At 72.1% G+C, this 55,046-nt stretch carries 60 protein-coding genes, 1 tRNA gene and 1 other RNA gene (2 of these 62 only partly in view); 41 read left to right on the top strand and 21 right to left on the bottom strand.

Going from position 1 to position 55,046, the window contains the following annotated elements; all coding sequences use genetic code 11:
* Positions 1-811, bottom strand: the 5' portion of a protein-coding gene (aceE, locus tag VR894_RS09520) for a pyruvate dehydrogenase (acetyl-transferring), homodimeric type (RefSeq protein WP_324651146.1). Its footprint begins 1,931 nt before the window's first position; the window shows 811 of its 2,742 coding nt (coding positions 1-811); the start codon lies at positions 809-811; the stop codon falls past the left edge of the window.
* A 266-nt stretch (positions 812-1,077) separates the two neighbouring features.
* On the opposite strand from aceE, the gene VR894_RS09515 reads away from it, so the two are divergent.
* From VR894_RS09515 to VR894_RS09495, 5 genes are all read left to right on the top strand, one after another.
* On the top strand, positions 1,078-1,500 hold the full coding sequence (locus VR894_RS09515; RefSeq protein ID WP_324651145.1) for a DUF3052 domain-containing protein: 423 nt from the start codon (positions 1,078-1,080) through the stop codon (positions 1,498-1,500).
* A complete protein-coding gene (locus VR894_RS09510; protein WP_324651144.1) occupies positions 1,484-1,933 on the top strand; it encodes a redoxin domain-containing protein in 450 nt (149 codons plus the stop codon). The genes VR894_RS09515 and VR894_RS09510 overlap by 17 nt, the downstream gene beginning before the upstream one ends.
* Before the next feature lie 83 nt (positions 1,934-2,016).
* Positions 2,017-2,421 carry a VOC family protein gene (locus VR894_RS09505; RefSeq protein WP_324651143.1) on the top strand — a complete coding sequence of 135 codons (405 nt, stop codon included), beginning with the start codon at positions 2,017-2,019 and terminating at the stop codon, positions 2,419-2,421.
* Between the two features lie 65 nt (positions 2,422-2,486).
* Positions 2,487-2,560, top strand: a tRNA-Val gene (locus VR894_RS09500).
* A gap of 97 nt (positions 2,561-2,657) precedes the next feature.
* Positions 2,658-3,494, top strand: coding sequence for a formate/nitrite transporter family protein (locus VR894_RS09495; RefSeq protein ID WP_324651142.1), 837 nt, complete (start codon positions 2,658-2,660; stop codon positions 3,492-3,494).
* Positions 3,495-3,534: 40 nt separating this feature from the next.
* Here VR894_RS09495 and VR894_RS09490 read toward each other — a convergent pair whose 3' ends face one another.
* Positions 3,535-4,590, bottom strand: a complete 1,056-nt coding sequence (locus VR894_RS09490) for a LacI family DNA-binding transcriptional regulator (protein WP_324651141.1) — start codon at positions 4,588-4,590, stop codon at positions 3,535-3,537.
* A 199-nt stretch (positions 4,591-4,789) separates the two neighbouring features.
* Between VR894_RS09490 and VR894_RS09485 the strand changes: the two genes are divergently transcribed.
* The 6 genes from VR894_RS09485 (at position 4,790) to VR894_RS09460 (ending at position 13,967) form a co-directional block, all read left to right on the top strand.
* A complete protein-coding gene (locus tag VR894_RS09485) occupies positions 4,790-6,802 on the top strand; it encodes a beta-galactosidase (protein WP_324651140.1) in 2,013 nt (670 codons plus the stop codon).
* A gap of 100 nt (positions 6,803-6,902) precedes the next feature.
* Positions 6,903-8,174 carry a sugar ABC transporter substrate-binding protein gene (locus VR894_RS09480; protein ID WP_324651139.1) on the top strand — a complete coding sequence of 424 codons (1,272 nt, stop codon included), beginning with the start codon at positions 6,903-6,905 and terminating at the stop codon, positions 8,172-8,174.
* Positions 8,175-8,241: 67 nt separating this feature from the next.
* Positions 8,242-9,855 (top strand): ABC transporter permease subunit, encoded by a 1,614-nt coding sequence (locus VR894_RS09475; RefSeq protein WP_324651138.1) that lies wholly within the window; start codon positions 8,242-8,244, stop codon positions 9,853-9,855.
* A 2-nt stretch (positions 9,856-9,857) separates the two neighbouring features.
* On the top strand, positions 9,858-10,742 hold the full coding sequence (locus tag VR894_RS09470; RefSeq protein WP_324651137.1) for a sugar ABC transporter permease: 885 nt from the start codon (positions 9,858-9,860) through the stop codon (positions 10,740-10,742).
* A 99-nt stretch (positions 10,743-10,841) separates the two neighbouring features.
* Positions 10,842-13,298, top strand: coding sequence for a glycosyl hydrolase 53 family protein (locus VR894_RS09465; RefSeq protein ID WP_324651136.1), 2,457 nt, complete (start codon positions 10,842-10,844; stop codon positions 13,296-13,298).
* A 177-nt stretch (positions 13,299-13,475) separates the two neighbouring features.
* Positions 13,476-13,967 (top strand): carbonic anhydrase, encoded by a 492-nt coding sequence (locus tag VR894_RS09460; RefSeq protein WP_324651135.1) that lies wholly within the window; start codon positions 13,476-13,478, stop codon positions 13,965-13,967.
* Between the two features lie 50 nt (positions 13,968-14,017).
* On the opposite strand, the gene VR894_RS09455 is transcribed toward VR894_RS09460, so the two are convergent.
* The 3 genes from VR894_RS09455 to VR894_RS09445 form a co-directional block, all read right to left on the bottom strand.
* Positions 14,018-14,323, bottom strand: coding sequence for a hypothetical protein (locus VR894_RS09455; protein WP_324651134.1), 306 nt, complete (start codon positions 14,321-14,323; stop codon positions 14,018-14,020).
* Between the two features lie 3 nt (positions 14,324-14,326).
* Complete coding sequence (locus tag VR894_RS09450; RefSeq protein ID WP_324651133.1) at positions 14,327-14,533, bottom strand: DUF2945 domain-containing protein; 207 nt, start codon at positions 14,531-14,533, stop codon at positions 14,327-14,329.
* A 170-nt stretch (positions 14,534-14,703) separates the two neighbouring features.
* Positions 14,704-15,693: an aldo/keto reductase gene (locus VR894_RS09445; protein ID WP_324651132.1), complete on the bottom strand. Its 990-nt coding sequence runs from the start codon at positions 15,691-15,693 to the stop codon at positions 14,704-14,706.
* A gap of 181 nt (positions 15,694-15,874) precedes the next feature.
* Between VR894_RS09445 and VR894_RS09440 the strand changes: the two genes are divergently transcribed.
* The 7 genes from VR894_RS09440 (at position 15,875) to VR894_RS09410 (ending at position 20,982) form a co-directional block, all read left to right on the top strand.
* Positions 15,875-16,312, top strand: a complete 438-nt coding sequence (locus tag VR894_RS09440; RefSeq protein ID WP_324651131.1) for an OsmC family peroxiredoxin — start codon at positions 15,875-15,877, stop codon at positions 16,310-16,312.
* 217 nt (positions 16,313-16,529) lie between these two features.
* A complete protein-coding gene (locus tag VR894_RS09435; RefSeq protein WP_324651130.1) occupies positions 16,530-17,714 on the top strand; it encodes a Nif3-like dinuclear metal center hexameric protein in 1,185 nt (394 codons plus the stop codon).
* On the top strand, positions 17,711-18,448 hold the full coding sequence (locus VR894_RS09430; protein ID WP_324651129.1) for a DUF7581 domain-containing protein: 738 nt from the start codon (positions 17,711-17,713) through the stop codon (positions 18,446-18,448). The genes VR894_RS09435 and VR894_RS09430 overlap by 4 nt, the downstream gene beginning before the upstream one ends.
* Positions 18,445-19,608 carry a histidine phosphatase family protein gene (locus tag VR894_RS09425; protein WP_324651128.1) on the top strand — a complete coding sequence of 388 codons (1,164 nt, stop codon included), beginning with the start codon at positions 18,445-18,447 and terminating at the stop codon, positions 19,606-19,608. The genes VR894_RS09430 and VR894_RS09425 overlap by 4 nt, the downstream gene beginning before the upstream one ends.
* Positions 19,609-19,643: 35 nt before the next feature.
* Positions 19,644-20,020: RNase P RNA component class A (rnpB, locus tag VR894_RS09420), an RNA gene on the top strand.
* 95 nt (positions 20,021-20,115) lie between these two features.
* Positions 20,116-20,646, top strand: coding sequence for a hypothetical protein (locus tag VR894_RS09415; RefSeq protein ID WP_324651127.1), 531 nt, complete (start codon positions 20,116-20,118; stop codon positions 20,644-20,646).
* A gap of 93 nt (positions 20,647-20,739) precedes the next feature.
* A complete protein-coding gene (locus VR894_RS09410) occupies positions 20,740-20,982 on the top strand; it encodes a heavy-metal-associated domain-containing protein (RefSeq protein WP_324651126.1) in 243 nt (80 codons plus the stop codon).
* A 489-nt stretch (positions 20,983-21,471) separates the two neighbouring features.
* Here VR894_RS09410 and VR894_RS09405 read toward each other — a convergent pair whose 3' ends face one another.
* On the bottom strand, positions 21,472-21,918 hold the full coding sequence (locus VR894_RS09405) for a CHRD domain-containing protein (protein WP_324651125.1): 447 nt from the start codon (positions 21,916-21,918) through the stop codon (positions 21,472-21,474).
* Positions 21,919-22,326: 408 nt separating this feature from the next.
* Here VR894_RS09405 and fucP point away from each other — a divergent pair, with 408 nt between their 5' ends.
* The 5 genes from fucP to VR894_RS09380 all read left to right on the top strand — a co-directional run bounded on the left by fucP (position 22,327) and on the right by VR894_RS09380 (position 26,882).
* A complete protein-coding gene (gene fucP / locus VR894_RS09400) occupies positions 22,327-23,643 on the top strand; it encodes an L-fucose:H+ symporter permease (RefSeq protein ID WP_324651124.1) in 1,317 nt (438 codons plus the stop codon).
* Positions 23,644-23,658: 15 nt separating this feature from the next.
* The gene (locus VR894_RS09395; protein ID WP_324651123.1) at positions 23,659-24,651 is read left to right on the top strand and encodes a substrate-binding domain-containing protein; all 993 of its coding nucleotides are present in this window, start codon (positions 23,659-23,661) and stop codon (positions 24,649-24,651) included.
* A gap of 241 nt (positions 24,652-24,892) precedes the next feature.
* Positions 24,893-25,810, top strand: coding sequence for a LysR substrate-binding domain-containing protein (locus tag VR894_RS09390; protein WP_324651122.1), 918 nt, complete (start codon positions 24,893-24,895; stop codon positions 25,808-25,810).
* Positions 25,811-25,836: 26 nt separating this feature from the next.
* The gene (locus VR894_RS09385) at positions 25,837-26,391 is read left to right on the top strand and encodes a hypothetical protein (protein WP_324651121.1); all 555 of its coding nucleotides are present in this window, start codon (positions 25,837-25,839) and stop codon (positions 26,389-26,391) included.
* 17 nt (positions 26,392-26,408) lie between these two features.
* Entirely contained in the window at positions 26,409-26,882 is a 474-nt protein-coding gene (locus tag VR894_RS09380; RefSeq protein ID WP_324651120.1) for a nucleotidyltransferase domain-containing protein, read from the top strand.
* A gap of 54 nt (positions 26,883-26,936) precedes the next feature.
* Here VR894_RS09380 and VR894_RS09375 read toward each other — a convergent pair whose 3' ends face one another.
* Positions 26,937-27,677: an alpha/beta hydrolase gene (locus VR894_RS09375; RefSeq protein WP_324651119.1), complete on the bottom strand. Its 741-nt coding sequence runs from the start codon at positions 27,675-27,677 to the stop codon at positions 26,937-26,939.
* 89 nt (positions 27,678-27,766) lie between these two features.
* Between VR894_RS09375 and VR894_RS09370 the strand changes: the two genes are divergently transcribed.
* Positions 27,767-28,762: a YafY family protein gene (locus VR894_RS09370; RefSeq protein ID WP_324651118.1), complete on the top strand. Its 996-nt coding sequence runs from the start codon at positions 27,767-27,769 to the stop codon at positions 28,760-28,762.
* Between the two features lie 18 nt (positions 28,763-28,780).
* On the opposite strand, the gene VR894_RS09365 is transcribed toward VR894_RS09370, so the two are convergent.
* Complete coding sequence (locus VR894_RS09365; RefSeq protein ID WP_324651117.1) at positions 28,781-30,130, bottom strand: FUSC family protein; 1,350 nt, start codon at positions 30,128-30,130, stop codon at positions 28,781-28,783.
* Positions 30,131-30,313: 183 nt separating this feature from the next.
* The gene (locus VR894_RS09360; RefSeq protein WP_324651116.1) at positions 30,314-30,688 is read right to left on the bottom strand and encodes a VOC family protein; all 375 of its coding nucleotides are present in this window, start codon (positions 30,686-30,688) and stop codon (positions 30,314-30,316) included.
* A 77-nt stretch (positions 30,689-30,765) separates the two neighbouring features.
* Here VR894_RS09360 and VR894_RS09355 point away from each other — a divergent pair, with 77 nt between their 5' ends.
* The gene (locus tag VR894_RS09355; protein ID WP_324651115.1) at positions 30,766-31,188 is read left to right on the top strand and encodes a DUF6653 family protein; all 423 of its coding nucleotides are present in this window, start codon (positions 30,766-30,768) and stop codon (positions 31,186-31,188) included.
* A gap of 74 nt (positions 31,189-31,262) precedes the next feature.
* Positions 31,263-31,868 carry a dihydrofolate reductase family protein gene (locus tag VR894_RS09350; RefSeq protein WP_324651114.1) on the top strand — a complete coding sequence of 202 codons (606 nt, stop codon included), beginning with the start codon at positions 31,263-31,265 and terminating at the stop codon, positions 31,866-31,868.
* Positions 31,869-31,874: 6 nt separating this feature from the next.
* Here the strand turns inward: VR894_RS09350 and VR894_RS09345 are convergent, their stop codons facing one another.
* Complete coding sequence (locus VR894_RS09345) at positions 31,875-32,471, bottom strand: LysE/ArgO family amino acid transporter (RefSeq protein WP_324651113.1); 597 nt, start codon at positions 32,469-32,471, stop codon at positions 31,875-31,877.
* A 268-nt stretch (positions 32,472-32,739) separates the two neighbouring features.
* On the opposite strand from VR894_RS09345, the gene VR894_RS09340 reads away from it, so the two are divergent.
* From VR894_RS09340 to VR894_RS09325, 4 genes are all read left to right on the top strand, one after another.
* Positions 32,740-33,720, top strand: coding sequence for an ABC transporter ATP-binding protein (locus VR894_RS09340; RefSeq protein ID WP_324651112.1), 981 nt, complete (start codon positions 32,740-32,742; stop codon positions 33,718-33,720).
* Positions 33,721-33,739: 19 nt separating this feature from the next.
* Positions 33,740-34,888 (top strand): ABC transporter permease, encoded by a 1,149-nt coding sequence (locus VR894_RS09335; protein ID WP_324651111.1) that lies wholly within the window; start codon positions 33,740-33,742, stop codon positions 34,886-34,888.
* Complete coding sequence (locus tag VR894_RS09330; RefSeq protein WP_324651110.1) at positions 34,885-36,048, top strand: ABC transporter permease; 1,164 nt, start codon at positions 34,885-34,887, stop codon at positions 36,046-36,048. The genes VR894_RS09335 and VR894_RS09330 overlap by 4 nt, the downstream gene beginning before the upstream one ends.
* Before the next feature lie 134 nt (positions 36,049-36,182).
* Positions 36,183-36,548 carry an RNA-binding S4 domain-containing protein gene (locus VR894_RS09325; RefSeq protein WP_324651109.1) on the top strand — a complete coding sequence of 122 codons (366 nt, stop codon included), beginning with the start codon at positions 36,183-36,185 and terminating at the stop codon, positions 36,546-36,548.
* Between the two features lie 43 nt (positions 36,549-36,591).
* Here VR894_RS09325 and VR894_RS09320 read toward each other — a convergent pair whose 3' ends face one another.
* The 3 genes from VR894_RS09320 to VR894_RS09310 are packed head-to-tail and all read right to left on the bottom strand — an operon-like array spanning position 36,592 to position 38,648.
* Complete coding sequence (locus VR894_RS09320) at positions 36,592-37,344, bottom strand: MBL fold metallo-hydrolase (protein ID WP_324651108.1); 753 nt, start codon at positions 37,342-37,344, stop codon at positions 36,592-36,594.
* Between the two features lie 2 nt (positions 37,345-37,346).
* Positions 37,347-38,111: a polyphosphate--glucose phosphotransferase gene (gene ppgK, locus VR894_RS09315; RefSeq protein ID WP_324651107.1), complete on the bottom strand. Its 765-nt coding sequence runs from the start codon at positions 38,109-38,111 to the stop codon at positions 37,347-37,349.
* Positions 38,112-38,162: 51 nt separating this feature from the next.
* On the bottom strand, positions 38,163-38,648 hold the full coding sequence (locus tag VR894_RS09310) for a VOC family protein (RefSeq protein WP_324651106.1): 486 nt from the start codon (positions 38,646-38,648) through the stop codon (positions 38,163-38,165).
* Positions 38,649-38,730: 82 nt separating this feature from the next.
* Between VR894_RS09310 and VR894_RS09305 the strand changes: the two genes are divergently transcribed.
* Positions 38,731-39,546: an AraC family transcriptional regulator gene (locus tag VR894_RS09305; RefSeq protein ID WP_324651105.1), complete on the top strand. Its 816-nt coding sequence runs from the start codon at positions 38,731-38,733 to the stop codon at positions 39,544-39,546.
* A gap of 305 nt (positions 39,547-39,851) precedes the next feature.
* On the opposite strand, the gene map is transcribed toward VR894_RS09305, so the two are convergent.
* Complete coding sequence (gene map / locus VR894_RS09300; protein ID WP_324651104.1) at positions 39,852-40,724, bottom strand: type I methionyl aminopeptidase; 873 nt, start codon at positions 40,722-40,724, stop codon at positions 39,852-39,854.
* A 37-nt stretch (positions 40,725-40,761) separates the two neighbouring features.
* On the opposite strand from map, the gene VR894_RS09295 reads away from it, so the two are divergent.
* A complete protein-coding gene (locus VR894_RS09295; protein WP_324651103.1) occupies positions 40,762-41,010 on the top strand; it encodes a hypothetical protein in 249 nt (82 codons plus the stop codon).
* A 76-nt stretch (positions 41,011-41,086) separates the two neighbouring features.
* On the opposite strand, the gene panB is transcribed toward VR894_RS09295, so the two are convergent.
* Together panB and VR894_RS09285 are read right to left on the bottom strand one after the other, a co-directional pair.
* Complete coding sequence (panB, locus tag VR894_RS09290; protein WP_324651102.1) at positions 41,087-41,968, bottom strand: 3-methyl-2-oxobutanoate hydroxymethyltransferase; 882 nt, start codon at positions 41,966-41,968, stop codon at positions 41,087-41,089.
* Between the two features lie 113 nt (positions 41,969-42,081).
* Entirely contained in the window at positions 42,082-42,471 is a 390-nt protein-coding gene (locus VR894_RS09285; RefSeq protein WP_324651101.1) for a DUF2237 domain-containing protein, read from the bottom strand.
* Between the two features lie 116 nt (positions 42,472-42,587).
* Between VR894_RS09285 and VR894_RS09280 the strand changes: the two genes are divergently transcribed.
* Both VR894_RS09280 and VR894_RS09275 read left to right on the top strand, forming a co-directional pair.
* Positions 42,588-43,361: a cyclase family protein gene (locus VR894_RS09280; protein ID WP_324651100.1), complete on the top strand. Its 774-nt coding sequence runs from the start codon at positions 42,588-42,590 to the stop codon at positions 43,359-43,361.
* A complete protein-coding gene (locus tag VR894_RS09275; RefSeq protein ID WP_324651402.1) occupies positions 43,361-44,989 on the top strand; it encodes a thiamine pyrophosphate-binding protein in 1,629 nt (542 codons plus the stop codon). The genes VR894_RS09280 and VR894_RS09275 overlap by 1 nt, the downstream gene beginning before the upstream one ends.
* Positions 44,990-45,051: 62 nt before the next feature.
* Here the strand turns inward: VR894_RS09275 and VR894_RS09270 are convergent, their stop codons facing one another.
* On the bottom strand, positions 45,052-45,753 hold the full coding sequence (locus tag VR894_RS09270) for a TetR/AcrR family transcriptional regulator C-terminal domain-containing protein (RefSeq protein WP_324651099.1): 702 nt from the start codon (positions 45,751-45,753) through the stop codon (positions 45,052-45,054).
* 197 nt (positions 45,754-45,950) lie between these two features.
* Here VR894_RS09270 and VR894_RS09265 point away from each other — a divergent pair, with 197 nt between their 5' ends.
* Positions 45,951-46,280, top strand: coding sequence for an STAS domain-containing protein (locus VR894_RS09265; RefSeq protein ID WP_324651098.1), 330 nt, complete (start codon positions 45,951-45,953; stop codon positions 46,278-46,280).
* Between the two features lie 58 nt (positions 46,281-46,338).
* Here the strand turns inward: VR894_RS09265 and VR894_RS09260 are convergent, their stop codons facing one another.
* Together VR894_RS09260 and VR894_RS09255 are read right to left on the bottom strand one after the other, a co-directional pair.
* Complete coding sequence (locus VR894_RS09260; RefSeq protein WP_324651097.1) at positions 46,339-46,812, bottom strand: ATP-binding protein; 474 nt, start codon at positions 46,810-46,812, stop codon at positions 46,339-46,341.
* 179 nt (positions 46,813-46,991) lie between these two features.
* The gene (locus VR894_RS09255) at positions 46,992-47,417 is read right to left on the bottom strand and encodes a VOC family protein (protein WP_324651096.1); all 426 of its coding nucleotides are present in this window, start codon (positions 47,415-47,417) and stop codon (positions 46,992-46,994) included.
* Between the two features lie 174 nt (positions 47,418-47,591).
* On the opposite strand from VR894_RS09255, the gene VR894_RS09250 reads away from it, so the two are divergent.
* Entirely contained in the window at positions 47,592-48,068 is a 477-nt protein-coding gene (locus VR894_RS09250; protein WP_324651095.1) for a VOC family protein, read from the top strand.
* Between the two features lie 74 nt (positions 48,069-48,142).
* A complete protein-coding gene (locus VR894_RS09245) occupies positions 48,143-49,153 on the top strand; it encodes a sigma-70 family RNA polymerase sigma factor (protein ID WP_324651094.1) in 1,011 nt (336 codons plus the stop codon).
* A 27-nt stretch (positions 49,154-49,180) separates the two neighbouring features.
* Here VR894_RS09245 and VR894_RS09240 read toward each other — a convergent pair whose 3' ends face one another.
* Complete coding sequence (locus tag VR894_RS09240; RefSeq protein ID WP_324651093.1) at positions 49,181-50,026, bottom strand: SMP-30/gluconolactonase/LRE family protein; 846 nt, start codon at positions 50,024-50,026, stop codon at positions 49,181-49,183.
* Between the two features lie 66 nt (positions 50,027-50,092).
* Here VR894_RS09240 and VR894_RS09235 point away from each other — a divergent pair, with 66 nt between their 5' ends.
* From VR894_RS09235 to VR894_RS09220, 4 genes are all read left to right on the top strand, one after another.
* Positions 50,093-51,346 (top strand): MFS transporter, encoded by a 1,254-nt coding sequence (locus tag VR894_RS09235; protein WP_324651092.1) that lies wholly within the window; start codon positions 50,093-50,095, stop codon positions 51,344-51,346.
* Between the two features lie 19 nt (positions 51,347-51,365).
* Positions 51,366-52,007, top strand: a complete 642-nt coding sequence (locus tag VR894_RS09230; RefSeq protein ID WP_324651091.1) for an alpha/beta family hydrolase — start codon at positions 51,366-51,368, stop codon at positions 52,005-52,007.
* Between the two features lie 126 nt (positions 52,008-52,133).
* Positions 52,134-52,802, top strand: coding sequence for a DsbA family oxidoreductase (locus VR894_RS09225; RefSeq protein WP_324651090.1), 669 nt, complete (start codon positions 52,134-52,136; stop codon positions 52,800-52,802).
* A 23-nt stretch (positions 52,803-52,825) separates the two neighbouring features.
* Positions 52,826-53,779 carry a TIGR03557 family F420-dependent LLM class oxidoreductase gene (locus VR894_RS09220; protein WP_324651089.1) on the top strand — a complete coding sequence of 318 codons (954 nt, stop codon included), beginning with the start codon at positions 52,826-52,828 and terminating at the stop codon, positions 53,777-53,779.
* Here the strand turns inward: VR894_RS09220 and VR894_RS09215 are convergent.
* Positions 53,776-55,046, bottom strand: partial view of a stealth conserved region 3 domain-containing protein gene (locus VR894_RS09215; RefSeq protein ID WP_324651088.1) — the 3' portion only. Its footprint extends 556 nt past the window's final position; the window shows 1,271 of its 1,827 coding nt (coding positions 557-1,827); its start codon lies off the right edge, out of view; the stop codon is at positions 53,776-53,778. The two genes, VR894_RS09220 and VR894_RS09215, sit on opposite strands and share 4 nt — an antisense overlap.

The raw sequence follows: 55,046 nt of genomic DNA, 5'->3' as shown, positions 1-55,046 counted from the left end.
CGACGAAGGTGAGGTTGTCCAGGCCCTGCTGCGAGGCGAGCTGCAGCATCCCGCGGGACTCCGGCTCGTCCATCTCGCCGTCACCGAGGAAGGCCCACACGTGCTGCTGGGAGGTGTCCTTGATGCCGCGCTCGTGGACGTACCGGTTGGTGAACGCCTGGTGGATCGCCTCGGCGGGGCCGAGCCCCATGGAGACCGTGGGGAACTCCCAGAAGTCGGGCATGAGGCGCGGGTGCGGGTAGGACGGCAGGCCGCCGCCCGGGTGGGAGTGCTCCTGACGGAAGCCGTCGAGGTCGTCCTCGCTGAGCCGCCCCTCGAGGTAGGCGCGGGCGTAGTTGCCCGGCGAGGAGTGACCCTGGAAGAACACCTGGTCGCCACCACCGGGGTGGTCCTTGCCACGGAAGAAGTGGTTCATCCCCACCTCGTACAGCGTGGCGATGGAGGCGTAGGAGGAGATGTGGCCGCCGACGGCCACGTCCGGCCGCTGGGCGCGGGTGACCATGACGGCGGCGTTCCAGCGGATCCAGCCGCGGTACTTGCGCTCCGTGGCCTCGTCGCCGGGGAAGTACGGCTCCTCGTGCACGCCGATGGTGTTGACGTAGGGGGTGGTCAGGTGCCCGGGCACGGAGACGTTCCGCTGACGGGCGCGCCGCAGCAGGCTGAGCAGCATGTACCGGGCGCGCGGTCCGCCGCGCTCCTCGATGAGACCGTCGAGGGACTCGAGCCACTCCTGGGTCTCAGCGGTGTCGATGTCCTTGACCTGGCTGAGCAGGCCGTCGATGAGCGGTCCAGATCCGTTCTTTGGACTCACACGTCCTCTTTCCCTCGAGCGTCGGGCGCCCCGACGCGCATGGCTGGTGCTCGGTGTCATCCAGATTAGGCCCATTCTCGCCCCGTGACGGGCCGGGGGCCATCACCCGGATCGCCGCTTTGCTATGACCTTGGCAACAGCAGACCGCGCGCCCGTGGGCGGTTCGTCTGGGAATGGCATCGTCCCGGCAGTAGCGTTGTGCCATCCTCACGCTTGGTTGGGGTCCGACGGCGCGACGAGCGCCCAGAACGAGAGTGGGAGAACACGTGGCAGCGACCGCTGGCCCAGGTGCCGGCAGCCGGTTCGGCTTCACGACCGGGCAGGAGATCCAGGAGTTCGGTTACGACGACGACGTCGACGAGACCGTCCGATCGGCTGTCGAGGAGATCACGGGGGGTGACCTCGTCGACGAGGACTACAACGACGTCGTCGACGGCGCCATCATCTGGTGGCGTGACGACGACGGTGACGAGAGTGACCTCACCGACCTCCTGGTCGACGCCCTCGACAACCTGGACGACGCCGGTTCCATCGTCGTCCTCACGCCGAAACCGGGCCGTGGCGGACACGTGGGTCCCGCCGTCGTCGAGGCGGCGGCACGGACCGCCGGCCTGCAGCCCACCGGCTCCGTCGGTGCCGGCGAGGACTGGAACGGGTTGCGCCTGCTCGCCCGTGGTCGCGGTCGCTGACCGGGCGCCGTCGGTCGAGCTGCCCGACACCCACGGCACCCCGGTGCGGGTGGGCGGGCAGCGGGAACGGCCACAGCTCGTCGTCTTCCTGCCGTTCGCGTTCTCGCGCGTGTGCGGGGGAGAGCTGGCCGACCTGGTGAGCAGCCCCGTCCGGGGGGCCGACGTCGTCGCCGTCACGTGCGACCCGGTCTTCGCCCTGCGCGCCTGGGGTGAGCAGGAGGGGGTGGGCTTCCCGCTGCTGTCGGACTTCTGGCCGCACGGCGCGGCCGCCCACGCCTACGGGGCGTTCAACGAGGCGACCGGGGCCGCCGTCCGCGCCACCTTCCTCCTCGACGACGACGGCGCGATCGCCTGGTCCGTGCGGTCGCCCGCCGGGCGGCCGCGGTCCGTCGCGGACTACCGGGCGGCCGTGGCGGCACTCACGGGCTCCTAGCCCTGTGCGTCGAGAGCCGGTTCTGCGCAGGTTCGGTGCCCGTTCTCGTGCCGATGGCCGGGTCCGTGGCGGATGATCCCGCCATGACACAGCAACGCGTCCGGCAGCTGAGGGTCGTCGTCGAGGCGGCGGACTACGACGAGGCGGTGCGGTTCTTCCGCGACGTCCTCGGGATGAGCGAGGAGCTGGCCTACGCCGAGGGTGGCGACGACCGGGTGGTCATCCTCGACGCCGGGCGCGCCACGCTGGAGATCGGGACGCCGGCCCACATCCGGGAGGTCGACCGCGTCGAGGGCGCCACCGTGCCGAGCCCCGCGATCCGGCTGGCCTTCGAGGTGGACGACGCCCCGGTGGCGACGGAGGACCTGGCCGCGGCCGGCGGGGAGGTGGTCGGCGAGCCCGTCACGACGCCGTGGCGGTCGGTGAACTCGCGGATCGCCGCGCCCGCCGGGCTGCAGATCACGCTCTTCCAGGAGGCCGGGTCCTGACACCCGTCGTCGGTCCTTGCCTTCGGTGACCAGTACCCTGGTCGCTGCACCCCCGGGGTGCGGCAGGGCCTGTAGCTCAGTTGGTCAGAGCGCCGCGTTTACACCGCGGAGGTCGCCGGTTCGAGACCGGCCGGGCCCACCGAGGGTTCACCGACCCGCACCCGTGCTCGACGCCCTGCCAGGCGCTCCGGCCCGCGATCGGGGAGTATGGCGCGAACCGACACGCGGGAGAGCGCATGAGCGAGGTACGACGTCGAGAGCTCGGAGACAACGACCTCCCTGTCGAGCAGCACCTGCAGGAGACCTTCGAGCGCACGATGGAGGAGGGTGCCGAGCGGCTGCACCGGACCGTCCGTTCGGTCGTCATCACCGGCCTGTTCGGTGGCATGGAGATCGGCCTGGGTGTCATGGCCTACCTCGCCGTGCTGCACGAGACCGACAGCCACCTGCTCGCCGGACTCGCCTTCAGCGTCGGCCTCATCGCCGTGCTGCTGGCCCACAGCGAGCTCTTCACCGAGGACTTCCACATGCCCCTCATGGGGCTGGTCACCCGGCAGGCGAGCGTCTGGCAGCTGGGCAAGCTGTGGGCGGGGACGCTCGTCAGCAACCTCGTCGGCGGCTGGGTGTTCATGTGGCTGGTGATGCAGGGCTTCCCCGAGTGGCGGGACACGATCGAGGAGACCGCGCGCCACTTCGTCGACGCACCCTTCTCGCTCCAGTCTGTCTGCCTGGCCGTCCTCGGCGGCAGCACCATGACGCTGATGACCCGGATGCAGAAGGGCACCGAGTCGGACGGGGTCCGGGTGGTGGCCGCGGTGGCCGGTGGGTTCCTGCTGTCCGGGCTCCAGCTCTTCCACTCGATCCTCGACTCGCTGCTGATCTTCGGGGCGATCCAGTCCGGCGCGGACATCTCGCTGCTGGAGTGGCTGAGCTGGTTCAGCTACACCGTGGTCTTCAACGCGGTGGGCGGCATCGTGCTGGTGACGGTGCTGCGCATCGCGCGGAGCAAGGAGCTGGTCGTCCACTTCCGCGAGCAGACGCCGCCGGACGCGGACTCCGCCCACGACCGCTGACCGGTGCCGGCGCGCGTGCACGCCCGCGGGTGGGCCGCCCCTACGTGCTGTCGCGCACCACGAGGCTCGCGGGCATCGTCACCGACTTCGTCGCGCCGCCGGCGATGATCTCGAGCAGCAGGGAGACCATCTCGGCGCTGATCCGGTCGAAGGGCTGGCGCATCGTGGTCAGCGGGGGGTCGAGGTTCACCGCGAGACCGGAGTCGTCGAAACCGCCGACGGCGACGTCCTCGGGGATCCTGCGGCCGGCACGACGAAGCACCGTGATGGCCCCGGCGGCCATCGCGTCCGACGCGGCGAAGACCGCGTCGAGGTCCGCGGCCCGCTCGAGCAGCTGGGCCATCGCCGTCACGCCGGACTCGGTGCCGTAGTCGCCGTGGGCGACGAGGGCGGGGTCGTAGTCCGGCCCGAGCTCCTCACGGTACCCCTCGAGCCGGTAGCGACCGCCGGGCAGGTCGAGCGGTCCGGTGATCATCGCGATTCGGCGCCGCCCGCGGGAGCGCAGGTGCTCCACCATCTCGCGGGCCCCGCCGGCCTCGTCCACCGACACCGACGCGACGCGGTCGGACCGCCCCAAGGGGATGCCGCAGGACACGAGCGGGATCTCGTGGGAGAGCAGGAGGTCGACGAGGGGCTCGTTCTCGTGGGAGGAGATGAGCAGCGCGCCGTCCACGTGGCCGGCCGACAGGTAGGCGACGACGTTCTCCCGCTCCTTGGGTGTGCCCGCGACCAGCAGGTTGAGCGTCATCTGCCGGCTGGCGAGCGCCTCGGCCGCACCGCGCAGCAGCGGCGCGTACGTGGGGTCGGCGAAGAGCCGGTCCTGCGGTTCCGCCAGGAGGAACGCGAGGGCGTTCGCCCGCCCGGTCACCAGTGACCGCGCGTGCTGGTTGGCGCGGTAGCCGGTCTGCTTGATGGCGCGCTCCACCGCCTCCCGGGCGTCGGGGGAGACCCACTTGCCGCCGTTGAGGTAGCGCGACACCGTCCCCCTGGACACGCCCGCCGCGGCGGCGACGTCCAGGATCGTGGGTCGCCTGCGCACCGTCTCGCCGGTCGCCGAGGCCACGCGGGCACCGGGCGGCGAGGAGGTGGCGCTCATCGCTGCGACCCTACGCGGCTCGGACGGCCGGACATCCCCGCAGCGTCGGGAGAGGAACTGTGCACGGTCACACCATGGCACAGCCGAACCCGAAAGAGAATCCCTCCAGCACTTGACACCCAACCCTGTGCACGTTCACAGTATGGGCACGGTCACCACGGGGCAGTGGTGCCGATCCACTGCGAGGCGATGGAGCGTCATGTCGAACCACCTTTGGCCGTACCCCGGGGCGATCGCGTACGGGGGCGACTACAACCCGGAGCAGTGGCCTCGGGAGGTCTGGGACGAGGACGTCGCCCTCATGCGCGAGGCGGGCGTCAACCTCGTCAACGTCGGCGTCTTCTCCTGGGCCATGCTCGAGCCGGAGGAGGGCGTCTTCGACTTCGGGTGGCTCGACGAGCTGCTCGACCTGCTCCACGCCAACGGCATCGCCGTCGACCTCGGCACCCCGACCGCCTCGCCGCCCGCCTGGTTCTTCGCGGCCTACCCCGATGCCCGCGTCATCGACGGGGACGGTGTGGTCATGGGCTTCGGGTCCCGCGGGATGGCGTCGCACGCGTCGCCCGAGTACCGGCGGGCGGCGACCCGGATCGCCGGTGAGCTCGCCCGCCGCTACGGCACCCACCCCGCCGTCGTCCTGTGGCACGTCCACAACGAGTACGGCGTGCCCGTCGGTGAGGACTTCTCGCCGCGCGCCGTCGAGGCCTGGCGCGGCTGGCTGCAGGACCGCTACGGCTCCCTCGACGCCCTCAACGCCGCGTGGGGCACGGCGTTCTGGGGGCAGCGGTTCGCCCGATGGGAGCACGTCATCGCGCCGGCGCGGACGCCGTCGACCGTCAACCCCGCGATGAAGCTCGACTGGGCCCGGTTCACCGACGACCAGCTGCGCGCCTGCTACCGCGCCGAGCGGGACGCCATCCGCGCCCACGCCCCGCAGCCGGTCACCACCAACTTCATGGCCCACCAGTCGTGGAACACCGACCTGTGGAAGTGGGCGGAGGAGGTCGACGTCGTCTCCGACGACCACTACCTGTGGTCCCCGGACCCGGACGCCCACGTCGCGCTCGCCCTGTCCGCCGACCTCACGCGGTCGGTGGCACGAGGGCGCCCGTGGATCCTCATGGAGCACTCGACGTCGGCCGTCAACTGGCAGGGCCGCAACATCGCCAAGCGTCCGGGGGAGATGCACCGCAACGCGCTCACCCACGTGGGGCGCGGCGCCGACGCGGTGATGTTCTTCCAGTGGCGGGCCTCGCGTTCGGGCGCCGAGAAGTTCCACTCCGCGATGCTTCCCCACGCCGGGACGACGAGCCGCGTCTTTCGTGAGGTCGTCGCCCTCGGCTCGCGCCTCGGCGACCTCGCCGAGCTGCAGGGCTCCCGCGTGGAAACACAGGTGGCGGTGCTCTACGACTGGGAGTCGCTGTGGGCCCAGGACCTGGAGTGGCGCCCCTCCGATGCGCTGCAGTTCCGCGAGCGGATGCGCGCGTACTACGAGCGGCTGTGGCGCGACGGCGTCCAGGTCGACTTCGCGCACCCCGGCGACGACCTGTCCGCCTACCGGCTGGTCGTGGCACCGGCGTCCTACCTCCTGACCGCCGGTCAGGGGGAGAACCTCACCCGGTACGTCGCCGCCGGAGGCACCCTGCTCGTCTCGTGCTTCGCGGCGGTGGTCGACGAGCACGACGCGGTGCACGCCGGCGGCTTCGGCGCCCCCCTCCGGGAGTCCCTGGGCCTCACCGTCGAGGAGTTCCTGCCCATGCGCGAGGGCGAGACCTGCGCCGTCGAGCTGGACGGCGAAACGCTCCCGGCCGACGTCTGGGCCGAGCACCTCGCACTCGAGGGCGCGCAGGTCCGGGGCACCTACCGCGGCGGCCCCGCGGACGGCGCTCCCGCTGTCACCCGCCACCAGCACGGCGAGGGGACGGGCTGGTACGTGAGCACCCGGCTCGACGTGGCGGCACTCGCCCCCGTCCTGGCCGCCGTCTACGACGACGCCGGTCTGGCGCCGTCGTCGTCGCCGGAGGGCGTCGAGCTGATGGCCCGCCACGGCCGGGACGCCGACTACCTCCTCGCGGTGAACCACCGCGAGGACCCCGCCCACCTCACGGTGCACGGGACCGAGCTGCTCACCGGGGAGCCGGTGGCGGGGGACCTCACCGTCCCCGCCGGTGAGGTGGCCGTGGTCCGGACCGAGCGCGGAGGAGGCCGGTGACCGGCGGCCGGTGAGCGCCGGCAGAGCAGGACGACGGTGGTCGCGACGACGTGACCACCACCCCGAGGTACCGATGGTGCCGCTTCAGAGAGGAAGAACAATGCGCAAGTACATAGGAGTCGGTGCCTCGCTCGTGGCGACCGTCGCGCTCGTCGGGGCGTGCGGTGGCGGCGACCCGGAGCCGGCGGAGACCGCGGCCGAGCAGCCCACCACCGAGGAGACGACCGGCCGCGCGGACGCCGAGGGCGCCGAGCTCGTCGTCTGGTCCGACGCCGAGCGGAACCAGGCCATCCAGGACGCGGCCGCGGCCTTCGAGGCGGACACCGGGGCCACCGTCACGGTGGTGCAGAAGAACTTCGAGGACCTCCGGGCCGACTTCCTGGCCCAGGTCCCCACGGGCGAGGGGCCGGACATCACGGTGGGCGCGCACGACTGGCTGGGCGAGTTCGTCGAGTCCGGCGTCGTGGACACCATCGACCTCGGAGACCGTGCCGCCGACTTCGAGCAGGTCACCCTCGACGCCCTCACCTACGACGGGCAGCTCTACGCCCTGCCGTACGCGCAGGAGACGGTCGGGCTCATCCAGAACGCCGACCTCGTCGGCGAGGAGACGCCCGAGACGTGGGACGAGCTCATCCAGATGGCAACCGACGCAGGGTTCGCCGAGCGGCCGATCATCTTCTACACGAACGGCACGGAGGGCGACATGTACACCTCCTACGCCTTCCAGACCTCCTTCGGGGCACCGGTCTTCCTCCAGGACGAGGACGGCTCCTACACCAGCGAGGTCGGGCTGGGCGGCGAGGAGGGTCTCGCCTTCGCCCAGTGGCTGCACGACAACGGGTCGGCCGGCACCGGTTACTTCACCGACACGGTCGACTACGACATCGGCAACGAGCTCTTCGCCACGGGCGAGTCGCCGTTCATCGTCCAGGGACCGTGGACCATCCCGACCTACCAGGACGCCGGCGTGAACGTCGTCGTCGGGCCGGTGCCGTCGGCGGGCGGGCAGACCGCGTCGCCGTTCGTCGGTGTCCAGGGCTTCTACCTGTCCTCGCAGTCCTCCAACGCCCTGCTCGCCAATGAGTTCCTGGCGAACTACATGTCGACCGACGACGCGCAGCAGGCGCTCTACGAGGCCGACCCGCGCATCCCGGCACTGACCGCCGTCGCCGAGTCGGTGGCCGACGACCCGGTCATCGCCGGCTTCCTGGCCTCTGCCCAGAACGGCGTCCCGATGCCGAACATCCCCGAGATGGGAGCCGTCTGGGAGTTCTGGAACCCCGTCCAGATCGCCCTGATCAACGGCGAGGACCCGGCATCGGTCTGGCCGAGCATGGTCAGCAGCATCGAGAGCGCGATCGCCGAGTGATCCTGCCTCCCGGGCCGGGACGTGCGCGCCCCGGCCCGGGAGGACGGACCCGACACGAGGAGTCCACATGTCCGTCGGCCAGCAGGGCGCGACCCGCCCGACCGATGACCCGATGAGCGAGAGCCACGCACGGAGCTGGAAGGGTCCCGGCTGGGGCTTCCTCCTCAAGCTGGCGGTCATGATGGGCGTCAACGCCCTCGGGCTCACCGCCATCCTGTCCGCCTACCGGGTGCAGGCGTGGTTCATCCTCGGCGCGCTCGTCCTCCTGCTCGTCGCCGCGGACTGGGTCTACTTCTCCCGCCGAGCCGTGCCGCTGAAGTACCTCTACCCGGGGCTCGTCTTCCTCGGGGTCTTCCAGCTGTTCACGATGGCGTACACCGGGTACGTCGCCTTCACGAACTACGGCACCGGTCACCTCGGCTCGATGCAGCAGGCCGTGGACGCGGCACTCATCCAGGACGAGCGCCGGCTGGAGGGCTCGCCGTCCTACCCGCTCGCGCTGGTGCGGGAGGGTGACGAGCTCGGCTTCGCCGTCACCGGCGAGGACGGGGTCGTCCGCGTGGGCACGTCGGAGCAGCCGCTCGAGCCCGTCTCCGGCGCCGTCGTCGACGAACGCGGTGCCGCCGTCGAGGTCCCCGGCTGGGAGGTCGTCCCACGGACCCAGCTCTTCAGTGACAACGACCTCCAGCAGGCCGCTGCCAACCTCCGCGTCCCGGTCTCCGACGACGCCGAGGACGGGGCCATCCGCACCCGGGAAGGGTCCACCGGGACCGTCTACACCTCGAGCCTCGAGTGGGACCCGGACGCCACGACCCTCACCGACACCGAGACCGGCGTCGTGTACGCACCGGACGACCGGGGCAACTTCGTCAGCCCGGACGGGGACCGGCTGGCGGCCGGCTGGTACGTCAACGTGGGCTTCGAGAACTTCGTGCGGGCCTTCACCGACGCCGCCTACGCCGGGCCGCTGCTCAAGGTGACCCTGTGGACCTTCGCGTTCGCCACCCTCACCGTGCTCACCAGCTTCGGCCTGGGGCTGCTCATCGCGCTCATCTACAACGACACCCGGGTGCGTGGGCGCAAGGTGCTCCGCACCGCGTTCATCCTCCCGTACGCCTTCCCCGCCTTCATGTCCGCGCTGCTGTGGCGAGGCATGCTCAACCAGGAGTTCGGCGTCGTCAACGAGTGGTTCTTCCTCGGTGCGGGCATCGGCTGGCTCAGCGACCCGTGGCTGGCGAAGGTCGCCGTGCTGTGGGTCAACCTCTGGCTGAGCTACCCGTACTGGCTGCTCGTGACGACCGGCGCACTCCAGGCGCTGCCCGGCGAGCTCATGGAGGCCGCCCGCATCGACGGCGCGGGCCGCTGGCGGCAGTTCCGCTCGATCACGCTTCCGCTCCTCATGGTCTCGACGGCGCCGCTCGCGATCGCGTCCTTCGCGTTCAACTTCAACAACTTCACGATCATCTACATGCTCACCGACGGCGGGCCGGCCTTCCCTGCCGCGTCGGTCCCGCTGGGGGCGACCGACATCCTCATCTCCGCGATCTACCAGATCTCCGGGGTGGCCGGCGGCCGCGCCGACTACGGCCTGGCGAGCGCCCTGTCGATCATCGTCTTCATCGTCATCGGACTCATCTCGGCCCTGGCGTTCCGCCGGACCCGCAAGCTCGAGGAGATCTAGCCATGACTTCGCCCAGCGACGACAAGCAGCGCACGGCCACCCGCCGCCGACGCTGGTGGCGCGAGGTCGGCTGGAAGTACCCGGTCGCCGTCGTCGTCGTCTTCTACGCCGCCTTCCCGCTCGTCTACGCGCTGTCCGCGTCCCTCGACCCGCGCGGCTCCCTCGCCGGCTCCTCGTCCCTGTTCAACGCGGTCAGCCAGGTCAACTACGCCGCCCTGGGGGAGACGCGGTACTGGACGTGGGTCGCCAACACCCTGCTCGTGTGCAGCGCCGCGGCCGTCGGTGCGGTGCTCATGGGCGCTGCCGCCGCCTACGCGTTCTCCCGCTTCCGTTTCCGCGGGCGGCGCGCGTCCCTCACCACGCTCCTCATCATCCAGATGTTCCCCCAGACGGTGGCGTTCGTGGCGGTCTTCCTGCTGCTCATCGCCCTGGGAGAGGTGGTCCCGCAGCTCGGGGTCAACTCCAAGCTGGCGCTCATCTGCGTCTACCTCGGCGGGGCGCTGGGAGCCAACACCTTCCTCATGTACGGCTTCTTCAACACCATCCCGATCGAGATCGACGAGGCCGCCCGCATTGACGGCGCACCCCACTCGCAGATCTACTGGCGGATCATCATGCCGCTGGTGACGCCGATCCTCGCCGTCGTCGGGCTGCTCGCCTTCATCTCCTCCTTCGGCGACTTCATCCTCGCGCGCATCGTCCTCACCAGCGAGGACAACTGGACGCTCGCGGTGGGGATGTACCAGTGGGTGTCCAACCAGCTCACGTCGCGATGGGGGCTGTTCGCGGCCGGGTCGATGGTCGCCGCCGTGCCCATCCTCGTGCTGTTCCTGTCACTGCAGCGCTACATCGTCGGCGGACTGTCCGCCGGGTCGGTCAAGGGTTGAGGACCCGGCCGTCCACCCACCCGGCGCGTCCTGCCGGGAGCACACCGTCCCGCGCACCCGCGCGGGCGGGGATCAACGAAGATCGAGGAGAGGAATGACATGGCACGTCGGATGAGACGGGGGGCCGTGGTCGTCGCCGCCGCCGCACTCGTGGGGACCGGGCTCATCGCCCCGGCAGGGGCCGACGACGGCCCCGTGGAGGCGGGCATCACGGTGCCCCGCGTCGAGGGCATGGGGGAGGGGTGGATCAATGGCGCCGACTTCTCCTCGGTGCTCTCGCTGGAGGAGAGCGGCGTGACCTTCACCGACTTCGAGGGCAACGACGCCGACCTGTTCGACGTCCTGTCGGACGCCGGGGTCAACTGGGCACGCATCCGCGTGTGGAACGAGCCGTTCCTCGCCGCCGACCCGACCAAGGGCTACGGCGCGGGCAACGTCGACGCCGACCGCGCCACCGAGATCGGGGTGCGCGCCACCGCCGCGGACATGCGGGTGCTGGTGAACTTCCACTACTCCGACTTCTGGGCGCACCCCGGCCAGCAGCATGTGCCGCGTGCGTGGCGCGGGACCAGCCACGAGGAGCGCGTCGCGGCGCTGTACGACTACACCGTCGACACGCTCCAGCAGATGAAGGACGCCGGCGTCGACGTCGGCATGGTCCAGATCGGCAACGAGACCACCAGCGGTGAGATCGCCGGGACCACCGGCTGGGACCGCACCGCCGATCTGTTCGCTGCCGGTTCCCGCGCGGTCCGCGACACCCTCGGCGAGGACGTCAAGGTGGCCGTGCACTTCACCAACCCGGAGCGCGCCGGGCAGTACGCCGCCGTCGCCCGCGAGCTCGACACCCGTGGCGTGGACTACGACGTCTTCCTCAGCTCCTACTACCCCTTCTGGCACGGCACCCCCGAGAACCTCACCGCCGTCCTCGACCAGGTCGCCACGACCTACGACAAGGAGGTGGCCGTCGCCGAGACGTCGTGGACCTACACGCTGGAGGACGGGGACGGCTACCCCAACGCCGTGCGCACCGTCGACGGGCCCTACTCGGTGTCCGTCCAGGGGCAGGCCCTGGCCGTGCGCGACGTCATGCAGGCCGTCGCCGACGTCTCCGAGGGCCGCGGGCTGGGCACCTTCTACTGGGAGCCGGCCTGGGTGCCGGTCGGCCCGCCGGAGCAGCTCGAGGCGAACTGGGAGCTGTGGCAGCGCGACGGGTCCGGGTGGGCGACGACGTACTCCCAGGAGTTCTACGACCCGGACGGCGGGTACTCCGAGGACCTCGACCCGTCCGAGTGGGCGGACGACTTCGGCGGCTCCGGCTGGGACAACCAGGCGCTCTTCGCCCACGACGGCTCACCGCTGGAGTCGCTGCGCGTGTACGAGTACGCGCGCACCGGGTCCGTGGCGCCCCGCGAGCTCGACGCCGTCGCGAGCCCGACGGTCTCGGTCGTCGACGGCGAGCCCGTCGCGCTGCCCGCGACGGTCCAGGTCTCCTACACCGACGGCACGACCGAGGAGCAGGCGGTCACCTGGAGCGACTCCACCGAGTGGATCCTGGGCCCGGGCACCTACCTGGTCCGCGGCACCACGGAGGCCGGTCACCCGGTGACCGCGACCGTGACCGTGCGCTCGAGCGACGTCGAGGGGACCAACCTCGTCGTCAACCCCGGGTTCGAGGACGGGGTGGCGCCCTGGGTGGGGACGGGCAGCGGGTACACGATCAGCAGCGAGAGCGACCCCTACGAGGGGGTGCGCTCGACCCACTTCTGGGCCGCCGACCCGTACAGCTTCTCCATCGAGCAGCAGCTCACCGACGTCCCGGCGGGCCAGTACCGCCTGTCCGCGAAGGCTCAGGGCGGTGACGCCGGGGCGAGCGACACGCTGAGCATCTCCGCCGCCTCCGGCATCTCCACCGTCTCGGCCGACTTCACGCTCAGCGGGTACGACAACTGGCAGACGCCCCAGACCGGGCCGCTCACCGTGGCCGCGGACGGCGTGGTGACGATCCGTGCCGACCTCTCCCTGAGCGGGGGCGCGTGGGGGACCCTGGACGACTTCGCGCTCGTCGCGGTCTCCGAGACCGCCGAGGCGGACACGGCGGCACTCGAGGAGCTCGTTTCGGCTGCCGAGGACGTCGACCGCAAGGCCTACACTCCCGACTCCCTGGCGCTGCTCGACGCGGCGCTCGCACGGGCGGGCTTCGTGCTCGGTTCTGCGGCGCCCAGCCAGCAGAGCGTGGACGCGGCCGTCCTCCAGCTCGAGCAGGCGCTCGAGGGCCTCGTCCCCCTGCCCGCGCCGACCGACCCGCCCACCGAGGTCCCGGGTCCGACCGACCCACCCACGGGTGACCCGACCGACCCGCCCACCGGCGGGCCGGACCCGAGCGACCCGCCCACCGGTGGGACGCCCGGCGACGGTGGAGACTCACCGCCGCGGGGCGGGGCAGGTGGCCAGCTCAGCCGGACCGGGGTGACACTGCCGCTGGCAGCCGTCGTGCTGCTCCTCACCGCCGGTACGGCCACCCTGGTGGTGCGGCGGAGGCTCACCGCCGAGTGACCGAGTGACCGATTGACCGACGGGCCGTGGCCACCGCGGGAGTGCGGGGGCCACGGCACGCCGGCCGGGATGCGAGATGCGCCGGGCTGATCGGTGTGCGCGGCGAGGGAACGCGCAAGGATGACGTGCAGCGGCCGCGCCGGCCGTGAAGCGGGCCGTCCAGCGAGAGGACCAACCATGAGCGTCACCGACGAGCTGTTGAGGAACGCCGAGACCTACGCCGCAGGCTTCACCAAGGGGGACCTGCCGATGCCACCCGACCGGCAGGTCGCCGTCGTCGCCTGCATGGACGCGCGGATCAACCCCTACGGGCTGCTCGGGTTGGAGGAGGGTGACGCCCACGTCATCCGGAACGCCGGCGGCGTCATCACCGAGGACGAGATCCGCTCGCTCGTCATCAGCCAGCGGCTGCTCGGCACGCGCGAGATCATCCTCATCCACCACACCGACTGCGGGATGCTCACCTTCACCGACGACGAGCTCAAGGCGCAGATCGAGGCCGACACCGGCATCCGGCCGCCGTGGGCGCCGGAGTCCTTCCGCGACCCGGCCGACGACGTGCGCCAGTCACTGGCCCGGATCGCAGCCAACCCGTTCGTGCCGCACAAGGACCAGGTCCGCGGCTTCGTCTACTCGGTCACGGAGGGAACGCTCACCGAGGTCCGGTAGCCGCGTGCCGGCCGGCGCCACGGATCCCGGCGGCTGGCTGACGTCGTCGGTCAGCCGGCCAGCCGGTCCGCCCAGCGCCGTCCCGCGTCCCCGCCCCACGCGTCCCACGCGACCCGACCCGGGGAGGGGAAGCCGGGGGTGTTGCCACGGAACCCGGGTGCGTCGCGGTCGACGACGTGCCGCGCGAAGTAGGCGTGCATCTTCTTCAGGTCCTCCTCGCTGACGTCGGCGCCCTCAGCCAGCTGACGGGCGCGGTGCCGCCCGACGTCGGTGAAGCCCTTGCCCGCCTTGCCCTCCTCGATCCAACGGAGGGCTCGCGCGGCGGCCTGCTGCACTCCCTTCGGTGGGGTCGGCACGGCTCAGTCCCTCCTCGTCAGGGCCTCGGGCCGGTGCGCGGCGCGCTTGCCGCTGCGGTCGGACTCCACGATGAGCATCGGCTCGTCCTCGCTCGCGGTGAAGTGCTGACCGGCCAGCTGGAAGTCCTTCGTGCGGGTGTCGACGACGACGCCGTGGGTCACGCCCTGCGGCGTGTTCCACGAGACGCGGTCGCCCTCGGACAGTGCCATGGCGTCTCCGATCCGTCGGGGGCACCACGGTGGCACAGCGGCGGGGCGCCGGCACGGCGGGCTCGGGCACCTGGACGCCGCGGCGCGCCGCCGCACCCGGCGCGCCAGGGCGAGCGCGTGCGAGGCGACCGCCCCACCGCCCGGCCGCCCGTGTGAGGGGCGGCTGCCGGTCACCAGCGCGGGTGGATCGCCTCGCGCAGCTCGCGGTCGTAGAGCGTGTGGACGGCCTCGTCGAGCTCGACGGGCAGGTCGAGGGACCCGGCGGCGGCGTTGGCGCGTGCCTGCTCGGGGTTGCGGGCGCCGGGGATGACGGAGGAGACGCCGTCCTGGGCCGCCACCCACGCGAGCGCGACCTGCGCCGTCGTCGCCGACGGGACGAGACGGCGGGCCACCGACGCGAACTCGGCCGCGGCCCGCACCCCGGTCGCGTAGTCGACGCCGGAGAAGGTCTCGCCGACGTCGAACGCCTCGCCGTGCCGGTTGAAGCTGCGGTGGTCGTTCTCGGCGAAGGTCGTCTCGGGGGTGTAGCGCCCGGAGAGGAGGCCGCTCGCGAGCGGGACGCGGGCGATGATGCCGACGCCCGCCTCCTTGGCTGCCGGGAGCACCTGCTCGAGCGGCTTGAGGCGGAAGGCGTTGAGGATGATCTGCACGGTCGCGACGTTCGGGCGGGCGATCGCCGCCAGGGCCTCGTCGACCCGCTCGACGCTGACCCCGTAGGCCGCGGTGACGCCGTCGGCGACGAGGGTGTCGAGGTCGTCGAACACGCGGTCGACGCCGTACACCTCGGTCGGCGGGCAGTGCAGCTGGACGAGGTCCAGGGTGTCCACGCCGAGGTTGCGCCGCGAGCGGTCCGTCCACGCACGGAAGTTGTCCATCGAGTAGTTCGCGGGCTCCTGCGGCAGGCGCCGGCCCATCTTCGTCGCGACGGTGAGGTCGACGCCGGGGTTGTCGCGGCGCCACTGCCCGATGAAGGACTCGCTGCGTCCGTCGCCGTAGACGTCGGCGGTGTCGAAGAACGTCACGCCGGCCTCGGCGGAGGCGTCGAGGACGGCGCGTGCGTCGGCCTCCTCCACCTGCCCCCAGTCGGCCCCGAGCTGCCAGGTGCCGAGCCCGATGACTGAGACGGTGCGGCCGGTGCGGCCCAGGGTGCGCGAGTGCATGGTTCTCCTTCGAGGGGGGACGCCCTCAGGCTACCCGGGTCGCTGGCACCCGCCCCGGCTGACCGACTTCTCCCGAGTTTCCCCCGGTGTGGTCCGCGGCACTGTGTGGTGGGATGGCAGGGACGGCGCAGGTCTGGCGCCGCCGGCCTCCGGGCCGCCCCAGCGTGCGAAGGAGAACACCATGCCCAACCCCGTGGTCAACAAGGCGAGCACCGAGTGGAACGGTGAGCTGTTCACCGGCTCCGGCACGACGACGCTGGAGACCTCCGGCAAGGCGACCTTCGACGTCGCCTGGAAGTCCCGCGGCGAGGAGCAGGGCGGCGGCACGACGACGCCCGAGGAGCTCATCGCGGCCGCTCACGCGACCTGCTACGCCATGCAGTTCTCCAACATGCTCAAGGAGAACGGCACCCCACCCACCCAGCTCAACACCAGCGCAGCCGTCACGTTCGTCGCGGGCACCGGGATCACCGGCATCGAGCTCACCGTCCGCGGCACCGTCGAGGGCATCGACGCGGCGACCTTCGACGACCTCGCCCGCCAGGCGAAGGAGACGTGCCCGGTGAGCCAGGCGCTGTCCGCCACCGAGATCACCCTCGCCGACGTCCAGCTCGCCTGAGGTCGGCCCGGCGCGGCCGCACCCGGCGGGAGGGGGACGACGTGTCGCGGGACGTCAGATTGAGTCACCAGGTGACTCAATCTGACGTCCGGCGACGACACTGCACCCTGGCCCGGCACTGCCGCCCCGACGGGCCCGCAACCGCCCGGAGCCGCCCCGGGTCGCACGGCCGCACCGCCGGTGCCGGGACTCCGGCGGGCACCGATAGCCTGGGCGAATGGCGAGCACCCTGACCGTGGCCGACGTCGTCGGCCTCCTCGAGCAGCGTTACCCGCCCGGCACCGCGGAGGGCTGGGACGCCGTCGGCCTGGTCGCCGGTGACCCCGAGGCCCCGGTACGCACGGTGGTGTTCGCCGTCGACCCGGTCCAGGACGTCGCGGCGGAGGCGATCGCCGCCGGCGCCGACCTCCTCGTCACCCACCACCCGCTCTACCTGCGCGGCACGAGCACCGTCTCCGCAGCCACCCCCAAGGGCCGGGTGGTCCACGACCTCATCCGTGCCGGCTGCGCCCTGTACACCGCGCACACCAACGCCGACTCCGCCGCCGGGGGAGTGGCCGACGCGCTCGCGGACCTCCTCGAGCTGACCGACCGTCAGCCGCTCACCCCGCACGACGCCGCCGCACTCGACACCCTCACCGTCTTCGTCCCGCAGGACCACACCACCGCCGTCCTCGACGCGCTGGCCGACGCCGGCGCGGGCGCGATCGGTGAGTACGACCGCTGCGCCTTCAGCGCCCCCGGGCAGGGCACCTTCCGGGCGGGGGACGCCGCGAACCCGACGATCGGGGAGCGCGGGCGGGTCACCGAGGTGGTCGAGGACCGGCTCGAGATGACCCTGCCGCGGCACCGCCGCACCGCCGTCGTCGCGGCGCTGCGCGCCAGCCACCCCTACGAGGAGCCCGCCTTCTCCGTCGTCGAGCACGCCACCCACCCGGCCGGGACCGGGATCGGCCGCATCGGCACGCTCCCCGAGCCGACGACGCTGCGCACCCTCGCCGAGCGGGTCGCCGCCGTGCTGCCCGCCACGGCGCAGGGCATCCGCGTCGCCGGTGACCTCGACGCGCACGTGCGGACGGTCGCGGTCTGCGGCGGGTCGGGGGACTCGCTGCTCGGGACCGTGCGAGCCCGGGGCGCCGACGTCTACCTCACCGCGGACCTGCGCCACCACCCGGCGTCCGAGGCGCTGGAGGCGGGCCCGCCGTACCTCATCGACGCCACCCACTGGGCGAGCGAGTGGCCGTGGCTGCCGGTCGCGGCCGCCCGCCTGGAGGAGGACGCCCGGGAGGCCGGCGGCGCGGTGCGGACCGTGGTGAGCACGCTCGTCACCGACCCGTGGACGCTGCGACTCGGTGCACCCGACAATGACAGCACGCACGACAACAAGGGAGTCGCCCAGTGACCACAGCCCCGGTGGCGGACCAGCGCCGTCTGCTCGAGATCCAGGCGCTCGACACGCGCGCTGCCAAGCTCAACCACGAGCGTCGCAGCCTGCCCGTGCTCGAGACCCTCGCCGAGCTCGAGAGCCGGCTGGAGGACGTGCGCAGCGCCCAGGTGGAGGAGCGCACCGTCGTCGCCGACACCCGCCGCGAGCTGACCAAGGCAGAGGGGGACGTCGAGCAGGTGAGCCAGCGGGCGGCCCGGCACCAGGCCCGCCTCGACTCCGGTGCGGTGAGCGCCAAGGAGGCGCAGGCGCTGCAGGCCGAGCTCGAGCAGCTCGCCCGCCGCCAGGGCGACCTCGAGGAGGTCGAGCTGGAGGTCATGGAGCGGCTCGAGGAGGCCGAGTCGCGGCTCGCCCAGCTCGGTGAGCAGGAGGACGCGATCGCTGCCGACGTCGCCCGGCACACCGCGGCACGCGACGCCGAGTGGTCGGCCATCGACGGGCAGCTCGCCTCCCTCGTCAACGAGCGCGCCGCCGTCGTGGCGAAGCTCGAGCCCGCACTCGTGGCCCTGTACGACAGGGTCCGGGAGCGCACCGGTGGCCTCGCCGCCATCGCCCTGTACGGCTCGCGCACCGAGGGGACGCAGCTGGACTTCTCCCTCACCGAGCTCGACGCGATCCACTCCGCGCCGCCCGAGCAGGTCGTGCAGCATGAGGACTACGGCTACATCATCGTCCGGATGGATCCGAAGTGAACCAGGCCAGCCTGTTCGACACCGAGCCCGCCGCGGCAGCTCCCGGCACGGACCGTCCGTCCAAGCGGGCCGGACGGAGCACCCGGGTGCTCGTCGTCGAGGCCGACGGCGGGTCCCGCGGCAACCCCGGCCCCGCCGGGTACGGGGCCCTCGTGCGGGAGGGGGACACCGTGCTGGCCGAGCGCGCCGAGTTCCTCGGCGTGTGCTCCAACAACGTCGCCGAGTACAGCGGCCTCATCGCCGGGCTGCGGGCAGCCGCCGCCATCGACCCGACGGCGCGGGTCGAGGTGCGGATGGACTCCAAACTCGTCGTGGAGCAGATGTCGGGCAACTGGAAGATCAAGCACGCCGACATGCGTCGCCTGGCACTGGAGGCCCGCGAGATCGTCCCGGCCGGCCAGGTGACCTACACCTGGATCCCGCGCGCCCTCAACGGCGCCGCCGACGCCCTGGCCAACGCCGTCATGGACAGCGGTGGGCAGATCGTCAACGACTACGACTACGACGACGACGGCGCCCAGGTCCCGACGTCGTCGGGCAGCCGGGACGCGGGCCCCGTCGCCGACGAGTCCGACGACGACGTCGTGCCCATCCCGGACGTCGACACCAACGCGCCGTCCCTGGCGGACCCGGACGCCATCACGCTCGTCCTCGTGAGCCCCGGCGTGGCACCGCGCGACCGCGACGGCGACCCGGAGCTCAGCGAGCAGGGCATCGAGCTGGCCGGAGCGGCGGCCGCCCTGGTCGACATGATCGGCGACGGCCTGTGGCCCCACCTGGCACGGCCGAGCGTGCTGCTCGCCTCGCCGCTCGTGCGCGCCCTGCAGACCGCCGAGCTCATCAGTGAGGTCGCGGACCTCGGCGTGCCCACGGTCGACGACGACTTCGCCCCGGCGCAGCCCGGTGAGAGCCGCGCCGAGATGGCGGCTCGGGTGGAGCGCGCGCTGGAACGGCTCGACGACGGCAGTGCGGGCTGCACCGTGGTCATCGCCGCTCATGCTGACGTGATCGCCGCCATCGTCGGGACGGTCGTCGCTGCCCCCACCGACTCCTGGGAGGTGTTCCGCATCGCGCCGGGGACCGTGAGCGTTATGCGGCGGTGGAGCGGTCGGGGCGAGGTCCACGTCATCGGCGCCCCTGCCGCCGTCGGGGAGGACTGACGTCCGGCTCGGTGACGCTAGACTCGTGGGGCGGATGAGTCGGCCAGGCGGTCGCGGCGCCCCTCGGGGCGACGAGGAACGTCCGGGCTCCGCAGAGCAGGGTGGTGGGTAACACCCACCCGGGGTGACCCGCGGGACAGTGCCACAGAAAACAGACCGCCGTCGCAGCCTCCGGGCCGCGGCGGTAAGGGTGAAACGGTGGTGTAAGAGACCACCAGCGCGCCGGGTGACCGGTGCGGCTCGGTAAACCCCACCCGGAGCAAGACCAGACAGCAGGCGCCTGAGGGCTGCTCGCCCGAGCCTGCGGGTAGGTCGCTGGAGGCGTGCGGCAACGTACGTCGTAGATGGATGGCCGCCACCGCGGACCTACGGGGCCGCGGGACAGAACCCGGCGTACCGGCCGACTCATCCGCCTCCATTGCCGGCGCGCGCAATCTCGCAGCGCCTCCCGACCGTATCTCTAGGTGTTCGGCGACACGCGCCCGGACGGGACCGAAGGAGAGTGCCATGGGACGGCGGACAAGGGGGATCCTCGCCACCTGCATCATCGGGGCGGGGCTGCTCGGTGCGTGCGGCGACGACGATCCGGTGGTCGACGAGCCGGGCGGCGCGGACGCACCGTCGACCACGGAGGAGCCGATGACCGGTGAGGAGCCGATGGCCGGCGGCACGGAGATCGCTACCGCTGACACGGACCTGGGCACGGTCCTCGTCGACGGCGAGGGCATGACGCTGTACCTGTTCACCAACGACAGCCCGGGCATGAGCGCGTGCACCGGCGACTGCCTCGTGGCATGGCCGCCCGTCGAGGGGGAGCCCGCCGCCGGTGAGGGTGTGGACGAGGCTCTGCTCGGCAGCATCGAGCGTGAGGACGGCACCGTGCAGGCCACCTACGGCGACTGGCCGCTGTACTACTTCTCCCAGGACACCAGCCCCGGTGACGTCACCGGTCAGGGAGTCAACGACGTCTGGTTCGTGGTCACACCCGACGGCGAGATGGTCACCGAGGCACCCGATTCGGGGGCGATGGGGTACTGACGATTGACGCGCGTCATGGTCCGGGCGTCCTGCCGTCCGTAACGTCGTTGTCAGCGCCCCTACCGGGCGAGGAACGACGAAAGGATGCACGCGATGAGCACCACCGCTCAGCCCACCACCACCCGCACGGTCCTGCGGGCGGAGGGATTCTCCTGCCCCTCCTGCGTGGCGAAGATCGAGAAGCAGGTCGGTCGCCTCGACGGCGTCGGCTCGGTCCGGGTCCACTTCGCCTCGGCGCGCATCGAGGTCGACCACGACCCCGCCAAGGTCGACGCTGAGGACCTCGTCGCCGCGGTCGCCAAGGCCGGCTACACCGCTCGACCCGCCGCCTTCTGAGAACCCGTAGCGCCACCGTCCATCGCGGGCGGTGGCGCTGCCGTGTGTCAGCGGATGGCGGTCTCAGGCGTCCTTGACGAGCCACGGCACGGTCTGGTGCTCGTCGAAGCTCGAGTTCACGTACGGACTGGGCGTCATCCTCGACACCCTCGAACGCTCCGTTCCCGACACTGACGGCGACGGCACGATCGCCGAGGAAGTCCCAGCGGGGACCTGAACGACGTTGGTGCCGGCTGAGCGGAGTATCCGCCGCCAGGGCATGTCTCAGGGCGCCATCGGCTTGCGAGCGCCCTACTCGACACCCGGCTTTCGTCACACGATCAGGCCATGAGGCTTGACCGCCGATCGGGCGTGGGCGGACCTCGACCTCCCCGTGTGCTTACGACTCATCCAAGGAGGTGCATCTGGTGTCGCTGGTGCGCTCGGCCTACCCCAAGGAACGGACGTTACTCCGGCGCTGTGACGTGCTTGCGTGCGCGACGAGTGCGGCTATCCGAGCTGACCACGCACCGCTCCGGCCGGGAAGTCGGCGTTGTGCACGTTGACGTAGTAGCCGCTTGGGTCACGAACGATGTCGAGGACCAGTTCACGGTCGACGGTGACGCACCCGGCTGCCGTACCGCTGGTCGGGGGATCAAGGGGCACCACGACCGGGCCTGGTTGGTCCGGCCCAGCGACGTGGATGTGTGCTGCGGTGGCCGGCGCGATGTCGGACACGTCGAGGGTGTAGCAGATCCGCTCTTGGCCGGGGTTGAGGCGGACGTGCGCGATGCCGGAGCCATCTGGGTCTCCTGGGCCGGGCCGCTCGGCGGCTCCGGTCATCTCCACGGTGATTGGCCGACCCGCGTTGGGCGGAGGGTCAGCTGCCGCGATGGTGGGCAGCGCCACCAGGGCCAATGCCGAGACGAGGGCTTGGGCGAGGGTTGTGCGTCGCATGGTTCCTCCTGGAGTGAGCGCGACAGGAGACGGTGTGCTCCGAGTAGTGGTACGTGGACCGCGCCCGGATGGATTGCTACCTTCGGATGCGAGTCATCGGCTCGGCCCCGCATCATGCCTCGAGCGCAAGGGGACAACGCGAGGTGTGTGGTGCGCTGCCCGGGCCGTGCGGGCGGCGACGTGGCCGCCGCCTGGCTGCTCGACCGGTTGTCGTGTTTCGCTCCCGAGCTGGCCGTGGCCAAGGGTCGGTGGAAGGGGAAGCAGCCCGGGGTGGTGGCGATTCAACGCCGTCACCTCGACATCGGGATGAGGCTGTCAGGGGACCCGCGAGGATCGGTAGCGCCACATGGCTTGAGAGGGGCTACGCTCCCCACATCGTGGTTGACGCGCCGTCACGAAGGGGGTGCGATGGCAACGACGCCGAAGGAAAGCACCGAGCGCAGCGCTCCTCTGGTTGCGCGGAACCTCCGTGTCCCGTTCATCCTGCTCATCCTCTGTTTCGCCGCGTGGGGCATGGCCGCCAACCTCACCGACATCCTCGTCGGGGTTTTTCGCGGCATCTTCGACATGTCGAACTTCCAGGCCTCGCTGGTCCAGTTCGCCTACTACGGCGCCTACTTCCTGCTGGCGATCCCGGCCGCGTTCATCAACGCCCGCTACGGCTTCAAGGCCGGCGTCCTGGTGGGGCTGGGACTGGCAGCTCTGGGTGGCTTTCTCTTCATCCCGGCGAGCAGCCTGCTTGCCTACGAGATGTTCCTGCTGGCGCTCTTCGTGCTCGCGGCGGGTCTGTCCATCCTGGAGACCTCGGCCAACCCCTTCGTCATCGGGATGGGGGCCGAGGCCAGTGCCACCCAGCGGCTCAACCTTGCGCAGTCCTTCAACCCGGTCGGTGCCAACATCGGTGTGCTGATGGGCGCCATCCTCATCCTGCCGAACCTGACGCCGGAGGAGAGCAAGACCATCATGAGCGAGGACGAGCTCCTCGCCGCCACGGAGTCCGACCTGGGGTTGGTGCTGCAGCCCTACCTGGTGATCGCCGGCATCCTGGTGCTCATCTGGCTGCTCATCGCACTCCGCAAGATGGAGCTTCCCACGGCGCCGACGCCGGTCGACCTGACCGCGGGCCGCGGTGGCACGCTGGCCCGGCTGTGGGCGAACCGGCACTACCGCTACGGCGTGATGGCACAGTTCTTCAACGTCGCGGCTCAGACGTGCACCTGGACCTTTACCATCCTGTACGCCCAGGACGTTGCCGGGACGTCCCCCGGCGAGGCCGGCTGGTGGCTGCAGGCGAGCCTGATCCTCTTCCTGATCTCGCGATTCGTGATGACCTACCTGCTCGGCATCTTCCGGCCGGCCCTGCTGCTGCTGGTCATGGCGGTGTTCGGCGTGATCTGCTGCCTGACCTCCATCGTCGTCCTCAACGTCGTCGGGTTGGTGGCGGTGGTGGCCATCTCGGCCTCGCTGTCGCTGATGTTCCCGACCATCTACGGCCTCTCGCTGCAGGGACTGGGTCAAGACGCCAAGTTCGGCTCGGCGGGTCTGGTCATGGCCATCCTCGGTGGTGCGCTGGTGCCCATGGTGCACGCGGCCGTGATGGATGCGGCCGGATCGGCGCTGGGCTACATCGTGCCGGGCATCTGCCTGGCGGCGGTCGCTGCCTACGCCCTGTTCGCGTTGAAGAACACCCGTCCGGCGGCTGGCGCCGCGACGGCCGAGGCCTGAAGGGTGGCGATCGCTATGCACGTACGCACGTGGGTGACGGCGGGCGCGATGCTCTCCGGCCTCGCACTGGCGGGCTGCGCCGGTGAGGAGCAGGAGCCCGTGTCGGTGGGGCTGATCACCAAGCAGGAGGAGAACCCCTACTGGGTCTCGATGAAGGACGTCGCCCAGGCGACCGCCGATGACATCGACGTCGAGCTCACCACGGCCACCGGTCTCAGCGACACCGACGTCGCATCGCAGGAGGCCGCTCTCGCTGACATGGTCGCCCAGGGGGTGGACGGCATCCTGATCGCACCCACTGATCCAGCCGCCCTGCTACCGGCGATCGAGGAGGCACGAGACGCCGGGGTGCTGGTGATCGCGCTGGACACCCCGGTCGATCCGCCGGAGGCGGTGGACGCCTTCTTCGCCACGGACAACGAGGCGGCGGGCCGTTCGATCGGGGAGTATGCCGCCGCGAAGGCCGAGGACCTCGGGCTGGAGCCGCAGGTGGCCATGCTCAACCTGGCCGAGGGCATCAGCTCGGGGGAGCTGCGGCGCACGGGGTTTCTCGAGGGCTTCGGGCTGACCGAGGACGATCCGGCGATCGTGGCGTCGGTCGATACCCAGGGTGACCGGGACGACGCCGCGGTCCGGATGACCCAGGTGCTCGCCGAGCATCCGGACGTCAACGTGATCTACACGGTGAACGAGCCGGCTGCTCTCGGAGCCCTGGCAGCGCTCAACGCTGCCGAGGTCGACCTCGACCAGGTGGTCCTCGTCTCGGTGGACGGTGGGTGCCGTGCGATGCGCGAGGCCGTGCGCCCCGGCGACATCGACGCCACGGCGACGCAGTATCCGCAGAACATGGCGCGGGAAGGTGTGCGGGCGCTCGCTGCGGCGGTGCGCGAGGGTGAGACGCCCAGCGGATTCCTCAACACGGGCAGCGAGCTGGTCAGCGACAACCCGGTGGACGGGGTGGAGTCGCGGAGGGTCGAGTTCGGTATCCGGACCTGCTGGGGCAGCTGAACTGGGGACTGGCCGGCGGGGAGGGTGCTCAGCGTCGGTCAGTCAGGGCCCTCAGCGCTCGGTGAGCCGGGTGGGCCAGGCGACGATGGCGGCACCACGGGTGGCCGGGAAGGCCATGGTGTCGCGGGGGGAGCCGGTCAGGAGGCGGTACATGAAACGAGCCATGTCTCCAGGGTCGTCGATCCCAACCGATACGTCCAATTCCTCTTAGGCAGGCAACTCATGCGCTAGCGTCATAGGTGTGGAGACAGAGACTCTGCGTTGGTTCCAACTCGTCGCGGATGGCGTGACGGTGACCGAGGTGAGCGAGATCGAGGGGATCTCGCAGCCCACGGTGTCCCGGGCGCTGAGCCGGCTCGAGCGGCAGATGGGCACCCCACTCCTGCGGCGTGAGGGGCGCGTGCTGCGACTGACGCACGCCGGTTCCGCGTTCAAGCAGCACGTGGACATGGTGCTGCACCACCTCGATGACGGGATCGCGGCGGTGCAACAGGTCTTGGACCCTGAGCGGGGCACGGTCACGATCGCTTTCCAGCCCTCCTTCGGCAGCTGGCTCGTCCCGGACCTGGTGAGCAGCTTCCTTGCCGACCATCCGCACGTTCACCTCGATCTGCGGACCACGGCCGACGAGACGGTGCCTGCCGTCGGTCCGCGCAGCGACGTGGACGTCGAGCTCTCCACGTTGCGACCACCTCCAGGCCCCGAGCACCCTCGGTGGCGGCTCCTTGCCGTGGAGCCCCTTCGCCTGCTGGTCGGACCCGATCACCGCCTCAACGGCACCGACGAGGTCGCGCTGAGCCAGGTCGCCGATGATCCGTTCGTCATGATCAAGCCGACCTCGTTGCTGCGCCGGCAGTGTGAACAGCTGTGCGCCGAGGCGCACTTCGAGCCGAACGTCGCCTTCGTCGCCGATGACCTCCCCACCTTGCGGGGGTATGTCGCGGCGGGCCTCGGAGTGGCCATCGCACCGGCCTTGTGGGGCGGGTCGGTGGCCGCGCCGGTGGTGGGCCTGCACGTCCTGGCACTGACGGACCGGGGCGCGACCCGGGATGTGGGGCTCAGCTGGGACCCTCGGCGGCGCATGCTGCCGGCAGCCGAGCTGTTCCGTGAGCACGTGCTGGCCCGGGCGCGCGCCAGCAAGCTGCCACGGCCGGTCTGAGGTGAAGCCCTGACACGGCGCCCACGATGTCGACTTTCCCTAGCCGTAGGCACGCGCCGCTTCTCCTGGCATTCTCGCTCGGTTTTCCAGGCGCTGGGTGTTCACCGGCGATCTCCAGCGCCGTCGCGACGTCCCCAGACGGCACGGGTGACATATGCGCCACCACCGACGCGGAGGGCCTCGCGACTATCGGCTGGGAGCTGGTCGACAACGAGTCCGACGCCGACGTCACCGTCGAGGGCATCGAGCTCGCGACGGAGGGAGTCGAGGTGGTCGAGTGGGCCATCTTCCCGCCGGGGTGGTCAGGTGGGGTGCTCAGGGGCGATCACATACCCGTCGAGGACGGCGCCCGCGTCATTGAGCCTGGCGAGACGGGTCAGGTGGCGATGCTGCTGCGGCTGGATTCTCAGTCGACGGCAGTGGCTCCGACGCTCGCTTACGGACGGGGATGGTCATCGCGGCTCTGCCGTCCTCACGTGGCGTGTGACCTTGATGCCTTCCGGCGAGGAATGCCCGGACCCGCAGTGATCTCCGATCCCCAACCTCTGGTCGCCCGACGTCCTGCTAGACACGGGGAGTGACCGAGTCCCGAGGTGGCATGAGCGCGTCAGAAGTTCACGCGGTTCTCGACGCGTTGGCGGAGGTCGGCGCCCAGGTATGGGTCGGAGGCGGCTGGGGCGTTGACGCCCTCGTCGGCCGGCAGACGCGGCCGCACCGCGATCTCGACCTCGCCATCGAGAGCACGGCAGAGCAGGCTGCACTCCGTGCCCTGGCGCGGCTCGGCTACGCGGTGCAGACGGACTGGCGCCCGGTCCGTGTGGAGGTAGCCGCTCCCGGAGATCGCTGGGTCGACCTGCACCCCGTGGTGTTCGACGAGGCAGGCAACGGCGTGCAGGCCGGGCTCGATGGCGGCGTGTTCACCTACCCCGCGGCCTGTTTCGTCACAGGAACGATCGCCGGCCGGGAGGTCGGCTGCTTGTCGGTGCAGCAGCAGCTGAGGTTCCACAGCGGTTATCAGCCGCGCGCGGTGGATCTGGCCGACTTGGCGCTGCTACGTCGCATGCAGCGCTGAAACCAGCGCACGGTCAGGCCGCTGTCACAGCGCGTGGCCATGCCGAGAAGGCCCCTAGCGACTGACCGAGTCCAGCACGTTGGCAAGGTCGGCCGGTCGGTTCACCATCGGCCAGTGCCACGTCGGAAGCTCGACGTACGTCCAGTCGCCGTCGACCATGTGTGCGAACACCGGTGCGTGTGGTGCCATCTGGTGCAGCTGCTCAAGGCTGAAGCTGCACAGCACGCCGGTCCGTGGCAGCCGCTCCCAGGCGCCGGTGAGCGCGGCCGGCTGGGTGGCGGTGAGCCAGGGCTGCGGCTGCGAGCCTTCGACCAGCGCGGCGACGGCAGTGTCGTCGACGTCGGGCACCTCGGCCGCGAGTACGGACCAGGCAGGCGGCGGGAGCTTCCAGCCCTGCCCGTGAGTCATGACCAGCTTCTCGTTGTGCGCGCGCGCGTCGGGTCCCTCGAAGTCGGCCTGTGCCGCGCCGTCCGGCAAGGGTCCAGAGTCGATGTAGACCAGGCGCGCCACACGCTCAGGCACGCGGTCAGCCGCACCGGTCGTCACCAGGGCGCCGTAGCTGTGGCCGACCAGGACGACGTCGTGCAGGTCCTCCTGCTCGAGCAGGTGCACGACGTCGTCGACGTGGGTCGTCAGGTCGGTCTCGGGCGAGGCCAGCTCGGCGCGCTCGCCCATGCCTGGGAGATCGACGGCGTACACGATGTGGCCGCGCTCCCGCAGCGAGTCTGCAACGGGGCGCCAGACCCAGGCGCCGAGCCAGAAGCCGGGGACCAGGACGTAGGTGGTGGGGTTCATGGTGACGACGCTAAACTGGTTTGCGGACAGACTCCGCCCGGTATATCGAGTCTGCATCACAGTGTTTCCGAGCAGCACCGAGGAGGGTCGTGACCCGCCCGACCGCTCGCGTGCTTGCCATGCTGGAGCTGCTCCAGGCGGGCGGGCAGCGTACGGTCGGCGATCTCGCTGTGCGGCTCGGGGTCGACGAGCGCACGGTCCGGCGCTATGCCGAACACCTCGCCGACCTCGGCATCCCCGTCCAGGCGCAGCGCGGCAGGTACGGCGGCTACCGGCTCTCTCCGGGCTACAAGCTGCCGCCGCTGATGCTCACCGACGACGAGGCCGTCGCCGTCGTCCTGGGCCTCAGGGCCGCGGAACGTGCGGGGCTCGCCACGACCGCCCACGCGGCGACGGACAGCGCGTTGGCCAAGGTGTCGCGTGTCCTGCCGCAGACGCTGGGCCAGCGGCTCGACAGCCTGCTGTCGAGCGCACAGTTCACGACCTCGGCGCGCGCCAGCGCTCCCGCCGGCGCCGACACACTGCTCGGTCTCGCCTCGGCCGCGCAGGCGCGCCGCACCGTCGTCATCGCGTACACCGCCTGGGACGGGCGGGAGTCGCAGCGTGAGCTCGACGTCTACGGCCTGGTCTTCCACTCCGGCCGGTGGTACGTCACCGGACACGACCACGGCCGTGACGACGTGCGGACCTTCCGCTTGGACCGCATCGCATCAGTCGAACATCGCGACAGCTCGTACGACGTGCCCGCTGACTTCGACGCCAAGACGCAGGTCATGTCCGGCATCGCGGCGGTCAGGTGGTCCCACGAGGTCTCCGTCGTGCTACGGACCACGCTCGCAGATGCGGCAGAGCGACTGCCCCCGAGCGCGGGACGGCTGAGCGAGCACGCCGACGGTGTGCTCCTCGAGACGCGCGCCGAGCACCTCGACGGCATGGCCCGGATGCTGGCCGGGCTCGGCTGGGACTTCGAGGTGATCACCCCCGACGCCCTGCGCGACGAGGTCCTCGCCCTGTCCGACCGTCTCCGGGTCAGCGCGGCGCGCGGCGTCGTCGCCGGCACCACGGCCGGTCCGAATGGTCCTTGAGCGGCACCACGCCCTCGGCTACTCCCGACGCCGCCACGGGCGCCGGCCGGCGCGCCGACGCAGCGCCAGGCGGGCCGCGCGAGAGACATGGGCGGGGCGCGAGGCCAGGAAACGCAGGCGGTCGGCTGAATGAGACGCGAGCACGTCGCGGGTGAGCACACTGCCTGGGTTCCTCGTGCGTGCCTTGCGCGACTGCTGCCGTTCCTGGGTCCGGGCGCGGTCCTCCAGCTTCAACGGGTCCAGCACGTGGTCGACCGCCGAGAGGATCGAGCCGCGGAGCAGCCACAGGTCGGTCTCCTCCCGCGGGTCGACCAGGAGGAGCTCGGTCAGGACGGCCCGCGCCTCGCCGGCGACGTCCAGCGTCTCGGCCAGCTGCCGCTCGACCTGCGCCTCGGAGCTCTCTGCCTCGGCCTCGACGAGCGCACCGAAGGCGTCGAGGCAGTCCGCGACGTGACCGAGCAGGACGGCGAACGCGGGGCGGACCTGCTCGCCATAGCCGTCGTCGGGCGTCTCGTACTCGGGAGCCTCGGTGTGCATGGTGGCGAGCAGGGCGCGGATTGCGAGCAAGGAGCGGTCCAGGGAGTCCAGACCGGCCCGCAGGACCGGTTCCACCTCAGGGGTGCCGATCGCCCGGGGGTTGAACCGCCGCAGGTCGGTCACCGTGCTGATCGCGACCTCCGTGCGGGCCAGGGCCTCAGCGATGGCACGTGCCTCGTCCAGCCAGGCGCCGACCGCTCCCTTGGTGACCGGCCGCTCGGCCATCGACGAGGCGGCTGCCCGCAGGCACGCAGCCTGGCTGCGGGCGATGTTGCGCACGTCGGTCACCGCCGCCCGGAAGGGAACCGGTGGTGGCAGCAGCAGGTTGAACGCCATCCCGACGCCCGCACCGATGAGCGTGGTGAGCACGCGGGTCTCCGCAGCGATGTCCTGGCCCCCCGTCCCCAGGATGAGCATCGCGCTGATCGCTGTCTCCAGTCTCTGGTCACCCAGACGCAGGACCGCGGCGAGCAGCAGGGCCAGCGCGACTGCCGCGCCGAGGGTCCACCAGGTCAGACCCACCGATGAGGACAGCGTGACCGCGACCAGCACGCCGGTCAGCACAGCCCCGACCCGGACCACGCCCATCCGCAGACTCGCCGATGCCGAAGCCTGCACCACCAGGAGTGCGGTGAGCGCACCCGTCAGGTCGATCGGTCCGTCGACCAGCCACACCGTCAGCAGGTAGGCGACGACGGAGGCGATCGTCAGCCGGGCCACCCACACGAGGAGCGGTCGCACCGGCAGGGGCAGCAACCAGGACGGCACCACCAGCCCCCGACCGGGACGGAACCGCCGCAGCCTCACGCGCATGCTGGTGGACTCGGGCAAGGCGACTCCCACAACGCAGGTCGGAGGGTGTCATCGTACAAGCCGACGGTGGCCGGGCAGGGCGCCCCTGAGGTGGGCACTGCTGCACGAACTGGGTGCAGGCACGGTTGGCCTATCGGGCCGGACATGCCTGCGGGCGTGACTGTCGCGCGTGTCGGGTTCGAACGGTCCGCTACGAGTGAATCAGCCTGCCGTCCGCTGGCACACCATGAGCGGGTTGCCGTCGGGGTCACGGAACTGGAGGAGCATGACGCTGCCGATGTCCTGGACCTCGGAGTCGACGGTGACACCGAGGTCGCGCAGGAAGGACACGGTGGCCGCCATGTCGCTCGTCCAGAAGAAGAAGCGCGGTGGCCCGGCCGTGTCGAACTCGGGCCGGTTGGCGTCCAGTGCCAGCCGGGTCTCGCCCGTGGTGGGCAGGTCGTAGATCGTCGCGTTGTGCGTGGGCTCCGTCTCCGGAAGTCCCAGCAGCGTGGAGTACCACTGAACGGAGCGGGCCATGTCTCGCACCGGGATGAAGACCTGGCCGATGCGGTTCTCGATGGGGCTCGTCGTCACGCACGGCAAGGTACTCGGCGCACGCCGGTGATGCACCCGACTCACCGTCACCGTGACGGAGGTGTCAGGCTGGACTCGTGCCTTCCGACGGTCGCTACTACACCCGGATGTTCCAGCGGCACGCCCATCCGGTCAGCGCCTGGTCGAGACTCCTGAGCACCCCGCTGCTGCTGGTCCCCCTGTGGACGCGACGCTGGTGGTTGTTCCTGCCCATCGGCGCGTGGTTCGCGGTCAACGCGGTGATGACCCCGCCGGCTCACGACACGTCCTCGTTCGCGACACGCGCCATCCTGGGTGAGGAGTCCTGGACCCGGGACCCCAGGTCGGAGCCGATGGTCCTGGCACTGACGGGCATGGCCACTGGTTCGCTCGTGGCTGCGATGGTGGCCGGCTATCGGCGCAGCAGGACCGGCGCGACAGCCGGCACCGGGATCTTCATGGCGCTCACGTTGTGGCAGTGGAAGCTGTGGGCGGACCGGTTCGTGCGCGAGAGGGCATGAACCCACGACGGACCCGATGAGTTCCTGGCGCACGGCCGGTCCAAGCCCGTACCACCCGAGGGAGGGACACCGCCATGTCAGAGCTTCTCGTCGACTTCATCACCTCCCTCGACGGCTACGCGTCGGGGGAGGGCTGGCCCGGGTTCTGGGGCCTCGAGGGCCCGGAGTACCTCGCCTGGCTCGGTGAGCAGCCCGAGGTCACCTACCTCATGGGGGCGAACACCTACCGTCTGATGTCAGGCTTCGCCGCCGGCGAGGTCCCGGGTGGCCAGGAGGAGTTCAGACCCGAGGAGGAGGCAGGCGTCGACGAGCTCACGCGGGCGCCCAAGGTGGTGTTCTCCTCCTCGCTCGAGGCGCCGCTCACGTGGGCGAACTCGACGCTCGTCCGCGACGACGCCGTCGAGACGGTCCGTGCCATGAAGTCGAGTGGGTCGGGGCTGCTCAGCACGATCGGCAGCCTCAGCCTGTGCCGGTCCCTGCTGACGGCCGGACTGGTCGACCGCTTCCGGGTCGGGATGTTCCCGGTGATCACCGGGGCCACGGGCGAGGAGCGCATCTACGACGGCTACCCGGACGTCGCCCTGGAGATGCTCGACCACCGGACCTTCGACGGCCGCATCCAGCTGGTCGAGTACCGGCCACGCGTGCTCGAGCACCCGCCGCTCGCCGCCCCCGCCTGACGTCGATCAGCCGACGGCGAGCCGGACGGCGATGGCCAGCATGACGACGCCGATGCCGAGATCGACCGCCCGCCACGTCCGCGGGCTCGCGAGCACCCCGGACAGCGCTCGGGCGCCGAAGCCGAGCCCGGTGAACCAGAGCACGCTGCCCGTCACGGCACCGCCCGCGAAGACCCACCGCGCGTCGGTGCCCTGCTGGTTGGCGAGGCTGCCGAGCAGCACGACGGTGTCGAGGTAGACGTGCGGGTTGAGGAACGTCAGCGCGAGCGTCGTGGCGACGACCGAGCCGCGCGACCGTGGCTCCTCGGCCGTGAGGGCCGCCGGGCGCAGGGCCGAGGCGAAGGAGCGCACCGCCCACCAGGTGAGGTAGGCGACGCCGCCCCAGCGAAGCACCTCGAGCACCACCGGGGCGCGGTCGACGAGCGTCCCGATGCCCGCGGTCCCGGCGACGATGAGGGCCGCGTCGCTCACCGCGCACAGGAGCACGACGACGCCGACGTGCTCACGTCGGATCCCCTGCCGCAGGACGAACGCGTTCTGCGCCCCGATCGCCACGATGAGGGCGAGACCGGTGAGCATCCCGGTGCCCCACACCTGCCACATGGGCACGAACGGTAGCCGCCGACCCGCACCTGCCGTGGCACGGTCCACGGCGCGGATCGTCTGCCGGTCGCAGCGTCCAGCCGGACGCCCGCGAGCCGTGAGGTGAGACCGCTGGTGGTGGGCTGCCAGGCGTCCTCGACGGTGGTGAGGGCTGGAGCGGCACGGGTCCCGGGGTGGGCAGAAAGGCCTGCCGAAAAGGTCCGTGGCTGTGCCACGATGGGCGCGCCGGCGCCCGCCCGGCGCACTGCTCGACTCCGAGGGACACTCCGTGACCACCGAGATCGCCGACACCACCGTCGAGCGCCGCACCGACCACCCCGTCCTCCAGGTCACCGACCTCGTCCGCCGGTTCGGGGACCTCACCGCCGTCGGCGGCGTCTCCTTCCACATCGCCCCGGGTGAGACCTACGGACTGCTCGGCCCCAACGGGGCCGGCAAGACGACGACGATCTCGATGGTCGCCGGCCTGCTCGCCGCCGACGCCGGCGAGGTCCTCGTGGCCGGGCAGCGGATGGGACCCCGGCAGGTCGAGCCGAAGAAGTGTCTGGGGCTGGTCCCGCAGGACCTCGCCATCTACCCCGAGCTCTCCGCCCGGGAGAACCTCCTGTTCTTCGGCCGGCTGCACGGCCTCGGCGGCGCCGCGCTCAAGCAGCGCACCGCGGAGGTGCTCGACCTCATCGGCCTGTCGGACCGCGCCAAGGACCAGACCAAGGAGTTCTCCGGCGGCATGAAGCGTCGCCTCAACATCGGCATCGGGCTGCTGCACCGCCCCGAGCTGCTCATCCTCGACGAGCCCACCGTCGGGGTGGACCCGCAGTCGCGCAACGCGATCCTCGAGTCGGTCGAGGCGCTGTCCGTCGAGGGCATGGCCGTCCTCTACACGACGCACTACATGGAGGAGGCCGAGCGGCTGTGCGACCGCATCGGCATCATCGACGCGGGCACCATCCAGGCCGAGGGCACCCGTGAGGAGCTCATCCGGATCATCGGCGAGCTCGACGAGATCCGCCTCGCCGGCACCGGCGACCTCGCGGCGGCCGCCGACCGGCTCCGCGCGCTCGACGCCGTCGAGAACGCGGTCGTCGAGGGCCGCGACATCGTCCTCCACGTGCGCGACGCCCCGACGGCGGTGGCCGTCGTCGTCACGACCGCCGGTTCCAGCGGCGTCGAGCTCGCCGACGTCCAGATCACCCGCCCCGACCTCGAGTCGGTCTTCCTCCACCTCACCGGTAAGGCGCTGCGGGACTGACATGCGCCAGCTGCTCACGATGACCACGACCGACCTGCGCCAGCGGGTGCGGGACAAGTCCGTGCTGACCTTCGGCGTCATCGTCCCCATCGCGCTCATGTTCGTCATGAACCTGGTTTTCGGTGGCGCCGAGGAGGTCGAGCTCGACTCGGTGACCGTCGCCGCGTCCGTCGCCGCCGACGACGAGCTCGGCCAGGCCCTCGTCGGCGCCCTCACCGAGGTCGAGGGGATCGCCGTCACCGTCGAGCAGGTCGCCCCCGCCGACGTCCGCCCACGGGCCGAGGGCGGGGACGCGCAGCTCGGCATCATCGTCCCGGACGGCTTCGGTGCCGCCGTCACGCAGGGCGAGGGAGCCACCGTCGAGCTCGTCGAGGGCGACGGCGCGGGGCTGGAGACCGACGTCCTCATCTCGGTCGTCCGCGGTGTCACCGAGCAGATGACCGCCGGGACGGTCACCGCGGGAGCGGGCGGCGAGCTGGGCCTGCCGCCGGAGCAGCTCGGCCGGCTCGGTCAGCAGGTGGGGCAGTCCGTGCCCGCCGTGACGACGGTCGAGGGCCGCACCGCGACCGAGCAGCTCGACCCGGGAGCCACCATGGTGGCCGGCCAGGCCGGCCTGTTCCTGCTCTTCACCGTCGGCTTCGGCGTGCTCTCGCTCATCAACGAACGCGAGCAGGGCACGCTCGCCCGGCTGCAGTCGATGCCCATGCGGCCCGGGCTCATCGTCGGCGCCAAGGCGCTGGCCGGCTACCTGCTCGGGGTCGGCGCCACGCTCGTGCTCCTCGTCGCGGGCGCGCTGCTCTTCGACGTCGACTTCGGCTCGCCGGCGCTCGTCGTCGCCCTCGTGCTCAGCGTCGTCGCGGCGGCGACGTCGCTGACCTTCGTCGTCGTGCGGGTCGCGCGCACGGCGGAGCAGGCCGGGGTGTCGCAGTCGATCCTCGCCGTCGTCCTCGGCATGGCCGGCGGCGCCTTCTTCCCCATCACGGCCACCGGTGTGGCGGGCACCCTGCTGGACCTCAACCCGGTCGCCACCTTCACCCGCGGGCTGGGGATCACCGCCGGCGGTGGGGGACTCGCCGACGTCGGCACACCGATCGCGATGATGCTCGCCTTCGCCGTCGTCGCCGGGGTCGTCTCCCGGCTCGTGCCCGACCGGGGGGTGGCGGCATGAGGGCACCGTTCGCGATCGCCGGGACCGAGCTGCGGCGCTTCATGCGCGACCGGTCCAACATCTTCTTCGTCCTCATCTTCCCGCTCCTGCTCGTCGTCGTCATCGGCCTGCAGTTCGGCGGTGAGGGCAGCTCCGGGCGCATCGTCCTCAGCGGGACCGAGGGCGAGCTGCGGACGGCGCTGACGGCCGAGCTCGAGGACGGCGGCGCGGCGGTGACCGAGGCCGGGCCCGAGGCCATGCGTCAGCAGGTCGCGCGCGGGAGGGCGGACGTCGGGCTCCTCCTCGACGACGCCGCCGAGCAGGCCTTCTCCGCCGGCGAGCCCGCCGAGATCGAGATGATCTCCGCCTCGGGTGCCGGGTCCCAGGCGGCGAGCCAGCTGGTCCGCACCGCGCTCCAGGGCCTCTCGCTCGAGCGCGCCCAGCTCACCGCCCTCACCGACGTCGGGGTGCCCGCGGCGGACGCCGGGGCCGCGCTCGACGCGGCACGCCAGGACGTCGCGCCGATCGAGCTCAGCGTCGTCGACGTGGACGAGATCGCCCAGGAGCTCGGCGGGCTGGGTCGCTTCGACCTCGGCGCCGCGACGATGCTCCTCATGTTCGTCTTCCTGTCCACGCTGGGCAGCGCCGTCACCCTCATCCAGTCCCGACGGTTGGGCGTGCAGGGCCGGGTGCTGGCCGCGCCGGTGTCCGGTGCCCAGGCGATCACCGGGCAGCTGCTCGGCCGGTGGGTCATCGCCTCCTTCCAGGGCGCCTACATCATGGTCGCGAGCATGCTCATCTTCGACGTCGACTTCGGGAACATCGGGCTCGCGCTGCTGCTCCTCCTCGTCTTCGGCGCCGTCGCCACGGGCGCCGCGATGCTCCTCGGCTCGGTCATGGACCACGAGGGCGCCGCGAACGGCCTCGCGGTCGGCCTCGGCCTGGTGCTCGGGGCGCTCGGCGGGTGCATGTTCCCTCTCGAGCTGTTCCCCGACACGCTGCGCACCGTCGCCCACGTCACGCCGCACGCGTGGGGCTACGAGGCCTTCGCCGAGCTCCAGCGGCATTCCGGCGGCCTCATGGACATCGCCCCCTACCTCGCGGTGCTCGCGGCGATGGCACTGTTGCTCATCGGCTTCGGGGCGTGGGCGCTGCGGCGCAGCGTCGCCCGCGCGATGTAGCGGTCGCCCGCCGGGCGACGCTGCCGCGTCCGGTGGGTCGCCCCTTCGGCTCCGCACGCTCCGCGGGAAGGGGCGGCCCGTGAGCGGAAGGGGCGACCCACCGGGAGGCCGCCCCGCGACGTAGCATCGCGGTCATGGCCGACTTCGTGCGCGTGGACAGCTGGCTGTGGGCGGTGCGCCTGTTCAAGACCCGCAGCCAGGCCCAGGCCGCCTGCCGTGGCGGGCACGTGAGCGTCGACGGTGACCGCGCCAAGCCCTCGACGCTCGTCGGTCCCGGCACCCGGGTGGTCGTGACCGGCGGCCCGCAGACGCGGACCGTCGTCGTGCGTCAGGCGCTGCGCAAGCGCGTCGGCGCACCGGTCGCGGCACAGGCGATGATCGACGAGACGCCACCGCCCCCGCCCAGGGTGGAGCAGCCCGGGCTGCCGCAGCGGGACCGCGGCGCCGGCCGCCCCACCAAGCGCGAGCGGCGAGAGATCACCCGCCTCCGGGGGTACTGAGTGCGGGAGCCCCGCACGCCCTGCACGTCCGAGCGCGCCCCGGCTAGCGTCCGAGCCCGACCGCCTGCCGCTCGTGCTCCGCGCGCACCCGTGGGTCCCCGAGCCGAGCGTCGAGCGGCTCGACGCCGGCCGTGAGGTCGTCGAGGTACCGGTGGTCCGTCCCGACCCGCCGGCGTGTCTCGGCTGCGTCGGCCACGCGCCCGTGCCCGGGGACGAGGACGTCGACCTCGAGCTCCGCGAGGCGCTTCAGCGTCCGCCGGTAGTCGTCCACCGCGCCGTCGGTGTCGTCCAGCAGGGGCACCTCGACGTCGGAGAGCAGGTCACCGGCGACGAGCACCGCGTCGTCGGGCAGGTGGAGGCTGGCGTGGCCGGGTGCGTGACCAGGCGTGGGGACGACGACGGCGCGCGGGCCGGTCCACTGCAGCTCGGTCGTGTCCGGTGGCAGCGGCGTCGTGCCGCCGACGACGTCCCACCGGTGGCCCGGAAGGTCGGTCGCGGCCAGGTCGGCGAGGTCGGTGGCGGCGCTCGCCGCGGCGGCCGCCGGGGTGGCCCAGCGCGGGACGTCGGGCAGCGCGTCCGACCACAGAACGTGGTCCCAGTGCGGGTGCGTGGAGAATGCTGCGGCGACGTGCCAGCCGCGCCCGTGGACCTCCGCGGCGAGGCTGACGAGGTCGGCGGGGGTGAGCGTCGGGTCGACCAGCAGGCACGCGCCGTCGTCGTCCACGACGAGGGTCGACGTCGTCAGCCAGGTGGGGGACGTCGTCACCCACACCCGGGGTGCGACCTGCTCGAGCACCGTCAGCGGTACTGGGCCGCGGCCAGCGCGGCGGCGCCGACGATGCCGGCCTCGTTGCGCAGCGCCGCCGGCACCACCGGGGCCCGGACGTCGAGCAGTGGCAGGAACTTGGCCGCCTTCTTGCTCACGCCGCCGCCGACGACGATGAGGTCGGGGGAGAAGAGCATCTCGACCGTCTCGAAGTACCGCTGCAGCCGTCCGGCCCACTGCTCCCACGTGAGGCCCTCGCGCTCGCGCGCGGAGTCGGCCGCCCGGCTCTCGGCGTCGTGGCCGTCGATCTCGAGGTGCCCGAGCTCGGTGTTCGGGACGAGGGTGCCGTCGGCGACGAGCGCCGAGCCGATGCCGGTGCCCAGCGTGACGACGAGGACCAGGCCCCGCACGCCCTTGGCGGCGCCGTAGACCGTCTCGGCGTAGCCGGCGGCGTCCGCGTCGTTGACCCCGACGACGCTGCGGCCGATCGCCTCGGTCATGAGCGCGGGGACGTCCACGCCCTTCCAGGACTGGTCGAGGTTCGCGATGAAGGGCACCACCCCGTGCTTGATCGGGGCCGGGAAGGTCAGCCCGACGGGGACGTCGGGGGCCAGCTCGAAGCTGTCGGTCAGCTCCTCGACCACCGCGGCCACCGCCCGCGGGGTGGACGGCGTGGGGGTGGGGATGCGCAGCCTGTCGGTGGTGAGCTCGCCGGTGGCGAGGTCGACCGGGGCGCCCTTGATCCCCGAGCCGCCGATGTCGATCCCGAACGCGACGGGCATGCTGGTCGTGGACATCGCGGCTGCTCCGGTGGTCGGTTGAGGGGACGCCTCGGAGCCTACCGGTCCTCAGGTCGCGGGCTGCTCCAGCGACGCGCGCCAGGCGTCGAGTCCCTGCTGGACCTCGGCGTCGGTCCGCTCCTCGACGCGCGTCATGATCGTCCACCGCACCCCGTACGGGTCCTGGATCGAGGCGAAGCGGTCACCGGTCACCGCGAAGTCCGCGGCCTCCTCGCGGACACGCGCGCCACGCTCCCGTGCCCGGGAGAGGGTGGCGTCGACGTCGGGCACGTAGACCGCGATGCTGAACGAGGCGTCGTCGGTCGTGGTGTCGCCCGCGACGGTGTGGAACTGCGGGTTCGGGTCCATGACCGTCATCCGGCCGTTCCCCAGGTCCAGCTCGCAGTGCCAGACCGTGCCATCGGGCCCGTCCATCCGGGAGGTGACGCGGGCGTCGAGGACCGCGCGGTAGAAGTCGATGGCCTCGGTGGCGGGCGAGACGACGACGAGCGGGCTGAGGGAGGTGTAGCCGTCGGGCAGGTAGTGGGTGCTCATGGCGACCAGTCTCCCTAGAGTGCGTCCGGTGGGGCTTGAACATCGGCGACAACCTCCTCGGCCGAGCCGGTCCGAGGGGGCCGTGCTGTGGCCTGAGGCAGGGACCGACGTGTTCGAGGCCGGGCGCCTGCCCGTGCCCGAGCCGCTCGCGGAGGTCGCCGCCTACTACTGGTGGGTCGCGTGGCGGCGCGGGGACCAGACACCGTTCCGCCAGGAGGTGCTCAGCCACCCGGTCACCCACCTGACGATCGAGGCAGCGGAGGGTGGCGTGCTCCACGGGCTGCCGGTCCCCGCGGCGCTCGTCCACGGGCTGGTCACCCGGGTGTTCACCGTCGACCTCCCCGTCGCCGGCCGGGTGGCGGGCGTCGCCTTCCACCCCGGCGGGCTGGCCGCGCTCCTCGGGCGCAGCGTCGGGGACCTCACGGACACGGTGGTGCCGGCCGAGGAGGTCCTCGGCGGCGGGGTGGGTCCGCTCGCCGAGCGGGTGCTGGCGGAGGACGACGACGCAGCCCGCCGGGACGCCGTCGTCGCCTTCCTGGGGGAGGTGCTCGCGCCACGCCTGGAGGAGGTGCGGGCGGACACCGGGTACCGGACCGTCCGCGAGGCCGTGACGCTCATGCGCGCGCGGGAGCACGTGGCGCTCGGGCAGGTGGCTGAGCGGCTGCACGTGTCCGAGCGGACGTTGCAGCGTCTGTTCGTGCGATACGTCGGGGCCTCACCGCTGTGGGTGCTGCGCAGGCACCGGCTGCAGGACGCTGTCGCCGCGCTCGACACGGGGGAGGGGCAGGACCTCGCGGCGCTCGCGGCGTCCCTCGGATTCGCCGACCACGCCCACCTCACCCGCGCGTTCACCCAGGTGATCGGCGTCCCTCCCTCGCACTACCGCGCCGGCCGCTGACTGCTGCGCGCCTGGCGGCTGCGCGCCTGGGCACCTGGCGGCTGGAGGCTGCGCGGCTGGCGGCTGCGCACCCGGGCACCTGGCGGCTGCGCTGCTGGGCACCTGGCGACTGCGCGCCTGGGTCGCCCTTTTGGCTCGCCACGAGGGGCGCATAGGGGCGACCAAGTACGGAAAGGGGCGACCCACCGGGCCGGGTGACGCAGGCGGGCCGGTCGACGCAGGTGCGGCCGGGCGACGCAGGCGGGCCGGGCGACGCAGGCGGGCCGGTCGACCCAGCGCGCCGGGCGACGCAGGCGGGCCGGGCGCTACGGCAGGGTGAGGATCTCCGCGCCGTCGTCGGTGACGAGGACCATGTGCTCGAACTGGGCGGTGCGGCCGCGGTCGGCGGTGACGGCTGTCCAGCCGTCGTCCCACATCTCCCACTCCGGGGTGCCCAGGGTGAGCATGGGCTCGATGGTGAAGACCATGCCCGGCTCCATGACGTCGTCGTGCTCCGGGGCGGCGTCGTAGTGCGGGATGATCAGGCCGGAGTGGAAGGCGCGGCCCACGCCGTGCCCGGTGAACTCGCGCACCACGCCGTAGTCGAACCGCTTGGCGTAGGCCTCGATGACGCGTCCGATGACGTTGACCTCGCGGCCGGGCTTGACGGCCCTGATGCCGCGCTCCATCGCCTTGCGTGTGCGCTCGACGAGCAGGCGGGACTCCTCGTCGACGTCCCCGACGAGGAAGGTCGCGCTGTTGTCGCCGTGCACGCCCTCGCGGAACAGCGTGATGTCGACGTTGACGATGTCCCCGTCCCTGAGCACCGTGCTGTCCGGGATGCCGTGGCACACGACCTCGTTGACCGAGGTGCACAGCCCCTTGGGGAAGCCGCGGTAGCCGAGCGAGGAGGGGTAGGCGCCGTGCTCGAGGGCGAACTCGTGACCGATGAGGTCGAGCTCGTCGGTGGTGATGCCGGGACGGACGGCGGCGCCCACGTGCGCGAGTGCCTGGGCGGCGAGGCGGGCGGTGCGGCGAATGCGCTCGATCGTCTCGGGGTCGTTGACCTCGCTGCCGGTGAACGGCTCCGGGGCCGGCCGGTCGACGTACTCGGGGTACTCGATGGACGAGGGGACCGGCCGCCGCGCGGACAGCGTTCCCGGGGTCAGGGTGCCCAAGGGGGCGCGATCGGCAAGCATGGGAGGAGTCTACGTAAGGCCCGATGAAGGAGGCGCCATGGCAAGTGTCAACGAGCCCGCCGAGGACCGCGAGGAGCGGATCGAGCAGATGACCAAGCCGCACGACCTGGACGAGTGGTACTACAACACCCGCACCGGGGAGGTGGAGCAGGGGAAGAAGTCCGGCTCACTGCACCGCATGGGCCCCTACCCCACCCGTGAGGCAGCGACGGAGGCCTACGAGCGCGCCGCGGACCGCAACGAGGCCTGGGACGCCGCCGACAAGGCCTGGGAGGACGACCAGTAACCGCCCCCACCCACTCTCGCCGAGAGCGGAGTTGGTGCCGGCGCGCCGCAACAACCCCGCTCTCGGCGACAGGGGGCTACTCCGCGAAGGAGTGCTCGGGGCCGGGGAAGGTCCGCTCCCGCACGGCCTGGGCGTAGGTACGGGTCGCGGTGTACAGCGCACCGCCGACGTCGCCGAACTTCTTCGCGAACCGCGGCGCCCATGCCGTCATCCCGGCCATGTCGGTCCAGACGAGCACCTGGCCGTCGCACTCGGAGCCGGCGCCGATCCCGATGGTCGGGATGCGGAGGACCTCGGTGGCCCGGGCCGCGACGGGCGCGGGCACCATCTCGAGCACGACGGCGACCGCCCCGGCCTCCTGCAGTGCCACGGCGTCGGCGACGAGCCGTTCGGCGGCCTCGTCCCCGCGGCCCTGCACCCGCGTGCCACCGAGGATGTTCTCCGACTGCGGCGTGAAGCCGAGGTGGCCGACGACCGGGATGCCGGAGGAGGTGAGCAGCCGCACGTGCGCCGCCATCCGCTCCCCGCCCTCGAGCTTGACGGCGTGCGCGCCGCCCTCCTTGAGCATCCGCACCGCCGTGGCGAAGGCGTGCTCGGGGGAATCCTCGTAGGAGCCGAAGGGCAGGTCGGCGACGACCATCGCGCGCCGGGTCGCGCTCGCCACCGAGCGGACCGCCGGGACCATCTCGTCGACCGTGACCGGGATCGTGCTGGGAAGGCCGAGCATGGTGTTCCCGATCGAGTCACCGATGAGGAGCATGTCGATACCGGCCTCGTCGAAGATCCGCGCGGTGACGGCGTCGTAGGCCGTGAGCATGGTGATCGGCTCCCCGCGCTCCTTCCACTGCGCGAGGTGGTGCACCCGGACGCGCTTGGGCACGGGCACGCCCGCAGCGGCATCGGCCGCGGGGTCGGCGGCCGGGCTCGCGGCGGGGGAGGCGGGGGTCTGCTCGCTCATCGTGACTCTCCAGATCGGTGTACTGGTGGCTCCGACCTTACGGCTCCCGGTACCCCGAGGTGGCCTCGACCCGTTGGCCGGACCGGGGATGCGACTCGGCGGGCGCTCGCGCGTCAGTCGAGCGAGCTCGGGTCGTCGGGGACGTCGACGGCGTGCTCGAGCAGTGCGAGCCGGTCGACGACCTCCAGCGCCCGTTCGTGCGTGGCCGCGAGCACCACCGGGGCAGCGACACCGGCGTGGTAGGACTGCAGCCAGCGGGGGGCGAGCACGCACCAGCGCATCCCGGGCTCGAGCCCGGGGAAGCCGAACTCGGGGCGCGGCGTCGAGAGGTCGTTGCCGATCTCCTGCTGGTGCCGGAGGAACTCCTCGGTCACCACGACGCACACGCTGTGGCCCCCCTGGTGTCCGGCGCTGGGCACGCAGCTGCCCGTGCGGTAGTAGCCGGTGACCGGGTCGGTCCCACACTCCTCGAGCGGCCGGCCCAGGACGTTGCGATCGGTCATGGGTCGATGATCGCAAAGCGCCGGCCGCCCGTGGGGACATCGCCGCGGACACGCGCCCGCCGCCGCCCGCCATGTGCCAGGATCTGGCCGGTACTCACCGTCGAAGGAGACACCCCATGTCCGTGCTCAGCACCCTCCTCACCGCGCTGCACTCCGGCGCCGTCGAGATCGTCGACCTCACCGCGCCACTGTCGGACCAGACCCCGGTCCTCGAGCTGCCCGAGCAGTTCGGGCAGACCGCGCGGTTCGAGCTCGAGGAGATCTCGCGCTACGACGACCGCGGCCCCGGCTGGTACTGGAACAACTTCCGCACGGGTGAGCACACCGGCACGCACTTCGACGCGCCCAACCACTGGGTGACCGGGAAGGACCTCGCCGACATCGCCTCGGTGCCTGTCGGGGCTCTCGTGGCCCCCGCCGTCGTGCTCGACGTCGCGGAGCGGGTGGCGCAGGACCCCGACTTCCTCATCGAGCGGGAGCACATCGACGCCTTCGTCGCCGAGCACGGCCCGTTGCCGGAGGGCGGCTGGCTGCTGTGCCGCACCGGCTGGTCGGCCCGCACGAGCCAGCAGGACATGATCAACCGCGACGACGACGGTCCGCACAGTCCCGGGCTGTCCGTCGAGGCGGCCCGCTGGGTCGCCGAGGAGAGCCCGCTGCAGGGCATCGGGGTGGAGACGGTCGGGACCGACGCCGGCGCGGCGGGCGGCTTCGACCCGCTCTTCCCCTGTCACCACTTCCTCCTGGGCAACGGCAAGTACGGCCTGTCGCAGCTGCGCAACCTCGACCGGATCCCGGCGACCGGTGCGGTCGTCCTCGCCTCGCCGCTGAAGATCGAGACCGGTTCGGGCTCGCCCACCCGCGTGCTCGCCCTCGTCGAGCGGCCGTGATGCGGGTCGCGGAGGTCGTGGGCCGCGCGCTCGTGGCGTCCGGGGTCGACCACGTCTTCGGCGTCGTCGGCTCGGGGAACTTCCACGCGACCAACGCGATGGTCGACGCCGGTGCCCGGTTCGTCGCCGCGCGGCACGAGGGCGGGGCGGCGACGATGGCCGACGCCTACGCCCGGACCGCGGGCGTCCCGGCGGCGCTGAGCGTTCACCAGGGCTGCGGGCTGACGAACGCGATGACCGGGATCGCCGAGGCGGCCAAGTCCCGCACCCCGCTCGTCGTGCTCGCGCCCGAGGCGGTCACCCTCACGTCCAACTTCCACGTCGACCAGGACGCCCTCGCACGGGCGGTCGGCGCGGTGCCGGTACGGATCGGCGACCCGACGACGGCGGCGCGGGACACCGCGGCGGCGGTCGCCCTGGCCCGGGACGAGCGGCGCACCGTGGTGCTCAACCTGCCGCTGGTCGTCCAGGACGCCGAGGTCGGGGACCAGCCGCTGCCCCCACCGACGGTGCCGCCGCCGGGCCGCGCCGTCGCCGAGCGAGACCTCGACCGGCTGGCCGCCGCGGTCCGCGCGGCCCGCCGGCCGGTGTTCGTCGCGGGGCGCGGGGCGCGGTCCCCCGGGGCGCGGGACGCCCTCGTCGCGCTCGCCGACCAGTGCGGTGCGCTGCTCGCGACCTCCGCCGTGGCCAAGGGGCTGTTCCAGGGCCGGCCGTGGTCGCTGGACGTCTCCGGAGGGTTCTCCTCACCGCTCGCCGCCGAGCTCATCTCCGGCGCGGACCTCATCGTCGGCTGGGGCTGCGCCCTGAACATGTGGACCATGCGTCACGGTCGGCTCATCGCGGACGGCGCCACGGTCGTGCAGGTCGACGACACCCCCGAGGCGCTGGGCGTGCACCGGGACCTCACCTTCGGCGTCGTCGGTGACGTGACGGCCACCGCGCACGGCGTGAGCCGCAGGCTGGGCGGCGGGACGAGGGACGGCTACCGCAGCGCCGAGCTGCAGGAGCGGCTCACCACCGAGCTGCGGTGGCGCGACGTGTCGTTCGCCGACGCGTCCGACGGCGAGCGGATCGACCCCCGCACGCTCACCATCGCGCTGGACGACCTGCTGCCGGCCGAGCGGGTGGTCGCCGTGGACTCGGGCAACTTCATGGGCTACCCGAGCATGTTCCTCGACGTGCCGGACGAGCAGGGCTTCTGCTTCACCCAGGCGTTCCAGTCGATCGGGCTCGGCCTCGCGACGGCGGTCGGGGCCGCCCTGGCCCGCCCCGACCGCCTCCCGGTAGCCGCGCTCGGTGACGGTGGCGCACTCATGGGAGCCGCCGAGCTCGACACGGTGCGGCGGCTCGGTCTGCCGATGGTGGTGGTCGTCTACAACGACGACGCCTACGGGGCCGAGGTGCACCACTTCGTGCGGGAGGGGCACGCGACCGTGACCTTCCCGCCCACCGACATCGCCGCCGTCGGCGCCGGCTACGGCTTCGCGGCGGTGACCGTGCGCTCACCCTCCGACCTCGGCGCGGTGCGCGACTGGCTCGACGGGTCGCGTGACCGGCCGCTGCTCATCGACGCGAAGGTGGTCGCGGACGAGCCCTCCTGGTGGCTGGCGGAGGCCTTCGGCCACTGAGACACGGTGGTGCCGCGGCCCGCAGCGAAGCCTCACCCGGTTCTGCCCGACGCGGTCCCGTGCTACTGGCTCACCGCGGCGTCGATGCGGTTGAGCAGCTGCTCGAGGGCCACCTCGAACTCCTCGTCGGAGCTGTCGACGGAGAGCTTGCGCTGCAGGCGCGCAATGGTGGGGTAGTCCGCGATGGAGACGTCGCTGTGGGTGGCGGTCACCTGCCCCTCGTCGAGGACCTCCTCGGTGGTCGCCTGGGCGCCCCGCTGTGTCACGGTGAGGAGCAGCTGACCGAGGAGGAAGCTGGTGAAGGCGCGGTAGGCGGTCACGGCCTGGTCCTCGCTGAAACCCGCCGAGGTGAGGGTGGCCAGAAAGTCCTCCACGACGTCGAGGTTGCGAAGCGGGGGCCGCAGCCAGGGTGCGGCGGGGTGTCGGGTGGCGACCAGTGGGAAGACCTGCGGGTGGGCGAACGCGAGCTCGCGGACCGCGTGGGCGAGCCGTTGCAGGTAGGCCTGCCAGCCGCCGTGGGGCCCGATGTCCATGTCGGAGGCGCGTTCGACGTGCTTGGTGACCTCCTCGACGATCGCTTCCAGGAGGTCTTCGCGGCCGTTGACGTAGCGGTAGAGAGCCATCGCCTCCACGCCCAGGGCTGACCCCAGACGACGCATGCTCAGCGCGTTGACCCCCTCGGCGTCGACGAGCTCGATGGCCGTCGCGACGACGAGGTCGCGGTCGAGGCTGCCTCGCCGCTGAACCTCCGGTGCGCTGCCCACCGCATACTCCTCTCTGGTCGGACGCCTCACGAGCATGTGGCACCTCAGGCTATGGGGTGAGGCGGCAGGAGTCCTGCCGGACGCGGCCCCATCTGCTCGGTGGCGGCCACGTGCCTGGCCGCCTGTCGCCTTTACGACGTAAACTCATCCGGCTACGGTGTAAACCACCGCGTCGACCCAGCTGCAGAGGAGGACAGATGTCATCGGACACGTCCGCACCAGGCACGGCCGCCGTCCTGTCCTCGGGCACGCGCGTCCGCATCACCCTGGCCGGTGAGCTGGATCTTGCGTGTCGTCCGGCGGTGGAGGAGGCGTGCGGGGAGGCCCTGAGTCATGGGCTTCCCGTCGATCTCGACGTGCAGGACGTCACGTTCATGGACTCCTCCGTCCTGACCCTCGTCTTCACGATTGCCGGCTCCTCGCCGGTGCGCGTCGTGGGGGCCAACGAGCTCGTGCGTTTCCTCTTCGAGGTCACCGGCCTGTCCTCACGCGTCGAGATGGTCGACGCGGACCCCGGAGCCTTGTGACGCAGCGGGGTTCCCGGGCCCCGTGACGCGGCTGACGTCGCCCGCGCCGGTCGGCCGGCTACTGCTGGGGAGGTATCAGGTCACGCGGGCGTGCGGGGACGTGGGCCCACACGTGCTTGCCCGGTGCGGCGGTGTCGTCGCGGTACCAGCCCCAGGCCGTGCTCACGCTGGCCACGATCCGCAGACCGTGCCCACCGGGCCGGGCGAGTGCCGGTGGCCGAGGCATCGGGGGCTGGTCGGCACTCCCGTCGCGGACGTCGACGAGCCACCCGTCGCCGGTCCGGCTGAGGCTGACGGCAAGGGGAGGTGTCCCGTACTTGAGACCGTTCGTCGCCAGCTCGTTCACGACGAGGATGAGCAGACGACCTGCGGGGCCGCCGACCTCGGGGACCGCGGGACCGCCGGCGGAGGCCACCACGCCGGCCCGTAGCTCGGCGAGGTCCCCGGCCTGCGACAGGTGCCACGATCCGAGCGGGTGAGCGTCCACCGCCGAGGGGCGTTCCTCGGGAGGTGGGACCAGGCGGGAGGGCACGCGGGGATTCCTTCGACGAGTCGGCAGCACGGACCGAGAGGGCGTTCTGGAGTGGATACCCCCATACGGTACGTTCGCAGGCGCGTCACAGCACGCGAGAGCGGAGGGCGCGGACGCGCGGTCCGCCGGGGTCCGGGGCTCGAGGTCGCGTCCCGGCACGACGGATGTGGCGCGACGGGTCAGGCCTCGGCGGGCTCCGTCATGTAGAGCAGCTCCCACACGTGACCGTCCGGGTCGGTGACGGCGGCCCCGTACATCTGTTCACCCTGGGGTCCCTCCGCGTCCTCGAGGTGCGTCGGGTAGGTGTGCCGGGCGCCGCCGTTCGCCAGCGCAGCCGCGACGAAGGCATCGGTCTCCTCCCGTGTCTCCATCGACAGGCAGTTGATGACCTGGGTCGCCTGCCGCGCGTCGGCGATCGGGGTGCTCACGAAGTCGGCGAAGCGGCTGTGGTCCAGCGCCATGACGTAGATCGTCGGCGAGACGACGACGCAGACGCAGTGCTCGTCGGAGAACGTCTCGTTCACCTCGAAGCCGACGCCCGTGTAGAAGCGTCGGGTGGCGTCGACGTCGCGTACCGGCAGGTTGACGAAGATCATGCGGTCCATCGGTCGGTCCTCTCTCCTGCCCGTGACCCGGGCGATCGACGGCGGCTGTTCCCGCCTCACTGCTGACCGACCCGAACGGGCCGCGGAAGTCATCGTGGGCCGCTGCGATGAGTTCCGCCGTCGTCGTGGGTCGGTAGGGGAGCGGGCCACCCGGGCCCCGCGGAAGGAGCAGCCATGCCGAGCATCGCCACCTGCCTATGGTTCGACACCGAGGGCCTCGAGGCAGCCGAGTTCTACGTCTCCGTCTTCCCCCGCTCGGAGGTCGTCGAGGTGACCCGCTGGGGCGGGTCGAACCCCGAGCGCGAGGGTGAGCCGCTCACCGTCCACTTCCGTCTCGACGGCAGGGACTTCACGGCCCTCAACGGCGGCCCCGGGCACCCGCTCACCGACGCGATCTCGGTGGAGGTCCAGTGCGCCGACCAGGCCGAGGTCGACCACTACTGGGAGCGGCTGCTCGAGGCCGGCGGACGCGAGGTCCAGTGCGGCTGGCTCACCGACCGCTACGGACTGTCCTGGCAGATCGTGCCCACCCGGATGATCCAGCTGCTCAAGGACCCCGACCCCGGCCGGGCGCGGCGCGCGATGGAGGCCATGATGCAGATGGTCAAGATCGACGTCGCTGCTGTCGAGCGGGCGGCGGACGCGGCGTGAGCGTTCTCGTCGGCACCCGTGGAACTTGGGAAACAAGGGTGACAGGGCCCGAGGACACGGCCTACGGTCGGCTCATGGAGTCGACGACGACGGCGCTCGCGGACCGGCCCGAGGCCACGGCCGGAGACATCGCCGAGCTGCTCGAACCGCTGCGCCGGGAGATCCTCGCGCACTGCTACCGCATGACGGGCTCGGTGCACGACGCCGAGGACCTCGTCCAGGAGACCTACCTGCGCGCCTGGCGCGCCTTCCACGGCTTCGAGAACCGCTCGTCGCTGCGCACGTGGGTGTTCCGGATCGCGACCAACGCCTGCCTCACCCACCTCGAGGGCCGCAAGCGGCGGCCTCTGCCCACGGGGCTCGGCGCCCCGGTGTCCGACGCCCGGGACGAGCCGCGCCCCGAGGTCGGGGTCTCCTGGCTGGAGCCGATGCCGGACGACCTGCTCTGGGCCCAGGGGCCCCCGGACCCCGCTGCCCAGGCGGTGAGCCGGGACAGCGTGCGCCTGGCCTTCGTCGCGGCACTCCAGCATCTCACCGCCCAGCAGCGCGCGGTGCTGCTGCTGCGCGACGTGCTCGCGTGGCGCGCGCGGGAGGTCGCGGAGGCGCTGGACATGACGGTGGCCGGCGTGAACTCGACGTTGCAGCGGGCACGCGGCCGGCTGGCCGCGGTCGATCCCGACGTCCCGCCCCGGCTGCCCGACGACGACCGCCACCGCCGGCTGCTCAAGGCCTACATGGCCGCCTTCGAGGCCTATGACGTCCCCGCGATCGTCGATCTGCTGGCGGCCGACGTCGTCTGGGAGATGCCCCCCTTTCCCGGCTGGTACCAGGGCCCCGAGGAGGTCGGCGCGCTCATCAGCACCTGGTGCCCGGCTCAGCGAGCGGGCGACATGCGCATGGTCCCCACCTCGGCGAACGGCGACCCGGTGGCCGCGCTCTACATGCGCGAGGAGGACGGCGTGCACCGCGCGTTCCAGCTGCAGCACGTGACCGCCACCGAGGACGGCGTCGCGCGTGTCACCGCGTTCTTCGCCCCCGAGCTCTTCGCCGCGTTCGGTCTGCCCCCGGAGCTCCCGCCCCGCTGAGCCGCCGCCTCCCAGCGCCTGTCCGTGCTATCCCGCGAAGGGCAGCACCGGCAGGCCGGGGACGTCCACGGCCGCGACGAAGAGCGCCCCGGCAGCCGGGGGCGCGTCGCCCCCGTGGGAGAGGCGTGAGGTGGTGATGAACAGGTCGGTGAGGCTGGGCCCGCCGTGGGTGCACGCGGTGACGTCCGGGACGGGCACCCGCAGCACCTCGAGGCGCTCGCCGTCGGGGGAGTAGCGATGCACCTGGCCGGCGCCGTTGACGGCCACCCAGATCGTCCCCTGGGAGTCCACCGTGAGCCCGTCGGGCGTGCCCTCCTCCACCGCGACGAGGGGCCGTCGGTCCTGGAGCGTGCCGCCGTCGACGGCGAAGACGTCGATGCGCCCGGTGCCGCTGTCGACGTAGTAGGCCGTGGCGTGGTCGGGGGAGAAGCCGAGCCCGTTGGAGACGCTCACCGGGCGGATGGCGACCTCCGTCTCGCCGTCGGGTGTGATGCGGTACAGCGTCCCGCCGTCGGGGCTCCCGTCCCAGGCCATCGAGCCGACGTACAGGCTGCCGTCGGGGGCGGCGCTGCCCTCGTTCATGCGGACGGCGTCGTCCTCGGTGAGCCGGATCGCGTGGGTGGGGCGACCGGTGACGTCGTCGGCGAGGCCGATGCCGTTCTCCGTGGCGACGACGTACCCGCCCCGGCTCCGCGGGCGCACCATGGCAGCGACCCGGCCGACGTCGATGCGGTCGACGTCACCGTCGTCCCGCAGGGTGAGGACCCCGCCGGCCAGCATGTCGACGAAACGCAGACCGCCCCAGTCCAGTGACCACACCGGGCCCTCGCCGTGGTGGGTGACGACGTCGGTGATCTGCTCCGCGGTTCGCATGAGGGCCAGTCTCCCCGAGGTGCCCGGGGTTGTCAGGGCGGACCGCCGCCGGGCTACCGTGACGCGGTGAGGCACCGCCTGCTCGACGTCCGGCCCCTGCGCGTGAGCCCGGCGTTCCGGCGGCTGTGGGTCGGTACCTCGCTGTCCGCCCTCGGTGGCCAGGTCGCGACCGTCGCGGTGCTGTTCCAGGTGTGGGAGATGACGCACAGCCCGGTGTGGACCGGCGCGGTCGGGCTCGCCCGGGCGGTCCCGCTCGTCGTGTTCGGCCTCGTCGGCGGGGTCCTCGCCGACGCCGTCGACCGCCGCGGCCTCGTCCGCTGGACGATGACGGCGCAGGTGCTCACCGCCCTCGGGCTGGCGGCCCAGGCCCTCGCGGCGGTCGACTCGCTCGCGGTCCTGCTCCTGCTCGTGTCCACCCAGGCCGCGTTCGGCGCGCTCGGCGCACCGGCCCAGCGCACGTTCCCGGTCCGCCTCCTCGGCCGTGAGCTCGTCGCCGCCGGGATCGCGATCCAGCACCTCAGCTTCCAGGTCGCCATGCTCGCCGGTCCGGCCCTCGCCGGCGTCGTCCTCGGGCGGTGGGGGCTGACCCCGCCCTACGTCGTCCAGGCCGTCGCGTTCCTCGCCGCGCTGTACGCCGTCGTCCGGCTGCCGGCGATGCCGCCCACCGGACCGGCCAGCGGCCGCGGGCCGCGGGCCGTCGTCGACGGCATGCGCTTCATCGCCGGGCAGCCCGTGCTGGGCGGCCTGTACGTCACCGACCTCATCGCCACCCTGCTGGCCATGCCGATCGCCCTGTTCCCGATGATCAACGAGCAGCGCTTCGGCGGGGACCCCGAGACCCTCGGGCTGTTCCTCAGCGCCGTGGCCGTCGGTGGCATGGTGGCCGGCCTCGGCTCCGGCATGGTCACCCGCTCGGACCGTCCCGGCCGGCTCCAGCTGTGGGCGGCCGGGCTGTGGGGTGCGGCGCTCGCCGTCTTCGGGCTCGTCGGGCCGCTGTGGCTGGCGCTCACGGCCCTGGCCGTCGCCGGTGCCGCGGACACCGTGTCCGTCGTCTCGCGCGGCGCGGCCGTGCAGCTCGCCACGCCGGACAGCCACCGGGGCCGGGTCACGTCGGTCGAGCACGTCATCGGGGTGGCCGGCCCGGAGGTCGGCAACTTCCGCGCGGGCCTGGTCGCGGGCGCGACGAGCGCGGCGTTCGCGGCGACGTCCGGTGGGCTGCTGTGCCTGGTGGGGATCGTCGTCGTCGCCGTCGCCAACCGTCCGTTGCGGGAGTTCCGGATCAGTCGCGACATCCCCCGGCCCGACGACGGCGCACCCTGACCGACCGTACGATCGTGGCGTGGACAGCCAGCCGGACGTCGTCGAGATCCGCACGGCCCACGGGGCGGCGCGGGTGCACCTGCGAGCGGTCGAGGACCACCGAGGGCTGCTCATGCTCGGCCACGGCGCCGGCGGCGGGGTCGAGGCACCGGACCTGCGCACCACGAGCGACGTCGCGCGCGCGTCCGGGTGGAGCGTCGCCCTCGTCGAGCAGCCCTACCGGGTCGCCGGCCGGCGCGCGCCCGCACCGGCCAGGCAGCTCGACGCCGCGTGGACCGACGTCGCCCTCCACCTGCTCGCGGGGCCGTTCGCCGGCCTTCCGCTCGTGGTCGGCGGTCGCTCGTCCGGGGCACGGGTGGCGTGCCGCACGGCGCGGGTGCTCGGCGCCGTGGGCGTGCTGTGCCTGGCCTTCCCGCTCCAGCCGCCCGGCAAGGCGGACCGGCCCAGCCGCCTGCCGGAGCTCGAGGACGTCGACGTCCCGACGCTCGTCGTCCAGGGGCAGCGCGACGCCTTCGGCATGCCACCGGCCGCGCTGGGGAGGACGGTCGTCGTCGTCGACGGTGACCACAGCCTGAAGAAGGATCAGGCCGCGGTCGGCGACGCGGTCCGCGCGTGGCTCGGTGGGCTGACGCCGTCGTCGTCGACGGTGACCACAGCCTGAGGAAGGACCAGGCCGCGGTCGGCGACGCGGTCCGCGGGTGGCTCGGTGGGCTGACGCCGTCGTCGTGAGATGCCGGGCGGGCGCGGCCGGGTGAGACTCGGAGGCGACCCGACGGAAGGACGTGACATGGCCATCCACGTGGAGCCCGGGACGATCGTGCTTTACTCCGACGTCGCGTGCGGCTGGGCGACCCTGGCCCTGCACCGCTTCTACGCCGCGCGCGCCGACGCGGGCCTGGATGACGCGGTCCGGGTCGACCACCGCCTCTTCCTCCTCGAGGACGTCAACCGGTTCCCGCTGCCGAAGACCTTCGTGGAGGGCGAGATCCCCGTCTTCGCCGAGCTCGCCCCCGAGGTCGGCTGGCAGCAGTGGGCGGGCGACCCCGCGGAGTGGCCGGTGACCTCGCTCCTCGCCAACGAGGCGGTCCATGCCGCGAAGGCGCAGGGGCTCGCTGCCTCCGAGGAGCTCGACCTCGCGCTGCGGCGTGCGTTCTTCGCGGAGAGCCGCACGATCAGCATGCTGCACGAGATCCTCGACGTCGCCGCCGCGTGCCCCTCCGTGGACGCCGACTCGCTCCGCGACGCGCTCGACGACGGCCGGGCACGTGGTCAGATGATGCGCGACTACCGCGCCAACCGGGACGCCGTCGAGGGCAGCCCGCACTTCTTCCTCGCCGACGGCTCGGCCGTCCACAACCCCGGCATCGAGATGCACCTGGAGGACGACGTCCCGGTGGTGGACACCGACGACGAGCACGCCGCGGCACGCCTGGTGCGCCAGGCGGCCGGACTCTGACGACCAGCACGAAGGAGAGAGACATGAAGCTCGGGTACAAGCTCGCGGCCGAGGCCTTCGGACCGCAGGAGCTCATCCGCCAGGCGGTCCGCGCCGAGGAGGTCGGGTACGACTTCGTCGAGATCAGCGACCACTTCCACCCCTGGCTCGACAACCAGGGCCACAGCCCGTTCGCCTGGTCGGTCCTCGGGGCCATCGCCGCCCGCACCGAGCGGATCGGCCTGGTCACCGGTGTCACCTGCCCCACCATCCGGTACCACCCGGCGATCATCGCGCAGGCGGCCGCGACCATGGCGCTCGTCTCCGACGGGCGCTTCACCCTCGGTGTGGGCTCGGGCGAGCAGCTCAACGAGCACGTCGTCGGGCAGCCGTGGCCGTCGGCGAGCGTGCGGCAGGACATGCTCCGTGAGGCGCTGGAGATCATCCGGCTGCTGTGGCAGGGCGGCTACCAGAGCTACGAGGGCCGGCACCTGCAGCTGCGCGACGCCCGTGTCTTCGACCTCCCCGACGAGCTGCCGCGCATCGCCGTCGCCGGCGGCGGGCCGCAGGCCGCCCGCCTGGCAGGGGAGCTCGGGGACGCCCTGTTCACCACCGACCCCGACCCGTCCCTCATCGAGGAGTTCACCGGGGCCGGCGGCTCGGGTCCGCTGTACGCCGAGGCACCGCTGGCCTACGCGGCCACCGAGGAGGAGGCGGTGAGCGAGGCGCTCGACAAGGCACGGTGGGCGGTGACCGGATGGAAGGTCATGGCCGAGCTGCCCAACCCGGTGAACTTCGACGCCGCGTCCGCGACCGTCCGCGAGGAGGACGTCCGCGAGCAGTTCGCGTGCGGGCCCGACGTCGAGCGGCACCTCGCCACCATCGGGCAGTTCACCGACGCGGGGTACGACCACGTCGTGACGATGAACGTGGGACCGGACCCCGACGCCTTCCTCGACTTCTTCGCCGCCGAGCTCCGCCCGCGGCTGACGGCCTAGGCGGCGCGCGTCGTCGTGACCGGTAGCCCGGCCGGCACCTCGGGGGTGCCGCCGGCCGGCAGCTCGAAGGAGCTCGCCAGCGGGTAGTACCGCTCGAGGAAGTCGTGGAGCAGCTCCCCGCGTCCTTGTTCGCCGACGGCGGGGGAGTCGTTGAGGCAGAAGACGTCGAGCTCGCGGCGACGCAGCAGCGTCCTCAGCCGGGTCGCGGCGCGCGGGTGTGCGAGGTCGAGGTAGAGGTAGGCGAGGCGTCCGGGCACCGCCTTGCCCATCCCGTACGCGTAGTAGTGGTGCAGGGCCGAGCTGATGGACACGTCGTCCGGGTGGCGGAAGGGCGAGGCCGCCACCCGGGCGAACAGCTCGGCGTGCGTCTGCTCCATGTGCTCCAGCACCGAGCGCAGCTGCGGGTGCGGGGTGTGCTGGAACAGGTGGGTCACCCGCCGCCCGAAGACCTCGCCGATGACGGCGCGGTTGTTCTTGGCCGCGCTCGTCACCGGAGCATCGTGCGGCCGGTGGTCACCGGCGTCCATGAGCGCCGAGGACGTGAAGAACCTCGCCAGCCCGTTGCCGTGGAAGAACAGGCTCGGTGCCACGGGGCGGCCGAAGAAGACGTCGTCGTTGAGGTAGAGGTACTGCTCGGCGAGCTCGGGGATGTGGTGGAGCTGGGACTCGATGGCGTGGGAGTTGAACACGGGCAGCACGCCCGGGTCGGTGAAGATCTCGCGGTGGTCCACGACGCGCAGCCGCGGGTGGTCGGTGTCCAGCCACTCCGGCACCTGCCCGGCGAGGACGATGTGGACGCGCCGCACCCAGGGAGCGAACATCTCCAGCGAGCGCAGGGAGTAGCGCAGCTCGTCGTGGGACCGGAACCGCGCGCTGTGCGTCGCCTCCGCGGTGCGCTGGGCAGCCGGCACGCCGAGGGCGGCCAGCCGGCGGGCGTTCCACTCCGCGTCCTCGCCGTCGACCCACGTGTAGACGGCGTCGATCGGCCCGGTGACGTCGAACAGGTGCGGGAGCCCGCCGGTCTCGACGGAACCGCGCGCGTCCGCGTCCAGCCACTGCGCGGAGGTCAGGTGGGTGGTCCACGCCTGGCGGCGTGGCGCGACGAGGGTTCCGTCGGTCTCCGAGGGAAGCTCGCCCGGGCCCGTCGCGGTCGGGAGCACCTCCGGCCAGACCTCGACGTCGACGCCCACCTCCCGGCCGACGAGCGAACGGGCCGGCCCCGGAACCGTCCGGAAGAGGCGGATCCCGTCGCGGTGGGCCGCCGACC

The organism is Georgenia sp. H159 (assembly GCF_035607575.1).
Taxonomy (GTDB): domain Bacteria; phylum Actinomycetota; class Actinomycetes; order Actinomycetales; family Actinomycetaceae; genus Oceanitalea.
This window is presented reverse-complemented; position numbering and strand designations above follow the sequence as displayed.

Coding starts and splice junctions, on each gene's coding strand:
- VR894_RS09505 (WP_324651143.1), top strand. CDS start 2,017: ATGACACAGCAACGCGTCCGGCAGCTGAGGGTCGTCGTCGAGGCGGCG.
- VR894_RS09495 (WP_324651142.1), top strand. CDS start 2,658: ATGAGCGAGGTACGACGTCGAGAGCTCGGAGACAACGACCTCCCTGTC.
- VR894_RS09490 (WP_324651141.1), bottom strand. CDS start 4,590: ATGAGCGCCACCTCCTCGCCGCCCGGTGCCCGCGTGGCCTCGGCGACC.
- VR894_RS09485 (WP_324651140.1), top strand. CDS start 4,790: ATGTCGAACCACCTTTGGCCGTACCCCGGGGCGATCGCGTACGGGGGC.
- VR894_RS09480 (WP_324651139.1), top strand. CDS start 6,903: ATGCGCAAGTACATAGGAGTCGGTGCCTCGCTCGTGGCGACCGTCGCG.
- VR894_RS09475 (WP_324651138.1), top strand. CDS start 8,242: ATGTCCGTCGGCCAGCAGGGCGCGACCCGCCCGACCGATGACCCGATG.
- VR894_RS09470 (WP_324651137.1), top strand. CDS start 9,858: ATGACTTCGCCCAGCGACGACAAGCAGCGCACGGCCACCCGCCGCCGA.
- VR894_RS09465 (WP_324651136.1), top strand. CDS start 10,842: ATGGCACGTCGGATGAGACGGGGGGCCGTGGTCGTCGCCGCCGCCGCA.
- VR894_RS09460 (WP_324651135.1), top strand. CDS start 13,476: ATGAGCGTCACCGACGAGCTGTTGAGGAACGCCGAGACCTACGCCGCA.
- VR894_RS09450 (WP_324651133.1), bottom strand. CDS start 14,533: ATGGCACTGTCCGAGGGCGACCGCGTCTCGTGGAACACGCCGCAGGGC.
- VR894_RS09445 (WP_324651132.1), bottom strand. CDS start 15,693: ATGCACTCGCGCACCCTGGGCCGCACCGGCCGCACCGTCTCAGTCATC.
- VR894_RS09440 (WP_324651131.1), top strand. CDS start 15,875: ATGCCCAACCCCGTGGTCAACAAGGCGAGCACCGAGTGGAACGGTGAG.
- VR894_RS09435 (WP_324651130.1), top strand. CDS start 16,530: ATGGCGAGCACCCTGACCGTGGCCGACGTCGTCGGCCTCCTCGAGCAG.
- VR894_RS09415 (WP_324651127.1), top strand. CDS start 20,116: ATGGGACGGCGGACAAGGGGGATCCTCGCCACCTGCATCATCGGGGCG.
- VR894_RS09410 (WP_324651126.1), top strand. CDS start 20,740: ATGAGCACCACCGCTCAGCCCACCACCACCCGCACGGTCCTGCGGGCG.
- VR894_RS09405 (WP_324651125.1), bottom strand. CDS start 21,918: ATGCGACGCACAACCCTCGCCCAAGCCCTCGTCTCGGCATTGGCCCTG.
- fucP (WP_324651124.1), top strand. CDS start 22,327: ATGGCAACGACGCCGAAGGAAAGCACCGAGCGCAGCGCTCCTCTGGTT.
- VR894_RS09395 (WP_324651123.1), top strand. CDS start 23,659: ATGCACGTACGCACGTGGGTGACGGCGGGCGCGATGCTCTCCGGCCTC.
- VR894_RS09385 (WP_324651121.1), top strand. CDS start 25,837: ATGTCGACTTTCCCTAGCCGTAGGCACGCGCCGCTTCTCCTGGCATTC.
- VR894_RS09380 (WP_324651120.1), top strand. CDS start 26,409: ATGAGCGCGTCAGAAGTTCACGCGGTTCTCGACGCGTTGGCGGAGGTC.
- VR894_RS09375 (WP_324651119.1), bottom strand. CDS start 27,677: ATGAACCCCACCACCTACGTCCTGGTCCCCGGCTTCTGGCTCGGCGCC.
- VR894_RS09350 (WP_324651114.1), top strand. CDS start 31,263: ATGTCAGAGCTTCTCGTCGACTTCATCACCTCCCTCGACGGCTACGCG.
- VR894_RS09345 (WP_324651113.1), bottom strand. CDS start 32,471: ATGTGGCAGGTGTGGGGCACCGGGATGCTCACCGGTCTCGCCCTCATC.
- VR894_RS09335 (WP_324651111.1), top strand. CDS start 33,740: ATGACCACGACCGACCTGCGCCAGCGGGTGCGGGACAAGTCCGTGCTG.
- VR894_RS09330 (WP_324651110.1), top strand. CDS start 34,885: ATGAGGGCACCGTTCGCGATCGCCGGGACCGAGCTGCGGCGCTTCATG.
- VR894_RS09325 (WP_324651109.1), top strand. CDS start 36,183: ATGGCCGACTTCGTGCGCGTGGACAGCTGGCTGTGGGCGGTGCGCCTG.
- ppgK (WP_324651107.1), bottom strand. CDS start 38,111: ATGTCCACGACCAGCATGCCCGTCGCGTTCGGGATCGACATCGGCGGC.
- VR894_RS09310 (WP_324651106.1), bottom strand. CDS start 38,648: ATGAGCACCCACTACCTGCCCGACGGCTACACCTCCCTCAGCCCGCTC.
- map (WP_324651104.1), bottom strand. CDS start 40,724: ATGCTTGCCGATCGCGCCCCCTTGGGCACCCTGACCCCGGGAACGCTG.
- VR894_RS09295 (WP_324651103.1), top strand. CDS start 40,762: ATGGCAAGTGTCAACGAGCCCGCCGAGGACCGCGAGGAGCGGATCGAG.
- panB (WP_324651102.1), bottom strand. CDS start 41,968: ATGAGCGAGCAGACCCCCGCCTCCCCCGCCGCGAGCCCGGCCGCCGAC.
- VR894_RS09285 (WP_324651101.1), bottom strand. CDS start 42,471: ATGACCGATCGCAACGTCCTGGGCCGGCCGCTCGAGGAGTGTGGGACC.
- VR894_RS09280 (WP_324651100.1), top strand. CDS start 42,588: ATGTCCGTGCTCAGCACCCTCCTCACCGCGCTGCACTCCGGCGCCGTC.
- VR894_RS09275 (WP_324651402.1), top strand. CDS start 43,361: ATGCGGGTCGCGGAGGTCGTGGGCCGCGCGCTCGTGGCGTCCGGGGTC.
- VR894_RS09265 (WP_324651098.1), top strand. CDS start 45,951: ATGTCATCGGACACGTCCGCACCAGGCACGGCCGCCGTCCTGTCCTCG.
- VR894_RS09255 (WP_324651096.1), bottom strand. CDS start 47,417: ATGGACCGCATGATCTTCGTCAACCTGCCGGTACGCGACGTCGACGCC.
- VR894_RS09250 (WP_324651095.1), top strand. CDS start 47,592: ATGCCGAGCATCGCCACCTGCCTATGGTTCGACACCGAGGGCCTCGAG.
- VR894_RS09245 (WP_324651094.1), top strand. CDS start 48,143: ATGGAGTCGACGACGACGGCGCTCGCGGACCGGCCCGAGGCCACGGCC.
- VR894_RS09240 (WP_324651093.1), bottom strand. CDS start 50,026: ATGCGAACCGCGGAGCAGATCACCGACGTCGTCACCCACCACGGCGAG.
- VR894_RS09225 (WP_324651090.1), top strand. CDS start 52,134: ATGGCCATCCACGTGGAGCCCGGGACGATCGTGCTTTACTCCGACGTC.
- VR894_RS09220 (WP_324651089.1), top strand. CDS start 52,826: ATGAAGCTCGGGTACAAGCTCGCGGCCGAGGCCTTCGGACCGCAGGAG.